The sequence below is a fragment of the Oscillospiraceae bacterium CM genome, from assembly GCA_022870705.1.
Lineage (GTDB): Bacteria > Bacillota > Clostridia > Oscillospirales > Oscillospiraceae > Sporobacter.
In genome coordinates this window covers 287,040-344,710 of sequence record CP072107.1, presented here as the reverse complement: position 1 = coordinate 344,710, position 57,671 = coordinate 287,040, and the positions used below count along the sequence as shown (strand labels likewise).

The following is a 57,671-nucleotide window of genomic DNA, read 5'->3' as shown; positions in this document are numbered from 1 at the left end:
GAACGGAACATGATTCGAAAAATTATCAGAATTGATGAAGAGAAATGCAACGGCTGCGGTCTGTGCGCAAAAGCCTGCCACGAAGGGGCAATCGGAATGATAAACGGAAAGGCCACGCTTCTCCGCGACGATTATTGCGACGGCCTGGGCGACTGCCTGCCAGCCTGCCCGACAGGCGCGATCAGCTTTGAGGAACGCGAAGCGAAGGAATACGACGAAGCCGCCGTGAAGAAAAGCAAGCTGAGCAAACAGGGAGAAACGCTGGCCTGCGGATGTCCGGGGACGCAGTCTAAAGCAATCCATCGGGAAAATGAGTGTGAGGCCGTCCGGCCCAATATCAGCGAAAACAAAAGCCAGTTGTCACAGTGGCCCGTCCAGATCAAACTTGCGCCGTTGGGCGCGCCGTATTTCGCGGACGCCAATTTGCTGGTCGCCGCCGACTGTACGGCCTATGCTTACGGCGATTTTCACAACAGGTTTATCAGGAACAAAGTGACGCTGATCGGCTGCCCCAAGCTGGACGAAGGGGATTACAGCGACAAACTCACGGAGATCATTCGAAACAACAATATAAAAAGCGTTACGGTTGTCAGAATGGAAGTTCCCTGCTGCGGCGGGATCGAAAACGCAGTAAAAAGGGCGCTTCAAAACAGCGGCAAAATGATTCCCTGGCAGGTAGTGACGATTTCAACCGATGGAACAATTCTTGATTGACAGGAGGTAAGCATAATGATAGAAAAAGAGTATAAGCTGTCCAAAACAAATGAAAAAGCGATAGAAAAAGTTATATTTGACGAAAACCTTCATTACCTCCACATGGTGTTCAACAAGGGTGAGGGATTGCCGGAGCACTTATCCAATTCAAACGTGTATATGACCGTCATTCGCGGAAGGCTCTCCATCGGCCTTGATGAGCAGGAAATCCATGAGTACGAAGCCGGGACTCTGCTGAAAATCCCGTTTCAAGCCAAAATGAATGTCAGAAATACGCATGACGAAACGCTGGAGCTGATTATCGTAAAGGCGCCCGCACCGAAAAGCTGAGAAAGTGTAGGAGGAATCCGGATGAAAAAGTACAGGTGTATTCCCTGCGGGTATATCTACGATCCCGCGCTTGGCGATCCCGACAGCGGCATCGCGCCCGGCACGGCATTTGAAGATTTACCCGATGATTGGCAGTGCCCGATCTGTTTTGTCGGCAAGGACGAATTCGAACCTGTTGAAGACTGAATTTTAAAGGAGGAAGCAAAAATGAGTATGTTTTGTTATCAGTGTCAGGAAACCGCTGGAGGAAAGGGCTGCGCGGTGCGCGGCGTCTGCGGAAAAACCGAAGAAGTAGCAAAGCTTCAGGATCTTCTGATTTACACCCTCAAGGGCATTTCAGAAATTGTAGTCAAAGGAAAGCTGGACGTCAAAACCCTCGGCGAAACAAATTATGAGGTGCTCAGCAGCCTGTTTATGACCATCACCAACGCGAATTTCGACGACGGCTCTATTGAAAAGCAGATCATGAAAATGATCGCCGCAAGAGACAAACTCAGAGATTCTGTTGCTTCTGCGGGTTTACACGACGCGGCGACTTTCACGGTTAGTTCAAGAGAATCCATGCTGGAAAAGGCCGCAACCGTCGGCGTGCTGTCAACCGCAAACGAGGATGTGCGTTCTCTGCGCGAGATGATCACATACGGTCTTAAGGGCATGGCGGCCTATGCCGAGCATGCGAAAAACATCGGAAAAGAAGACTTGGCCATCAACGCCTTCATCTATGAGGCGCTGGCTGCAACGCTGGACGACTCCCTCTCCGCCGATGATCTGGTTGCGCTGACACTGAAAACAGGCGAATACGGCGTCAAAGTCATGGCTCTTTTGGATGAGGCCAACACCTCGCGGTTCGGCAATCCTGAAATCACTGAAGTTAATATCGGCGTCAGAAAAAATCCCGCGATCCTGATTTCCGGCCATGACCTGACCGATCTGGAACAGCTTTTGGAGCAGACGAAGGGAACTGGCGTGGATGTATATACCCATAGCGAGATGCTGCCCGCCCATTATTACCCGGCTTTCAAAAAATACGATAATTTCGCGGGCAACTACGGCAACGCATGGTGGAAGCAGCTTGACGAATTTGTCTCCTTCCATGGTCCCATCCTGTTTACCACCAACTGCATCGTTCCGCCCAGAAGCGAGGAGGTCCGGGGCAGGATATTTACAACGGGTTCCACGGGCTATCCTGGCTGCAAGCACATTGAAGCCGAGGAGAACGGCAAAAAGGATTTTTCCGAAATCATCGCGCTTGCCAAAACTCTTCCCGCACCAGATGAAATTGAGACTGGCAGCATCGTGGGCGGCTTTGCCCATAATCAGGTAATTGCCCTGGCCGACAAGGTTGTCGATGCCGTCAAATCAGGCGCGATCAAGAAGTTCTTTGTTATGGCCGGCTGTGACGGACGCATGAAGTCCAGAGAATACTACACCGAGTTTGCCGAGAAGCTCCCGAAGGACACGGTGATTCTTACGGCGGGCTGCGCGAAGTATCGCTATAATAAGCTGAAGCTGGGCGATATCGGCGGTATTCCGAGGGTTCTGGACGCCGGGCAGTGCAACGACTCCTATTCTCTGGCGGTCATTGCCCTTAAGCTCAAAGAGGTGTTCGGACTCGACGATATCAACAAGCTGCCGATTGCGTATAATATCGCCTGGTACGAACAGAAGGCCGTCATCGTTCTCTTGGCTCTGCTGTACCTGGGCGTGAAGAACATCCATCTCGGCCCCACGCTGCCGGGCTTCCTGTCACCCAATGTGGCCAAGGTGCTGGTTGAAAAATTCGGTATCGCGGGTGTCGGAGCGGTTGACGATGACATCAAACTGTTCATGAATGCCTGATTGGGAAAGGAATATCAGCATATGAAAGCGATGATCGACAGAGAAGACTGTATTTCCTGCGGACTATGCGCATCAACCTGTCCGGAGGTATTCCGGATGGCTGATGACGGGCGCGCGGAGGTTTGCGCGGACCCTGTTCCTGAATCTGCGGAAGACGCGGCAGCAGAAGCGCGGGATAACTGTCCCGTCTCTGTTATCACGGTAGAATAACCATGAATCAGCGCCCTTCTGAAAGGTTTTGGCAGTTCAGAAGGGCGCATCATCATCTAATCATTATTTAACATCGCACTGATTATGGTATAATTATTAGCATCAAATTAATGTTGGGAGGCTGCAAAATGAAAATTGGGGTTATTATCGAGACAAAGGAATTTGAGAAGTCCTGGAACGCGATGCGTTTTGCCGTTACAGCCAGAAAGAACGGGCATGAAGTAAAGGTTTTTCTGATGGGGGAAGCTGTTGAAATTGAGAGCCTTCACCACGAAAAATTTGACGTGGCTACTCAGGTTGAGGCGTTTCATGAGGCAGGCGGAGAAATTCTCGCTTGCGGCACTTGCCTCAAATCAAGGAATATGGACGGCAGCGAAGTCTGCCCACTTTCAACAATGATTGATTGCCTGAAGATGGTGGAATGGGCGGATAAAACGGTAACCTTCTAAAGAGAGGCAAGGGGCACGAAATGAACCTTATTGGACAGATAATCACCGCTATGATTGCCTATTACGCCGGGGATGTTCGGCGAATTAACCATTTTCTGAAGGTATACGGTTTTGCCAAGGCAATCGGAGAGATGGAAGGATTAGACGAAAGCACGCAGGAGATTATTGAAATCGCGGCGCTTACTCATGACATTGGGATTAAAAACAGCGAGGAAAAGTACAACAGCTCCGCTGGAAACTATCAGCAGATTGAAGGTCCGCCTGAAGCAAAAAAGCTTCTGGAGGGGTTAGACATCGAATCGGGTGTTATTGACCGTGTTTGCTGGCTTATCGCGCGTCATCATACCTATACCGACATTCAGGGAATCGATTATCAGATACTGGTTGAGGCGGACTTTCTTGTTAATTTTTATGAGGATGATATGTCGATTGACTCCGTTCACAGTGCCGGGGGTAAAATGTTTAAAACATTGAGTGGGAAAGCTATTCTAAACGCAATATATGCCTAAAGAAAAATTAGATCAACAATTAGTATGAATACGAAAAAAGCGGTCTTGGCAGCATTTACTGCCAGACCGCTTTTAATCTATTATCTGGAGGTTTAATAATGTCAACGGATGAAAAAAAGCTTGATTCTCAACAAGTAGCTCCGCCCTTACCTGACAACATCGGAATAACTCAATCCTCGGGATTAGATCATCACGCAGTCTTTTCCCGACAGCGTGTGGATGTTTTCAAGGATGATGAGATTGCCAGCACCCAGAGCGCAAGGCAGCACAAGGATGCCACCGATCTCGTCTGCCAGCCGACCTATCAGCAGACGGTGGGCACCATCGGCTACAGCGACCACAAGGGCGTCAACAATCAGTTCGTCAGCGAGGATAAATGCATCGTGGAACGCACCTGCCTCATCCGCCGCCTGACGCCTCTGGAGTGCGAAAGGCTCCAAGGCTTCCCCGATGGCTGGACGGATATCCCTGATGCATCCGACAGCGCACGGTATAAAGCGCTGGGCAACAGCGTGGCGATCCCCTGCGTTGAGTTCGTTCTGCATGGCCTTGCCGCCGCTCTCCGAGTGGTCGGGTAAGTATGTAATATGCTTCGTTTTTCGGGTGTTCTTCGTTGGGTTTGGTAATAGCTATCGCTTCATTCTTTCGCTATACTTGCGTTGCAAATCAGGAGAAAGGAAGTACCCGCCATGGAGAACACTAAGAACCTCTGCGCTCAGATACCAGAATCCCTGCACGCCAGAGTGCGCTCGGAGCAGGAGCAATCAGGTCAGACGCTCAGCCAATATGTGACTATGCTTATAACAGAATACTACAATCAGAAAGAAGGAAAGAAAATGGACGGCAACAGAACTATGGCATTCCAGATCCCGGAGGAACTCTTCCAGCGGATCAAGCGCTACCTCGATAGCGAGTCGGAGCGCACCGGCAAGAAGCTCAGTCAGCGGGAGTTCGTGCTGGGACTTATCCAGCAGGCTCTGGACGACGCAAACATCGAATAATCCAATACGACCGTATGGGGGCTGCCGAAAGGCGGCCCCTAAACTTTTGGAGGTGAACACTTTGTATCTATACCCTGACAACCTCAAGGCCAAGGCGACGCTGTTCCTGTGGGAGCTGAAGGATATCGGCATTATCGGCGTGGGGCTTCTGCTCTCTGTTTTTGCGCTGGCGCAGCTCCACATCTTTCTGCCCATCGTGATCACGGCGGTCTACGCCTTTCTCTCCATCCGCTTTGAGGGCACCAGCATCAAGGACTTTATTGCAAACGCCATCGGCTTCTTTTTCCTGAAGCCGCAAACCTACAGATGGGAGATGAACGCATGAGCAGAAAAAAGAAAACAGCCGAGAAGGAACGACAGTCCACCCGGCAGCTCTTGAACATCCTCGGCATTACCGATTACAGTCTGCTGACCGGCAACGGAGAGCTGGTCTTTTTCTCTATCAAGCCGACCAACATCAGCGTGCTGTCCGACACCAGCGTGGCGGCGCGGATCTATGCGCTGATGACTGTTCTCAAGGGCATCGCGGAGCTGGAGATGCTCTGCATCAACAGCCGCGAGAGCTTTGAGGATAACAAAAGCTATCTCAAGAGCCGCACCGAGGCGGAGAATCTGCCTGCCGTGCGGAAGCTGCTGGAGCAGGACGCGGTCAGCCTCGACCGCCTGCAGGTGCAGATGGCGACCGCCCGTGAGTTTCTCATCATTGTGAGACTCAGAAAGGAAAAGGAAGCGGAGGTGTTCCCGTATCTCTCCCGCATCGAAAAATCCCTGAAAGATCAGAACTTCACCGTGCGGCGCTTCGGAAATGAGGACATCAAGCGGCTTCTCGGCGTGTACTATGAGCAGAATGTGACCACCGAGGTCTATGAGGACAACGACGGCGAGCGTTGGATTATCCTCGGCGAGTAAAGTTAGGAGGTATCTATAATTGGGTAAGCACACCAAGAAAGGCACCGCCCCGGTGAAGGATGCTCAGATCAAGGAGTTTCTGGATATGGTCTCGCCGGGGATCATCAAGTTCAACACCGACCATATCATCTGCGGCAACACCTATCGTTGCGTCTGGGCGCTGCGGGAATATCCCACGGCGACCGACGAACAGGCGATCCTGCGGCATCTGGGCGAGAAGGACGGCGTGACGCTTCGCATCTATACCCGGCAGGTCACGCCCACGGAGGAAAAGCAGATCATTCATAACGCCGCCAACAAAAATCGAATGGCGGGCTCCAACGCCAATGACCTCCAGCAGACGGTCACCGCCGAGAGCAACCTGCAGGATGTGGCCGTGCTGGTATCCAGCATGCACCGCAACCGTGAGCCGCTCCTGCACTGCGCGGTATATATCGAACTTATCGCCCACGAATACGACGCCCTCAAGCTGCTCCAGACCGATGTACTGACGGAACTGGTACGGAGCAAGCTCAATGTGGACAGACTCCTGCTCCGTCAGCAGCAGGGCTTCCTCTGCGTCGGCCCTTCCGGGCGAAATGTGTTTGGCGCGCAGTTCGAGCGTGTTCTGCCGGCCAGCTCGGTCGCCAACCTCTATCCCTTCAACTATTCCGGCAAGACCGACGCCCACGGCTTCTACATCGGGCGGGATAAGTTCGGCAGCAACATTCTCGTCGACCTCGACAAGCGCGACGATGACAAGACCAACCCCTGTTGCCTCATCCTTGGCAACAGCGGTCAGGGCAAGAGCTATCTGCTCAAGCTGCTCCTGTGCAACATTCTGGAGAGCGGCAAGAATGTCTTATGTCTGGACCCCGAGCACGAATACATCGATCTGGCGGAGAACCTTGGCGGATGCTTTATCGACCTCATGTCGGGCCAGTACATGATCAACCCGCTTGAACCCAAGTCATGGGACGATGGCAGCGATGGCAGCGATGCGGCGGACATTGCCGATGCCGACGCACCCCAGACCTTCCGCCAGACCACCAAGCTCAGTCAGCACATCTCCTTCCTCAAGGACTTCTTCCGATGCTACAAGGATTTTGATGACAAGAATATCGACGTCATCGAGCTGATGCTGGCGAAGCTATACGCAAAATGGGGTATCAGCGACCGCACGAACTTCGCCAAGCTGACGCCTGTGGATTACCCCATCCTATCGGATCTGTATGCGCTGATTGAGGCGGAGTACAAGGGTTTCGACGAAAACAGATACCAGCTCTACACCAAGGAGCTTTTGCAGGAGATCCTCTTGGGGCTCCACTCCATGTGCCAGGGCGCGGAAAGCCAGTTCTTCAACGGACATACGAATGTTACAAGCTCCCGCTTCGTGGTATTCGGCGTGAAAGGACTTCTACAGGCCAGCAAGAATGTGAAGAACGCCCTGCTGTTCAATGTACTGTCCTTCATGAGCGATAAGCTCTTGACCGAGGGCAACACGGCAGCGTCCATCGACGAGTTGTACCTCTTCCTAACCAATCTGACCGCCATCGAATACATCAGGAACTTCATGAAGCGGGTACGCAAGAAGGAATCCAGCGTCATCCTTGCCAGCCAGAACCTCGAAGACTTCGCCATCCCCGGCATCGCCGAGTTGACAAAGCCCCTGTTCAGCATCCCCACCCACGCCTTCCTGTTCAACGCCGGCAACATCGACAAGCGCTTCTATATGGACACGCTCCAGCTCGAGGAATCCGAGTACAACCTCATCCGCTTCCCCCAGCGGGGCGTTTGCCTCTACAAATGCGGCAACGAGCGGTATAACCTTATGGTCCACGTTCCGGCGTATAAGGAAAAGCTGTTCGGCAAGGCAGGTGGTCGCTGATGGCGTTCACTGCGGCAGCGGCGGCGAAGATTGCTGCAACTGTACTCACCAACGATAAGCTCCGCAAGACGGTCGGCTGGATCATCGCCGCCGTTCTCTCTCCGCTCATTATTCTGCTGGTCATCGTGTGCAGCTTCCTATCAGGCGGGGCGGATCACAACATTGAAGCGCTCGATCTCTCGTACTACGGCGGCATGATCGCCGGCTCTGTGCCGGAGGCGTACCGGGAGCATATCGAACAAATGCAATCCAGCCTCGCCATCGTGGATAGCGAGATCGCCGCCGTCAACTCAATGGCGGAGGGCGGCAACGGCCTTGACTCTCACCGGGTCAAGGCCATTTTTTATTCTCTGTACTTCGGCGAACAGAATCCCAGCGCAATAGGCATCAGCCGCTTCGTGGACTGCTTCGTATCCTATGAGCAGCGCACGAACGCCGATGGTAACATCTACACTGTAGCCGTGCCGCTCCCCATCGAAACGGCCTACGAAAATATTCAAAGCGTAATGGGCATACCCATCACCGATGTGGTAAAGGAAAATGTCACCGCAGTTATGCTCCGCACACGAAGTGGCGGAGATACCTTCTCCGGCGCATATCTCCGTGGCGACGGAGCCAGCATTGAGTTGGATATCTCGGCATTCACAGATCCATACACGAAAAACAATCTCGACCTTGCCACCTATGCGGTCAGCGCATGGGAAAACGGCTGGGGGTATGTCTGGGGCACCTGCGGATGGGTGCTGACCGACAGCCTCTTTGCGTCCAAGCTGGCACAGTACCCGGACGGCGTCGGCAACTACGAGGACTTCATCCGTGAGAATTGGCTCGGCGGCAGAACCACAGACTGCGTGGGGCTTATCAAGGGCTACGGTTGGCTCGACGTCAGCGACATGAGCATTGGCTATGCCATTAACGGAATGCCGGATGTTGGTGCGGACGGAATGTATTACAACGCCACAGTCAAGGGAGATATGTCCACCATGCCCGACACGCCGGGTCTCGCCGTCTGGCACGAAGGGCATATCGGCGTATACATCGGAAACGGCGAGGTCATCGAAGCCATGGGAACCAAGTACGGCGTGGTCAAGACGCAGCTCTCGGAGCGAAGCTGGACGGTGTGGTTGGAGGTACCCTACATCACCTATATCACAGAAACGGAGGAAACACCATGAGCGAAAACAAAACGCTGCACATCCTGCGCGTGGAACCGGGCAAGGCTCCTGAAGAAAAGGATATTGGTTCTGACCTCAAGAGCCTACAAGAAGAAGTCGGCGGTCTGATTGAGTGCGTGTATCTGGATGATGACTCTGGCACCATTCTCGTGTGCAACGAGGAAGGCAAGCTGGGCGGCATGGAAATGAACAGACGGCTGGGCGAAGACATTATTTGCGGGCCGTTCTTTCTCGTCAGAGATGACGGCGAGGGTGACTTTGCCTCTCTCTCCGAACAGCAACTGGAACAGTACAAAGAGGTCTTCGGAAAGCCAGAGCAGTTCGCAGAATATGAACCTGACGCTGAGCCGCACATGCGGTTTATCACATTTTGATTGGAGGAAACAACATGAATATGATTGATATCACGATTCCCTTTGATGAGGAAAAACTCAAAGCCTTGGAATTCACTCTCAAAAAGGAAAACGCCACTACACAGCAGCGACTGGAACGGACGCTCATAGAGCTGTATGAGAAAGCGGTGCCGGAAGCTCTGCGCGAGTATGTTGACAGCAAAACCGCGCCTGCTACTCCCAAGCCCAAGCGTCCGGCGAAGCAGCCCACACCAAAGCCACAGCCTGCACCTGCGAAGCCGACCGTCTCTGCTGTCGCGCCGATGAAGGAGGCTGAGAAAAATGGCTGATGATAATTCTATCGAACTCTGGATGGACAGACGGCGACTCGCCGCGCTGGAGCGCGTGCTGAATGAGAGCGGCACAGATACGCAGACCGTCATGCAGGCGCGGCTGGATGAGCTGTATGCACAGTATGTCCCGGCGCAGGAGCGCACCGAAATCAATATGGCGATTGAGGCCGAGCGCATTGCAGCGGAGCAGAAGGCGGAGGAAACACGGCACGTCTCTGTGTTTCATGTGACGGAGAACGGCACAGAGCAGTATTTCAAAACCGACCGTGGACATGAATTCCTCGACGCCGCTCACAGGCTGCGGTTGTATCTCCAAGAAAATCTCGTCACGGATTCCTTTGCAGAAACGTATGTCTGCCGCGAAGCAATCACCGCAGACGAGTTTGATGAGATGGTCGGCGTCCGAATGGACAACACCGGCAAGGTGGTCGGCGCGTTCGATATCGACCTCGACAAGCGGGAGTTCTCTGCCGTCAATATCATGAACGGCTGGGAAACCTTCGCCATGGGCGACGTCAGCACGGTGGCCCATCACGCATTCCGAAAGGATTGTCTCTCGGCAGAGCAGAAGTGGGCCGCTTTTCTTGACAAGCTGGACGGCAAACAAATCACATCGGCTGGGCATCTCAGTGCGCGAAGTTTCTCCCTCTCCGATGAGATCATAGACATGGATAACGGGAAACTCAATTTTTATATCGACGCCAACTTTGATGTGGACGCTGTGTTCGGAACCCATGTCTGCACAGATGAGAATGACGACTATATCAATCTCTACGCAAACTACGATATGGAGGCACAGAAGGTCTGTGATTCGCTGGACATCATTCTCTGGAAGGACGACGGACAGACAGAACTCAGCTACACGCTGAACGCAGCCGAGAAAGAAGTTCTGCTCCGTGCGATGGACGCCTACTGCCAGGAGCAGACGGGCGGCATGAATGTCGTCGAATACAGCAAGCGGTGCATGGCGCAGACGGACAGCCCACAGGCGCAACCGACCATGTAAGCCACCGTGACGGCCTGTGCCGCCCTGTGTGCCCTCCTTCGGGCTTGTGTGGCATCCCAGTACCCCGGCATGGCTTGACCGCCGTGTCGGGGCTTTTTGCGGGAGGTTTGAAGGCAAAATGACGCTCACGATTTTAGTACAGGATAAAGCACCGGGGTCGCAGAGCGCCCTCCGATGCGGAAAACACCGCCCCGCAGAGCGGGTCGGGGCATTTTTGAAGAGGGGTCGTAAAACCGCTTTTTTGAACCGACCGGGGTCGTGAAGGACGGAAAAGCCCAGTGTTACAGGCTTTTGACGGGTGACGTGGGCGGAAAGGACAGAATTATTTATGAACGAACAGATAAAGAAGAAATATGCCTTTTGGCTCAATCCGGATACCAAGAGACTGGTCGAAATTAACTTTCAGAAAGACAACTGTCAGAGCCAGTCGGAGTTTGCTGAGAACGCGATACGGTTTTACGCCGGATACATTTCGGCAAAGGACGCGACCGCATACCTCGTGCCGGTGCTGACTCAGGTGTTGCGCGGACTGCTCGACAGCTTCGCCGCACACACCAACCGCAACCTCTTCCGTCTCTCGGTGGAGGAAGCAAAGACAATGAATATCATTTCCGGACTGATACGAGTGAGCCCGGAACAGCTCAAGCACATCCACAACAAATCCATCAGCGATGTCAAACGGCTCAAGGGCACGCTGACATATGAGCAGCTCTATCAAGATCCGATACCGCTGGAATATGATTTGGATATTGACACGCTCATACAGGGCGAGGATATGGACGAGGATGAGTGATCATGCCTCGCCTTATTTTTATCTCGCCGCACTTCAAAAGCGGGGCTGGTAACGCCGCGCACCTCTCGTATCTCGTGCGCTACATCGCAACACGGGAGGGCGCAGCACCCACACCGACGACTGACAGCAACAAACCCTCGACGCAAAAGCAAGCGCAGCTCATCCGCCAAATCGTCAAAGATTTTCCGTTGACCAAAAAGCGTTTCGAGTATCAGGACTATCTCGCAAACCCGACGATAGCAAATGCCTCGGACTATATTGGGATCGCCTTGGAGCAGAACCTCGACCAGATTGGCAAGCGTGAAAACTATGTGGACTACATCGGAACACGCCCCGGCGTATCCAAGACCGGCGCTCACGGTTTGTTCGACGGCGGCGGCAGAGAGCTTGTGCTGTCGCAAATACAGAAAGAAATATCAGAGCATCCTGGCGTCGTGTGGACGCCGGTTATTTCACTCAGGCGCGAGGACGCACAGGCGATGGGATATGAATCCCCGGAGAGCTGGCGAGCGATGCTCTCCGCCTGCGCCGCTGACCTCGCAAAAGCATACAAGATAAAGCCGGAGCATCTGCGGTGGTATGCGTCCTTCCATGACCAGACCCACCATCCCCATGTCCACATGATCCTGTACTCCACTGATCCCAAAGAGGGCTTCCTCACAAAAGACGGCATCACTCAGGTCAAGTCGGCCTTGGCGCGGAGCATTTTCCCTGAACAGCTTCAGGAGCTTTATGCGGCGGACACCCGGCAGCGCGACGCACTCAAGGAAAACGCACGGCGACTGTATCAAGAACTCATCGACCGCATGGCAAGCGGCGTTCTAAAAAACGATCGCATCGAAAAGCTCACCGAACAGCTCGTGGCGAAGCTGGCGATGCACAAGGGCAAGATGCAGTACGGCTATCTGCAAGCGCCGGTCAAGGCCATCGTCGATGAGATCGTGGATGAGCTGGCGCGGGGTGCGGATGTGACGGAGGCGTTTCGCCTATGGTTCGATATCCGCACGGACATTCTCAGCACCTACCAAGACGAGGTGCAGGAGATCCCACCGCTCTCCAAGCAGAAGGAGTTCAAGCCCGTGCGGAACATGGTCGTTGTGGAGGCCGCCAAGCTGGTCGGCCATGAGTTCTCTTTTGAGGAAGATGCGAATGACGAGCCGGAAGCGGAGGCAAACGTGTGGGCTCTGATACGCACGGTCAAAGCGGACGACGCTGATGAAACAGAGCGACGGAATGCGGTGATGCTGTTGCTACGCAAGGCGGACGGTGGAAACTCCGATGCCGCATACGCCGTGGGAAAGCTGCTCATGGACGAGGGCATCATGCAAAAGGATGCTCCAAAGGCGCTCGACTATTTCCGCACCGCCGCCGACGCCGGCAACAGCTACGCCATGTACCAGCTCGGTAAGCGTAGTATAACCGGCGAGGATGCTCCTAAGAATGCCTCCGATGCGCTGTGCTGGTTCGCGTCGGCCGCTGAGCAAGGCAACGCCGCGGCGCAGTACGCGCTGGGAAAGCTGTACCTCTCCGGCGCGGATGTGCCCAAAGACATGAAGGCTGCGCTCCTATGGTTTACCCGCGCCGCCGAGCAGGGCAATCAGTACGCTCAGTTCTTCGTTGACCATTGGAACGAGGTGCGAAGCCCGTCCTCGTTCATTGCGGCGACGCGGGTCCTGCATCACATGAGCCGGATATTTCAGGATAACACCCCGCCCAGGCGCGGCGGCAGAATCCAGCTTGACAAGAAGCTCCTGCGTGAACTCAAGCAAAAGAAGATCGCCCAGGGTCACAAGGCGGACGATCATGAGCAGGAGCAGACCTACATCACCTACTAAGATTGGAGGCGAGCATCATCGCACAGTACATTCATTTTTCAGACGAGCAGAAGCACCGAGCTAATTCGGTCGACCTGCCCGAGTTTCTTCGGCACAAGGGCGAGAAGCTCATACCGTCCGGGCGGGACAAGCGCCTCGCCTCGGATCACAGCATCACCGTGCGCAGTAATCAATGGTTCGACCACGCCGCTGAGAAAGGCGGACTCGCCATCGATTTTGTGCAGCAGTTCTATGGCCTGAGTTTCCCGGACGCCGTTACTATGCTCCTCGGCGGCGAAACCGGCGTGACCTATCTGCGGGCACAGCCGGAGCCTGTGCAGGAGCGCAAGCCCTTTACGCTGCCCCCGGCGCACACGGATATGCGCCGTGTCTATGCCTATCTTCTTCAGCACCGCCACATCGACCGCGAGGTGCTTACAGCCTTCGCAAGAGAAAAGATCGTCTACGAGAGCGCAGAGCCTTCCGCAGATAAAAGCAAGATATATCACAACGCCGTGTTCGTCGGACTGGACGAACACGGCGTTTCCCGTCACGGGCATAAGCGGAGCATTTACACAGAGGGCAAGAGCTATCGCGGCAACATCGAGAGCAGCGATCCCCGGTACAGCTTTCATTGGCTGGGCTCGTCCGGACGTCTTTTTGTGTTCGAGGCTCCGATAGATATGCTCTCGTATATCTCACTGCACCCGGAGGCCTGGCAGAAACACAGCTATGTGTCTCTGTGCGGCACGGCGGAACACGCAATGCTCTGGATGCTGGAGCAGTACGCGCAGCTCGACGAAGTCGTGCTGTGCCTCGACAACGATGACGCCGGCATCAAGGCGACGGAACGCCTGACCGCCATCCTTCTGGAGCATGGATACAGCAACATCCTGATAGACCGTTCTGAGCAAAAAGACTGGAATGATGAGTTGGTCTGTGCTTGCGAATCGGAGTCAAAAATATCAATGAGAATGGAGTGAGCGCGTTGCAAGAAAAAGTCTATTATCTGATCGCCGCCGCAGCGATCATGTTCGCCGTCATCGGTGGGCTCTCGCTGTTGGCGCATTACTATACCCTCAACGGGATCAAATCTCGCACCGTGGGCGACGGTCAGCACGGCACAGCCCGGTTCGCCACCAAGAAGGAGATCCAGCGCACCTACAAGCGCATCCCATTTCGCCCCAAGGCGTGGCGCAAGAGCAAGGAGCTGCCACAGAAACAGGGCATCATCCTCGGGAGCGTCGGAAAGAAAAATGAGGTCACGGCGCTGGTGGATACGGACGACGTCCACACCCTCATGATCGGCGCATCGGGCGTCGGAAAGACCGCCTTCTTCCTTTACCCCAACTTGGAGTACGCCTGTGCCACCGGCATGAGTTTTCTCTGCACAGACACAAAGGGGGATCTGTTCCGCAACTACGGTGCTGTTGCCCGTGATCATTACGGCTACAATATCGCGGTCATCGATTTGAGAAACCCCACCCGCTCGGACGGCAACAATCTTCTTCATCTGGTCAACAAGTATATGGACGAGTATCGCGCCGACGAACACAACCTTGCAGCCAAGGCCAAGGCGGAGAAGTACGCCAAGATCATCAGCAAGACCATCATCAACTCCTCTGGCGACAGCGCCAACTACGGGCAAAACGCATTCTTCTATGACGCCGCCGAGGGACTACTGACTTCCGTCATCCTTCTCCTTGCGGAGTTCCTCGCGCCCGACGACGACCACCCGGAGGAACGGCGGCACATCATCTCTGTGTTCAAAATGGTGCAGGAGTTGTTGGAGCCTTCCAAAGTAAAGGGCAAGAGTCAGTTTCAGCTCCTCATGGCGAAGCTCCCGGCTGAGCATAAAGCGAAGTGGTTCGCCGGCGCCGCCCTCAACTCATCCGAGCAGGCCATGGCGTCGGTCATGTCCACGGTGCTGTCCCGGCTCAATGCGTTTCTTGACTCTGAGATGGAGCAGATCCTCTGCTTCGACACGGCCATCGACGCTGAGAAGTTCTGCAATACGAAAAGCGCCATCTTTATTGTGTTGCCGGAGGAAGACCTGACGAAGTATTTCATGGTCAGTCTCATGATCCAGCAGCTCTATCGGGAGATCCTTTCCGTGGCGGATGAGAACGGAGGGAAGCTCAACAACCGCGTGGTGTTCTACTGCGACGAGCTGGGCACCATTCCGCCCATAGAGTCGCTTCAGCTCATTTTTTCAGCCTCACGCTCTCGCCGTCTGCTCATGGTGCCGATAATCCAGAGCTTCGGCCAGCTCCAAAAGAACTACGGCAAGGAGGGCTCGGAGATCATCGTCGATAACTGCCAATGCACCATCTTCGGAGGCTTCGCGCCCAACAGCCAGACTGCAGATGTGCTGTCAAAAGCGCTGGGCAGCCGCACCGTTATGTCGGGTAGCATCTCGCGAGGCAAAAACGACCCCAGCCAGAGCCTTCAGATGATGGAGCGCCCGCTCATGATGCCCGACGAGCTCAAGAGCTTGCCCAAGGGACAGTTTGTCGTCATGAAAACCGGCACGCATCCCATGCAGACAAGATTGCGCCTGTTCCTTGATTGGGGCATTACCTTCGATAGCGTCTTCGAAGTGCCTGAGAAGGCTGAGCGAAAGGTCGCATATGCCGACAAGGATGAATTGGAGCAGAGGATACTGACTCGCTTTCACGCTGGAAAAGCGGTCGAGGATGTGCCGATAAACGACACCAGCGCCAAGGGCGGCATCAGCCAGCGCGACTCAGACATCAGTCTGCGCGACTCAAAACGTCGCGGCCAGAGAGGATTCCAGCATCAGGAGGGCAAGACATGAGTTACTTTGGAACCGTATACGCCGAGGACATCCCGCACAGGGCAAAGTCTGTGTATATGTATCTGCGCGACCGAACCAACGCTTCCGGAACCTGCTGGCCGGGGATCAAAAAGATAGCCTCTGACCTGCACCTCTCCCGCAGCACCGTCAAACGGGCGTTGGACGACCTATATAAAGCAGGGTTGATAGAAAAGAAGCCGCGCTACCGTGAAAACGGAAGCAGCAGCTCCAATCTGTATGTAGTCGAAAAAGCGTTGCCCTGATGATCGGGTGAAAATACACTTTTCCGCCAAGGGGGTGCTATGCGTATTAGCTGAACCCAGGTGAGGTTCATGATGAACCCCCTTGAAGGACTCACCCTAAGAATACTTAACAACAGAGAAAGAACTAAAATGGTACCCATAGAAAGGACAATGCTCTGACAAAAAGGCATGAGAAATAGACTGCTGGTTGACAGCGAAGCAGGAAAAATAGACATTATTCTGCCAACGATGCAAAAGCAATGGACACAGGGTTGACAAATGCCAAAAGAATCATGCAAAATATGAGCAGAGCCTATGGGTGAAGAACATGGCAAAAAAATGTGGTGCCAAAAAATATTCAGAAGAAGAAATGGAAGCACTGCGCAAAAATCCGAATGTGTTAGAGGTTTTGGAAAACCGTCTATCGCTGACAATTGAGTTTAGGCAGCAGGTCTATGAGGAATGGGTTTTAAAGCCTGAAAGGTCAACCGTCCGAAGAATGCTGGAAATTAACGGTTTTGACACGCAGCAGCTCGGGCAGAATTTTACCCAATCGGTAGGGTCTGTTTTTAAGCGAGGAGGACGCCCGAAGTATTCCAAGGCATCGCCCGAAACACAGGCAAATTGGTCTAAAACAATGAATATGCCCACGAAAACCTCGGAGGAACTGCTTGAAAGCGGGAAATTCATTTGGGATGTCAATCGGCTAATCCTGCACCCGGACTTTGAGGCGGAGCTATATCGAAACTATCCAAAACAGTCCATAGAGGATGGTTTGCTTGCACATGGAATAGCTCCGGCGGATGTAGGCTACCACAAAATTTATTGTCTAAAGGAAAAATTTGAGCGTTCCTCAGGTAGAGATACTGGCCGCAGCATGAAAAAAGGCCGCAATTCGGGTTACGATGCCGCAACCGTGAAGCAGTACACAAATCACCCCTATATTCAAACGGCTACTCGTGAGAAGATAACGCTGCAGGCTGCGTTTTTTGAGGCGGCAGCGCCGATTTCCTCTCTGCCGATTGACGATATTTTCCGTGTATTTGACATTGAGCCAAGCATATTTTCTGCGACGGAGCGATACCGTATCAGCCGAATTTTAAGCCAATGGGTTAAGACAGACGGTGCTGATGTCCCGGAGGTGATTCCTACACGAGAGATTCTCCGCAGCAGAATAAATGCACTGGATGGTATTGCGGAAAAAGGATTTCTTCGAATTGGCGACATCGTCCCTGCTTTGAATGTGTTTCAAAGAAAGGCTCTTTGCTTGTGGCTTCAAGAACTTATGGCAGATCCCGGGCGAAAATATACGGTGAAATATATTCTGTCATTGCTTGGCATTTCTCGCGCATCATACTATGCGATCTTGAAAAATGGGAACTATGGTCAAGCGGTCATCAAACGAAATGAAAAGGATGCGCAAGATGCCCAGCTTATTCGAAGGGTGATGGAATACAAAGGCTTCGCCAAGGGATCAAGACAGATTTATATGATGCTGCCCACTCTCACGGGGCAGCACTTGGGACTAAAAAAGATACGCCGCATCATGAAGGAATATGGGATTACATCATCCATTCGGAAATCGGATTCCTCAAATCGTATGGGTGGAGCAGCACTCCGAAAAAATGTAAAACCAAATCTTCTTGGACGTAGATTTCGCCTCCACAGACCGAACGAGGTGAGGTTGACAGACGTCACCTATCTGACTTACGGTGACGGATGCAGAGCATACGGATCTGCACTGCTTGACCCCGTTACCGGCAGGCTGATTGCTTTTCTTGTTAGCGAACACAATGATTTGCAGCTTGCCCTTGAAACACTCCGGCAATCGGATTCACATCCATGCTGCAACGGAGGCATCTATCATTCCGATCAAGGTGTGGTATATCTATCCGGCACCTTCCAGCAAGAGGTCAGCGATCAAGGGTTTGAGCAGTCCATGTCTAAGCGTGGAAACTGTCAGGACAACGCTCCGCAAGAGTCGTTTTTCGGGCATTTCAAAGATGAGTGCAATTACTCAAGGTGCAGGGATCTTGATGAACTGAAAGCATTGGTTGCCGGGTATGCAGATTACTATAACTACGAGAGGCGTATGTGGGATAGAAATCGCATGACACCGGTCGAATATGAGCAGTATCTCCTGAATATGACAGAGAATGACTTTGGTGAATATCTGTTGTGTGAGGAAGAAAAATATCAGCGGATGAAAGTGAAAGCCGCAAAACTGGCGATTGAACGAGCAAAGAGCTTAGGCGTATGAGAAAAGCGATGGGAGGCTGCTGTTATGAAACAAAATCAGATAAGAAAACAGCCTTCAGATGAGATTAGACCATTTCTGGACAATCCATTCTTGAAGGACTTTAGAGGCCGCGATATGATCTACACAAAGGATTTTTACGTGGCCATGTATAAAAAAATATCCGAGGAACACATGACCTACGTGGCGGCATATAACAGTCTCGGCTTTTCCACCGCTGTCCTTGGAGAGGATCGAGCCAATTCAGCGGGAAAACGTGCGATGCAGATGGCTCGTGAGGAACGGCTGTTTACCGTAAACCCTTCCAGCTACGATGGCTCCGTACCCAGAGAGGCCATGGGAGCTATGTCTCCATTGGAAGAATTGGCTTACTTAAAGGCAAGAAACTTCTATTTAGAGGAGCTGGTTTCTGCTCAAAAAAAACTCCAATCCGCATTGGCGGACATGACTATATCATCGAATCCGAAAACGTAAATGCAGACAGATTTCAAATGGCAGACGCTTTTATTGGTCGGCAAGCTGGGAAAAAGGACGGCTTGTCCACTACGCAGTGCCTGTGTATGTTTGGCGTGTCACGTTCCGGCTACTATTCATGGATTGAACGTCAGAAAGATACGAAGGGTTCCCGCGTGGCAAAACAGGAAAGCCGAAATGAATTAAAAGAGAAGTTTCGGCAAATCGTGAGAAAATTGGGCTTTGTCCCGGGAAAGCGGACTTTTCAGACCTATATGTGGCGGGATTTCAATATCAGCATCAGCGTGAAGCGTTGCCGGACGCTCATGAAAGAAATGAACCTTGCGGCAAACAAACCAAAAAAGGATGCCTACAAGCATCAGGCAACCCATGATCACGAGTGTGCCTCCCCGGAAAATAGGGTAAATCAAAACTTCTACATTGGCCCTCGAAAAGTCATCTTGACCGATATTACCTATCTCTACTATGGTTTTGCTCGCACACCCATCTATCTTTGCGCCTTTAGAGATGCTTACACGAAAGAAATTCTTGGGCACGATATTGACACCCGTATGACAGTAGAGCTTGTGAAAAATGCTTACAACGCCATGATGGAGAAGCATGGCAAAGAATTGCATGACGCCCAATGCGTGATCCACAGCGACCAGGGGTCTCAATATCTTTCCACAACCTTTCAGACACTGCTAACAGACGATGGGTTTGTTCAATCTGTTTCCGGCAGGGGAAATTCGCAGGACAACGCACCCATGGAATCATTCTTCGGTCGAATGAAATGCGAGATGCTCGATTTAATAGCACTCTGCCCGGATGCGGAGACTGCCAAACGCATGGTTACCGGCTACATAGGCGCTTACAATGATGAGCACTATCAATATGCCCTTGCGGGACTGACACCGTCTGAATACTATACATACATTACCACCGGGATTTACCCTATGGACAACTACTACGGCATCAAAGCGACAGAGCTTATGCCGATTGGGACCTTAGTAACGGCACGGCTCAATGCGGCAGCGGAGAAAAGCAGCAAAGCAAGAGCTGCTAATGCACGGAAACGGGAAGTAGCACAGAAAATCATAAAAAATCCCACGATGGTTGTAGCAAGGGATCAGCGTATTTTGCAGCGTGAAATATCAAAGTGGACACGCTCCAAGAAAACTGCCATGTTACAAGTTACTCATTTGAAAGAAGTGCTTGAAAAGGCAAAACGAGCACAAAGCTACCTACTGTCGGCATCGGCTAATCTTATCGCAGAACTAAGCTGTGGACAAAGCTGGATCAGATATCCGGAGCTTGCCTATATTTATGATATGCGAGAGCTTTTCTAACAAAAGTAATCTGCTGACAGGTGCCCGTCGGTAAAGGAATGTGTGAACCCGCCGACTGCTTTGCAGATTTAATTGCGGTAAATTTACTAACATCAAGAACACCCCACCTATAAACACAGCACGGTCGGCGCATATGCGGCGGCCATGCTGTGTTTGCGCTTTTTTAGCAAATAAATATGATTTTGCCTTGAAATAACTGTCAGAAAACTGTCCTTGACTTTGGAACCAGTTTAAACAAATAGAGATACAAGCTAACGAGCTGCCCAGTCATTTGTCGAGCCCAAAGAAAAAATCGTCAAAGGTGCAGCCGTAGATTTTCTTGAGTTCAATTATTACGCTGGCGCGAATATTCAATTCGCCTGCTTCATACTTCGCATAGCAGCTTCTTGCAATGTCACAACCTCGACGCTGAAGCTCAGCGCAGAGCTTCTCCTGAGACAAGCCGCTTGCATCTCTTAGCCTTCTGAGGTTGTCGCCCATGTTGCGGTCACGCCGTATTTTTTGCTCCACACTGCTACCTCCCTCAATACTATGATTGACCAGTATTGGTTGCAACTATAAATATTGTATGATATCATTTCGTTAAGTATTGTCCGCGATACTGGTCAATTTTCGAGAGGTCAAGATGAAAGAACGAACTTGTTGCTTTACTGGGCATAGAAAAATACCGCCCATGCAGTCTGTTGAGATTGCAGAGCGGCTAAAGACGGAACTTATTAAACTGATTGACCAAGGCTATCTTTATTTTGGCGCAGGAGGTGCTCTCGGATTTGATACGATTGCCGCAAAGACAGTCTTAACTTTACAACAGTCATGTCCGCAAATAAAACTCATTCTTGTGCTGCCGTGCAAAACACAAACTCGCGGTTGGGAAAAGGAGGATATCGCAATATATAAGGATATCAAACAACGATGTAATAAAGTCGTTTACACCTCAGAGGATTATACAAGAGGCTGCATGCTCAAGCGCAATCGCCATTTGGTAGACAATAGCAGCGCCTGTGTCTGCTACTTAAGCGAAAGTAAGGGTGGGACGGCATATACGGTTGACTATGCAAGAAGGTCTGGCATTAAAATAGTTAACCTGGCATAAGGGAGATGCAATATGGGTAAGAAAAAGATAGAGATAGCAGCGAAAGCCATTGAACGAATTGCAAAAGAGAATCATACAACGGTAGAGGAAGTCCGTCTTCAAATAAAGGTGTCCATGATAAATGGCCTCGTGAGCTCAGATCCCAAAGTCAAGGAATATTGGCGCAGCATCCCGTGTGAAGGTGATATTCCGACGCCAGAAGAGCTCATCGCATATACAGCCGATGTTGTTCGCAAACAAAGGCGGAAGCAATAAGAATACAGAAGTTAAGTTCCTCATTGCATCTATTCGCCAAATGGTATATACTAATTAAAAATCGTATTTTTGGCAAAACCGTCGAAAGACGGCGGCGCAAAGCTACAAGGGCCTGTACCGTTTGGATGGCAGCCAGCTATAAATGGAACGCCCTACGCTTTGTAGGGCTGTTTTTGTATAATGACGTGGGGTGAACAGTATGGATTACATTTCTATCGCCGAGGCCGCAAAAAGATGGGGAATTACCCGCCGCCGCGTTCAAGTGTTGTGCAATACGGACAGAATCCCCGGACTAACAAAGTTCGGGAAAGCGTGGGCTATCCCCAAAGATGCAGAAAAACCTGCGGATGCCAGGAAAGAACGAAAAAGGCAATTTGGCGATTAGTGTACAGAGTATAGGACAGCTTGTGCTTTATCATGTACACTGAAGATGTGGCATCTATGGGATATAAAAAACAATCTGACTGGTCGGGGGATATATTATGGCAAAAGCAATAAAGCAAAAAAAAGAAGCCTCTATGGAAGAAGCTCTATGGAAATCTGCGGACAAGCTGCGAGGGTCTGTTGAGCCAGCAGAGTATAAGCATGTTGTTCTGAGTTTGTTCTTTCTAAAGTTTGCAAGTGATAAGTTTGAAGCGCAGCGAAGAATCATCACCGAAAAATATGGTGAAAAACACGTTGACCGTATAGCCTTCTATACGCAGGACAATGTGTTCTATCTTCCGCCTGAAAGCCGTTGGTCATTCATCATGGAGAACGCAAAACAGGACGACATTGCGCTCAAGATTGATACGGCGCTCTTTACGATTGAAAAGGTCAATCCTGCTTTGAAGGGCGCTCTTCCCGACAACTACTACTCGCGCCTTCACATAGATACTACGAAGCTTGCATCTCTGCTCGATGAGGTTGATAAGATCAACACCAGCGACAAAGAGAACGATATAATCGGGCGGGTCTACGAATACTTTCTCGGAAAGTTTGCCCTTGCAGAAGGTAAAGGCAAGGGCGAATTCTATACGCCCAAGTGCATCGTCAATCTGATTGCCGAAATGATTGAGCCTTACGATGGCGTACTCTACGATCCCTGCTGCGGCTCAGGCGGCATGTTTGTCCAGTCCATCCGCTTTGTTGAGGCTCACAGCGGTAACAAGAGAAAAGTGTCCATCTATGGTCAGGAGTATACCAACACGACCTACAAGCTGGCGAAGATGAACTTGGCAATTCGAGGCATATCTGCAAACCTCGGAGAGATGGCTGCAAACACTTTTTCAAACGACCAGCATAAAGACCTCAAGGCAGACTTTATAATGGCGAATCCGCCTTTCAATCAGAAAGAATGGAGAGCCGATAATGAGCTTATTGACGATCCGCGCTGGAACGGCTACGAAGTTCCTCCGACAAGCAATGCGAACTACGGGTGGATTCTGAACATCGTGTCGAAGCTGTCTCAAAACGGTGTTGCCGGTTTCCTGCTTGCCAACGGCGCACTGTCTGACGATGGGACTGAACTGAAAGTCAGAAAGCAGCTTATCGAGAACAACCTTGTAGAAGCAATCGTTATTCTTCCTCGCAGCTTGTTCTATACCACCGACATCAGTGTAACGCTTTGGATCCTGAACAAGAACAAGAAGGCTCGTGTCGTCGAGCAGAACGGGCAGACGAAACGCTACCGCAACAGAGAAAAGGAAATCCTCTTCATGGACTTGCGGCAGATGGGCAGCCCGTTTGAAAAGAAATACATTGAGCTGACGGAAGAGGATCGTGCAAAGGTAACTGCGGTGTACCATAGCTGGCAGCAGGAAGGCTTTGAGGAAACATATAAGGATGTTCCTGAGTTCTGCCACAGTGCTTCCTTTGATGAGGTAAAAGAAAAGGGATTTACGCTTGTTCCGAGCCGTTATATCGAGTTCATCAACCGTGATGAGAACATCGACTTTGATACAAAGATGAAGTCGCTGCAAGCAGAATTAAAAGAACTTCTTGTCGCGGAGGAAGCATCAAAAGCATCGTTGCTGACAGTATTTAAGGAGCTGGGATATGAAATCGAACTATGACCTCTTGGGCAATCACATCCAGCTTGTTGATGAGCGAAACGGCGCAATGCTGTCAGACCGAGTATTGGGTATTAACATCGACAAATTCTTTATGCCGTCAGTCGCCAATGTGATTGGAACAGATTTGAGCAAGTACAAGCTGATTACACAGGGACGCTTTGCTTGTAATCCTATGCACGTTGGACGCGATGAACGCTTGCCTGTTGCACTCTATACGGAAAGCTCACCGGCTATTGTGTCACCCGCTTACTTCATATTTGAGATAACAGACAAGTCGGTGATGAACGACGAATTCCTGATGATGTGGTTTCGCCGCCCAGAGTTCGATCGCATGTGCTGGCTCAAGACCGATGGCAGCGTAAGAGGCGGCATTACATGGGACGATTTTTGCAGAATTGAGGTGCCGGTTCTTCCTTACGATGAACAAATGCGAATTGTTCAGAGCTACAAGGCTATTACGGAAAGGATTGAGCTTAAACGGAAGATAAATGATAATTTAGCGGCTTGAGAGGTTGGATAACAGCACACTTTGCATGTCATTCAAAGCCCTAATCTCATTGTTGTTCTTGGCGATCTCTTTATAGAGGCTGTCAGCTAAGCGCCCAAATGACTTAATATCATTGATGCTTGGAACGGGAATAACAAATGATTCAAGCTCTTGTTTGTTTATCGCCTCTCGCGTCGAACCGGATTGACCTATTCCCAGCAACCGCGCCTTGTAATCTGTGGAACAAAGCGTACACATTATGTAATAGCTCATTTCACAGCCCTGAATCGGACGAACTATCATGACATGCTGATTAACTCGCGCTGGCAATACATCCTCTGGAACCATACAGCATCGGGCAACCGATACCCCAGTGATGTTGAACAAAACATCATGAGCAGAGACTTCCACATTCAAAAGGACATCTGCTTGTTCATCAGAAATATGAGCAAGGTCAGAATACGAAAATGAGTAATCTAATACGTTTGTGCTACGAATCAAAGATATGCCTGATTCGGAATACCCTTGTTTTCCACCTTTAGGTGTTGCCCCGCTTCCGATTTTGCTGCACAATTCTTTGAGAGCGTGCTTCTCGAAAGAGTCTTGCTCACCGTAAAACCGTTCACGATAAACGGTGCATAGAGAGTCAACTAAATTATCATTTACCTCAGACTCTCACCAGTGGCGAGAGTTATCACAAAGGGACTGCCACTGAAAGTCGTTCTCTTGAATACAAAGGAGACACGACGATGAAGGAAGAACTGATCAATGAGATTGAAAGGCAAATGCTGCCCTATCTCAACAACGAGCAACTGCTGAGGCTTCAGGACGTTCTATCAAAGACGTTAAGCGGCTTGAACATCAGCGCGGAAGAGTGCCATACTCCATCCGAGGATAAAGCTATTGAGGCATTCATCTCGGCTAAGAGGATAGAAGGATGCTCAGAGAAGACGCTGAACTACTACCTCAACACGATTGAGGCAATGGTTTCAGATATAGGCAAGCCCCCGCAGCGGATCATGACGGAAGACCTCAGAAGGTATCTTACTGAATATCAATGCCGCCGCAAGTCGAGCAAGGTGACGATTGATAACATCCGGCGCATCCTGTCCAGCTTCTTTTCTTGGCTTGAGGATGAGGATTTCATTGTGAAAAGTCCTGTACGCAGGATACACAAGGTCAAGACCGGCAAAATGGTCAAGGACACCTACACGGATGAAGCTTTGGAGCTTATGCGGGATCACTCCACCACCGAGAGAGACTTGGCAATCATTGATCTGCTTGCATCATCCGGTATGCGCGTCGGCGAAATGGTCACTCTCAACCGTGAGGACATCAACTTCGCAGAGCGTGAATGCGTAGTCTTTGGCAAGGGAAATAAGGAACGGCTCGTGTACTTCGATGCCAGGACGAAGATCCACTTGCAAGACTACCTGAACAGCCGGACGGACAGCAACCCAGCTTTATTTGTCTCTTTGAATGCGCCTCATGAAAGGCTCATGATCGGAGGCGTAGAAACAAGGCTGCGCGAGCTGGGAAAAAGTCTCAATATGCCAAAGGTACATCCTCACAAGTTCCGGCGAACACTGGCTACGACAGCCATAGACAAAGGAATGCCCATCGAGCAAGTCCAGCAGCTCTTAGGGCATCAAAAGATCGATACGACCATGCACTATGCAATGGTCAAGCAGCAGAACGTAAAGCTGGCGCATAGAAAATTCATTGGCTGAGGTGGCAAGATGAAAGACGGGGACAAATTGCTTGGCGGCTATATTCGTCAAGTAGACGTGCGAAATACGGATGGTCGAGAAGACAATCTTCTCGGTGTTTCCGTACAAAAGAAGTTCATTCCTTCTATTGCAAATACAGTGGGTACGGACTTCACTAAGTATAAAGTCGTGAAGAGAGGTCAGTTCACCTACATTCCCGACACATCTCGGCGTGGGGATAAGATTGGCATAGCCCTTCTCTCTGAGTACGACGAGGGATTAGTCAGCAACATCTACACCGTCTTTGAAGTGATAGATGAAACTCAGCTCTTGCCGGATTACCTTATGCTTTGGTTCAGCCGCCCGGAGTTTGACAGATACGCTCGTTTCAAATCTCATGGTAGTGTCCGCGAGGTCATGGACTGGGATGAGATGTGCAAGGTTGAACTGCCCATTCCCCCTATTGACAGGCAGAAAGCGATTGTGAAAGCATATCAGACTATCACTGATCGGATCGAGTTAAAGCAAAAGATAAATGATAATTTAGCGGAGATTGGACTTGCCATGTTCAAGGCGCATTTTTACGTTACTTCCGATGAGCTGGTCAATACGCCCCTATATGAATTGGCGGGATATATTAACGGAACGTCCTTCTCAGAAGAAGAGTATTCCGAAACCGGCTTGCCAATAATCAAGATTGCTGAGCTTAAAGACGGCGTAACGTCGGCAACTCAGTATTTCACAGGGTCAAAGGACGGCAAATACATGATTAGGGACAAGGATGTTTTATTCTCATGGTCAGGAAACCCGGACACTTCTATTGACGCTTTCATTTGGAGTCATGGAGGTAGCATTTTGAATCAGCACACCTTCAAGATGGAGTGTCAATATGGTGAAGCGTTTACCTTTTTCATGCTCAAGTATTGCAAACCTGAGTTCGTGAAAGCGGCAATGGGTAAGCAAACAACCGGGTTGGGGCATGTCACAGTTAAAGACCTCAAGCGTCTCACTCTTCCTTTCAGTTCTGAGATTGCTGAGCAATTTAACTGTAAAGCGCAGCCAATATTTTATGAGATATATAATAATCTCAAGGAGATTAACAGCTTATTCGATACAAGGGATCAGCTTGTGAGACGAATAAGCATAGTTGCATGCTAAGCCGCTAAATTATCATTTATCGCCGATGTCGCAAGCGCGGCGACCAAAAGGGGCGAAAGTATAGTATCATTATCTCATGAGGCAGAGATGCTTCCAGAGAGACAGCTAAAGGAGTGAACATGATGTCGTTATTCAACGAACACGCATTGGAAATGTCTATCATGGAGCTGTTCAAGGATGAAGAATACACTTACCTGAACGGCGAACAAATCCATAGAGAGAGGACTGAGGTGCTGCTTGCTGATGACTTGAAGCAGTATCTCTATAACCGCTATGCACAGGATGGTATTACACCAAGTGAGGTGGAAAGCATCCTTCTTATGCTGCGCGGCATTTCCGGCACGATCTATGAGGCGAACAAGGCTGTCTCCAAGATGATATGCGATGGCTTTATCCTCAATCGTGAGGATCGCACCCAAAAAGACCTATATATTGAACTGATTGATTTCGACACTCCCGAAAACAACAGCTTCAAAGTGGTCAATCAGTTTGAGATCGAGGGCATCAACAATCAGTTGCGCATTCCTGACGGCATCATGTTCATCAACGGCATTCCTGTTGTCGTGCTTGAGTTTAAGAGCGCCGTCAAAGAGAACACAACAATCATGGACGCATACACGCAGCTCACTGTCCGGTATCGCCGGGATATTCCTGAGCTGTTCAAATACAATGCCTTCATCGTCATCAGCGACGGAGCAAACAATAAGTACGGCTCATTTTTCAGCCCGTATGACTTCTTCTATGCTTGGCGCAAGGTCGAGTCCGAGGATAAAGACCTTGATGGCATCAGCTCTCTTGTCACGATGGTCAAGGGCATGTTTCGCAAAGAACGCTTGCTCTCCGTAATCAAGGACTTCGTGTATTTCCCCGATAGCTCAGATAAAGACCTCAAGGTGGTCTGCCGCTATCCGCAGTTCTTTGCTGCCAACAAACTGTTTGAAAACATCAAGACGCATCTACGTCCTGATGGCGACGGTAAAGGCGGCACGTATTTCGGAGCTACCGGTTGTGGTAAGAGCTATACCATGCTTTTCCTCACCCGGCGTCTGATGAAGGATACCCACTTCCGCAGCCCGACAATACTTGTAATCACGGACAGAACTGACCTTGACGATCAGCTCTCAAAGCAGTTTGTGTCCTCAAAGAAATACATAGGTGACGAAACCGTTGTCAGCATCGACTCCCGTGAGCGCCTTCGCCAAGAACTGCAAGGCAGGACAAGCGGCGGGGTCTACTTGACGACCATACAGAAATTCACCGAAGACCTGAGCCTACTAACGGATAGAACAAACGTCATCTGTATCTCTGATGAAGCCCATCGCAGCCAGATCAATCTTGATCAAAAAGTCCGCGTCACGGCGGAAGGTGTGGAACGCACCTATGGGTTCGCCAAGTACCTGCATGATTCTCTGCCGAATGCTACTTATGTCGGCTTCACCGGCACACCTGTCGATGGAACGATTGAGGTATTCGGCGGCATAGTTGACGCATACACCATGACCGAATCCGTCCGGGATGGAATAACCGTAAACCTTGTCTACGACGGACGCGCTGCGAGGGTAACGCTCAATCAGCAGAAAGTCAAGGAGATTGAGGATTATTACGCCAAATGTGAGATTGAAGGCGCAAATGAGTATCAGATAGAGGAAAGCCAAAAAGCCGTCGCTCATATCGACATGATTATCGGAGATCCTGACCGTCTTCATGCTGTTGCCGAAGACTTCATAAAACATTATGAAACAAGAGTCGCAGAGGGTGCTACTGTCGCCGGTAAAGCAATGTTTGTCTGTTCCAACCGGAACATTGCTTTTGCGCTCTACAAGATCATCATAGAGCTGCGTCCTGCATGGGCTAAGAAGAAGATTTGCGCTGATGGAGTTGAGCTGAGCGAAAAGAACAAAAAGGAACTCAAGCCCATTGAAATGATAAAGCTGGTCATGACGCGAAACAAGGACGATGAAAAAGAACTCTTTGACATACTCGGAACAAAGGATGACCGCAAAGAGTTTGACCGGCAATTCAAGAACATCAAATCAAACTTCAAGATTGCCATAGTCGTTGATATGTGGTTGACCGGCTTCGATGTACCTTCTTTGGATACCATATACATTGACAAGCCGATTCAGCAACATTCCCTTATCCAGACCATTTCTCGCGTAAATCGTGTTTATGAGGGAAAGGACAAGGGCTTAATTGTAGACTACATCGGCATCAAGAAGAATATGAATCTTGCTCTCAAGAAGTACACCAACTTCGAGACTGATGAGTTTGAGGAAATAGAGCAATCCATCACCATTGTCAAGGATCAGCTTGAAGTTCTGGCGCAAATGTTCCATATCTTCAACAGCTCAGACTTTTTCAATGGCACACCGAAAGAACAGCTTCATTGCCTGAACAGAGCCGTCGAGTATGTCCAGCTCTCAGAAGAGTTGGAGACTCGTTTCATGGCGGCTGTGAAAAGAATGAAGCAAGCCTTCAACCTTTGCAGCTCAAGCGAGAAGATTTCAGACGAGGAAAAGAGCTACATCCATTTCTACTGCGCGGTTCGCTCTATCCTGTTTAAGCTCACACGGGGAGATGCGCCTGATATTGCACAGATGAATGCCCGTGTCAGAGAACTGCTTGAGGGTGCAATACAGTCTGACGGCATCGAAGAACTCTTTGAAACGGGGAAACACATCTCTGTCGATATTTTCAGCGATGAGTATATGGACAAGATTAATGCCATCCAGCTTCCCAACACAAAGATTAAGATATTGCAGCGTCTTCTTACGCAAGCGATTGATGAGTTCAAGAAGGTCAACAAGATTATGGGCATTGAGTTTGCTGACCGTCTCAAACACGTTATTGACGAGTATAACAATAGGCGGCGCGATGAGGCTTATGCGAATGAAGTTTTAGATGATGTCGCTGAGCAGCTTGCCAAGCTGCTTGAGGAATTGAAGGGTGAGAAAGAGTCCTTCAAGAAAATGGGCATAGATTTCGAGGAAAAGGCGTTTTACGACATTCTGAAAGCCGTCGCAAGAAAATACGAATTCGGGTATCCTGACGACAAAATGATAGAGTTGTCCAAACGCATCAAGCTGATCGTCGATGACAAATCAAAGTATACAGACTGGTCTACCCGAGAAGATATTAAAGCCAACCTTCAAGTCGACCTGATTCTTTTGCTGGATGAGTTCGGATACCCCCCGGTAACACTGGATGATGTCTACAAGGAAGTTTTGGAACAGGCAGAGAACTTCAAAAAATATGCAAATTGACTTTGTATAACGTTCTGGACGTGTAGTGTAATGGATGCCCGCTGAAGAAAACAAAATGGGAGCCGCCGAAATGAAAGATATGATTACGCCCAATGAAAACCTAACAGTCCTGCCCGATAATGATTCACTCTGCCCGCAAAATGGTAAAACTCTATATATCTCGCAAACAACAGAAGGCATTGACTACCGAAGTTTTCTCGGGCAAGTGGTTCAGTATATCAATATGGCTGATGTGTTAGCCAAGATTAAGGCTGGAACACAGTATGTCGTCCAGATTCCGACAGAATATCAGGCCGCATTTCAAGCTGGAAAAAGCTTTCTGATGGAGAACAAGGAAACCGGAAAGCGTTGGCCTACATTAATGAGAGTAGCAAAAAGCGGTCGGAACGAGGTCGTGACGCCGCTGCCCATAAAGGAGCAGAGCTTTGTGCAGGGCAATCCAATTCAGGATTTGGCGAATGGCTTTCAGAACATCTTGATACAGCAGCAGATGGCACAGCTCGCTCTCGTAGCCGAGGAAACCTATCGTGTCGTCGAACGCATTGAACACGGCCAGATGGATGACCGAATTGGTTTGCTCCTCGCTGGGAAGAACGGCATCTCATTGGCGCTGTCCATGCCAGAGGGCGAAGAACGCAAAATGCAAATTGTTGCAAGCAGGCAAAACCTTTTGACAGCACAGGCGCAAATAGGAAAAACGCTTGAACGCAGAACATCGGAATTTGCACCCATTTCCAAATTTGCCGCCGTTAGATTCTTGCGGGAATCCCTTCACAGTGGATATTTGCAAGGAAAGGATTACGAGGTTGAAGAAATCCAAGAGTACTACGATCTATATCTTAATGCGACGAAGTTGATTGCGGCATCCTATGTGCTCTGTTCAGATATGCCAACGGCGGAAAAAGCATTCGAATTTGCTGAGCAGTATCTGTCGACGTTAGATTTCTCTAAAGTAAAGACAATACAGTATTTACATCAATCGGCAAATGATATGTTTTATCTTAGGCCGGTGGAATACCTTGCAGCAGAGCGAAATGTATACATGAATGAAGCAAAGGGGTTCGATTATATCGCCCTTGAGGTGTCAGGGGATAATTTGTTGGAGGCGCTTAGCGATGGAAAATCAGAAACGGTTTCAGAAGAAGCCACTCAATAGGGATGATTACAAGGGCATGGAGCGCGGAGCAAGGGCTCTCAAGCATCTTGGCGGTTTTACATTGGCTGTCACTCTGATTGTAAAGAACAAGGGTAATCTCAAGAAACTTGGCAGTCAGGCGGTTGACATTGCCAGTAAGGTAATAAAGCTATAGGAGGGCTCAGCATGAAGATCGGACCAGGCAGAATAATCAATGATTTCATAGAGCCCAATAAAAGGCAATACGCTATCCCCGTTTACCAACGCAACTACGAATGGTCAAGGGAGCAATGCGTCAAGCTGTTCGAGGATATTGTGAAGGCATATAAAGAGGACAAGACCCACTTCTGCGGGTCCGTGGTTTATGCGCCTTTGAAGGAAGAACACAATATCCACTACTATGTCATTATCGACGGCCAGCAGCGACTGACGACAGTATATATCCTAATCAAAGCCCTGCTTGATATGGCGGAGTCTGACGCCGAACGTGATGCCATGAAGGAAGCACTTTTTAATAAGGACAAGTTCAATACATATGATGTCGATGTTGCCAGTAAGCTGAAGCTCAAACCCATAAAAAGCGATAACCGTCAACTTTTTCTTATGATGGACGAAAAAACGGATGAGGTCGATATCACCAGCGGAATATGGCGCAACTATGATCTGTTCTGTAGACTCATAAAAGAACAGCTCGAAGCCGGCATGTATGTAAAGGAAATTTACAAGGGTTTGGAAAAGCTGACCTGTGCCAGCATTCTGTTGGACGCTGATGACAACGCGCAGGAGATCTTTGAGCGCATCAATTCTACCGGTATCCCGTTGGGGCTGGCCGACAAGATCCGAAACTATGTGCTGATGACCGACGCCGATCAGGAAAAGCTATACGAGGAATATTGGCTTCCCACCGAGGAAGCCGTTCGCCGAGAGAATATGGCGCCTTTCTTCATCAATTATTTGAACCTGAAGGTTGACGGCTTTCCGCGCGAGGATGAAGCCTATGATGTGTTCAAGGCCGTATATACTGACGGCACGTTCACGAATAAGAAAATGCTGGATGAGATCTTCCATTACGCAAAATACTACAAGGCATTCCTGTACGGAGACCTCAAGTACGGGAAAGCTGTCAATGCGCTTCTGGCTGACTTGCAGAAGCTGAAGCAAACAACGGTCTTTCTGTTCCTGTTTCGAGTTTTTGACGATTACGAGGCCAAGATCATCGATCAAGAGGTGCTTGAGAAGGTATTGCGTTTTCTGTTGAACTACAGCATTCGACGCCTGATCTGTGAAATTGGCTCTAACTCGCTGCGTGGTTTGTATAAGACCCTTTATGCGCGCGTATTCGCAAGAGCGGAGAACAAGCAGCACTATTACGATGCGATTGTTTCTTTTATGATGCAGCTCACATCGAAAGACACGTTGCCCGCAGATTCGGCGTTTAGGACGGCTTTAGAGCAGAAAAACCTTTATCGCAAGAACGCCCTGTGCAAATATCTACTGACAGCAATTGAGAATCAGGGCAAGGAGCAGCTATTAACCGACAATCTTACCGTGGAGCATATTCTTCCGCAGAACCGTAACCTCTCAACCTCATGGCAGAAAATGCTTGGCGATAACTGGGAGGCTGACCACGATAAATATCTGCACACACTCGGCAATCTGACGCTTACTGCTTATAATGGGGAATTAGGTGATAAGCCCTTTGCTGAGAAAAAAGAGAAACTGGCAGAAGTACAAACAAAAGTGGTGACTCTTTATGAGGATGTAAAGACTTGTGACCGCTGGGATGCATCGGCCATAGAAGCAAGAGCAAAGCGCCTATCCGGGCTTGTTCTTGGACTGTTCCCAATAGAAACACCCGCAGTCGCTATTTCTTTTTCCGACCCCAAGTATGCGGAATACACCTGTGAAGAACCTGATGAAGCCACATATAAAGTCCCTAATTACTATATTCTTCTTGGTGAGCGTGTCAATTCGACCAGTTTCGCTGAAATGCTGCGTTCTGTTGTTGACCGACTATATGAACTTGACAGCAGCATCATCGAAGGGATGGCACGAAATGATGAGAAACTGAACTCATGGTCGCAAAACATTATGTTCTCTTACAACCCGGACAATGTGAACGGAGATTACAAGGTTAAAGATACAGACATTTATCAGAATGTTGGCTTCTCAGCTGCACACATTATTCGAATCATTGCCGCGTTGCTCGATAAGTACGACATTGAGCATAGTGAGTTCGTGTACAGTGCTAAGGTAACCAAGAGCCTATGAAAATAAAGTGTGAGCGGAGCTCAGCAGAAGCCAAGATGATTTTGTTTCACGAGATCGGTCACTATGTCAACAATGATTATCTTCATTTTGATTCCCAGTCAGAAGAGTATGCCAAAGAATGCAGATTATACGCCGCCAATAACGCACTTCTTGATTTAGAGGTAGCGGCGGATGCCTTCGCCGCCAAGGATCTGGTGAATGACACGGTTAGCACAGAATTTTCTCTTCTGTTGGCGCGAGCACAGTCTATGTACAATTGCGACGGATTTGACGCAGAAGATGTGAAAGAAATAGAAACCAGAATAGGGTTGGCTTCACAGCCTGCACGGTGAAGATATGCGTATATTAATAGATGCGGATGGGTGTCCAGTCGTAGACATCGCTATAGCAGAAGCAAAAAAGCGAACTATTGGATGTATTCTTCTGTGCGATACCTCCCATGTATTTGAGAAGGATGGGGCAAAAACTCTGACCTTTTCCAAAGGTGCAGACAGCGTGGATTTTGCTTTGGTGAATATGGTCAGGGCCGGCGACCTCGTAATCACGCAGGATTATGGGCTTGCCGCGATGTGTCTTGCCCGGAAAGCGCTGGTGCTTAACCAAGACGGAATGGAGTATACGGCAGATAACATCGACGCATTGTTGGCCGAGCGGCATAACTCAAAAAAGATCCGTAATGCTGGAGGCCACCTCAAGGGTATGCATAAACGCGCACCGGCGCAGGATGTGGCATTCCGTGCGAAGTTGCGCGATATGCTGATGACATTTTAGAATACGAAGGGGGCGCTTTCCGCATGGCATCACAACCTATTTATCAGTTTTATGCCGAACTCGACGACTACACGCCCAAAATGTGGCGGCGCTTTCAAGTGATGAACAATATCACAATGGCGCGGCTTGGCTATATAGTTATGACGATGTTTGAAATGCAGGCGAGTCATCTGTTTTGCTTCGAGGTGCCGTTAGGAGAAAACTACTCTCAGCACATGAAGGAGCGGCATAAAGAGAAAGAGTTGGATGATCTTATTTCCTTTAGAGCTAAAGATAAAATCACTCGCTTTGAAGTCCAAAACGAAATGACGACCGAGTTTCAGGATGAGGATGCACTTAACGCAGCAAACGAGAAACTGCCACGCATAATCACTCAGGTCGGAGATAAACTCACTCTCCAATACGACTTTGGGGACGGTTGGGAAATCAAACTCGTACTTGAACAAATCATTGAAGATAAAGACCTCCATGGTAAGGAACTGCCTCGAGCTCTTGACGGCGCGGGGTACGGAATAATTGAAGACTGCGGTGGCACTGGCGGGTTAGAGGACATTGCCAAGGCTTTCAAGAAGAAAACGGGCAAGCAATACGATCAGTACCGCCAGTGGCTCGGAGCAGACGAACTGGATCTGGCCGCATTTGATATTGACGATATGAACTTCCGATTGAAAAAAGTTCCTCGGATTTATGCGGATGCATATGAACACGGGCTGGAACCAACAAGGCAATCTATGGATTTGCTGACGCGAAAATATTTGGACAAATAGCAAAATTCAGTCAGAGGCCACGTTGAAAGGAGCGGCGTATATGTCCACACAAGAAAATCCCGTGGTTCCCCGGTTTACTGGAACACCGTCAAAAATGCTGCTCCGCTGTGAGGAGTGCTTTTTCAGCCGACCTGCGGATGCGGGCGAGGAAGCAAGGCAGAGTGTTTCCATCCATGCTGACGGTAGGGTATATATTTCTCGTTTCTTTTTCGATGAGGCCAATATGCTGAGACAGTCGCAAAAAAGAAGTGCCGCCAAAATAGACGCGAAAACCACCCAATGGCTCCTCGAAAGAACGGTTCAATACTTCCGAGACAGGCGGGATCGTGTGTGATGCCGGCTCGTGGGAGCTTTCCATCACCAATACGGATGGCGAGTACTTCTGCTATAGCGGTGCTCTGGTTGAAGACTCTACCGAAGATGAGCCTCTTTCCGATCTGATACGGGATACCTTGGATAATCAGGAGCTATGGCTCTTTGACGGCAACCCGGACAGGCTGGACAGCATTGTCGTAATGTATCACCGAATCACAAAAATCAAGCCCGGCGTCATCCCGCCTGATGCCACATGGGAATATGCGACTTGGGACTACTCCGAGCAGCTCAGCATCGACCGCAAGACGGAAACGCTGGAGCATATCATGCGTGTCGGCTCCGGTTGTGTCATTAGCCATCGATACTATGTGGAGGAAGGCGTTTTCGGATTTCTTGACGATATGAGCGTGTCCGCCCTTTCATATATAAAGGGCAATCCCCCCGATGTAATCGAAAATCCGATGGAGACGCGGGACTACGAAATTGAAATTCGTACAAAGCTCGGCAATGACAAAGTCATTACCGGCTCATTTGACAGGGATGGTCTTCCCGGTGATTGGGAGGAGTTTATCAAAGACATCTATGAGTTTATATCCTTTTATGGCGTGGGTGAACTGTTCGACACGCGGATATACAACAAGCCTCGCCGCAGACAGTCAGATTTGATATTCTGTAATGTGCAGTTTGAGGAATACGGAAAAGCTTATTGCTATCTGACCGACGATGACGAACTCCGTGAAGGGGATCGCGTGGTCGTCCTTGCAGGAATAGATAATCATGAAGCGGTCGCCAGAATTGAGAGCATTGAGTATCACGGCGCGGAGGAGGCGCCATACCCGTTGGATAAGATCAAGTGCATTGTCCGGAAGTACGATGACGACAAATTTGAAGTGGGGTTGAAATAATGGCAAAAGCAGATTGGAGTATTGTGACAAGAGAAAATGTGATAAAAGCGATATCTGATTTTCTCTCTGAGCGTCCGGAATACCCCGCCCCGCGCTCGACTTTTCTTGTTTATGCTGGGAAGAAACTGCCGGCGAAGCATATTCGCGGCATGGCATATAAGGTTGCTACCGGTACGGAAATCAGTAAAGAGGATTATGCCGGCGGAATAGAAACCGTCCGCTTTTTTCGGCGGCTGGGCTTTGAGATTTTTTACATAGGAAGCTCAAAAGATGCAAAGACAGGGGATGCTGCTCAAAGGAAGGCGCCAGTAAAGGGTGCTTTACCGCAGCCGACAGAGTCCCTGGCCAAAGAACACTCACCTAACTATAAAATTACCATTCCCAGCAAGGGCGTAATCGAGCAAAAAAATGCCCTTCAGCTTCTGCTGAACCGTATGTTTTCCGGTGATATTGTCTGTGAAAGAACCTTTCCGTGGCTCAAAACTCCGGATGCCATTGATGGTGAGTATATCCCACTTTACAAAGCGCTTGCCGCATACCGTGGGAAAACGGATTTTGCAAAAAAGAACATCCCCTTGCGTTGCGATTTTGTGTGCGAGAGCCATAAGCTCATCATTGAATACGATGAACGGCAGCATTTCTCCCAAGCGAGAAAGTTATCGTTGGAGGCATACCGAAGTATTCCCTTATGCTTTGATAGGGAGTCGTGGATCCAGGCATGTTCAGATATACAGGCAAGGGACAACAATCCTGAAAACCGTGACGAGGTACGAGCGTTTTACGACAGTACGAGGGATATAGAGGCGGCAAAGCACGAGTATTGCCTCGTCAGGATCATGCATGGTCAAATCGATTTTGAGCAACCAAATGCACAGGAGCAACTTGCCGTACTGCTCAGCACTACACCTGTCAACATGGAGCAAAAGCACTCTGACCCTCACAAGAGTGTTTGCCTGAAAATAGCGATGTACCTCCAGACTGCACAGCATCAAAATTTGTCTGATTTTACAAAGGCCATGGCTGCCGCTCGAGCGTCAAAGGCGGAGCTTTTGGTTTTTCCGGAGAATTGCTGGGTGCCATTTCACTCTATGATTGAAAACGCCGACATCATAGATGAGGCAGATGTCAACAAAATATATGACACTTGTGTGGACTTAAGCTGCGATTTGGGCATGGCGGTGGTTGTAAGCGGCATCGATAAGTTTGGTACGATTTTCAGCGTCTTTGCGAATGCGACGGCTTTAAAGGACGAGACACAATGCGCTATCTACCTCAAGCACACCGCAACCGCATTCTCTCCCTTTGAGTTGGAGGATTACCATCAGGTGGCAGAGACTCTATTTACACCAATATGGTTCAAGGGTTATCAGCTTGGCCTGACCATATGCTATGACTGTAACCACCCGCTGTTCAGCAGAATGTACGGCGTGCAGGGTGTCGACGTAATTCTCAACAGCACTGGAGGGAACGTCATCTACGATAAATGGTATAAGTATAATCAGGCAAGGGCGATAGAAAACCGCTGCTATACGCTTGTCACCATGGGCGGTGATGGCGAACAAGGTAACTCCTATGTGTTCGGCTTTAATCGCAACGGGAAGGAGCTTCATCCTACCCTTGCGAACATAGCGGCAACGCATACAAATGAACCGGGTGGCGTTTATCTCTATGATCTCACTGCGGACGACCATGCGGACGGGTGCGACACCAGTCTGAATCAATTAAAAACAGAGAATAAAAAGCAGGATTTTTTTATTCCGGTTGGTAATGTTACTTCCATTCTGGATAAGGCCGATGCCGTTGAGGGCAATCTGTTTATTTACCCACACAAGGACGATAATATCGTGTTTTGCGTCGTTGACGGCGAGGGAATTTTTCATGCTGAGTCCTTTTTACCGCTGTTGTACTCGCCCAAATTGAGCAAATTTATCAACAAACGCTATATCCTTATATGCAGGTACAAAGGGTTGACGCCCGACGTCTTTTCGAGCCGCCTGTCCGTTGTTCTAAAGGTTCGAGCTATGGAGAACTTCTGCGCGGTCATTTTAGAATCAGACAGCAGCAATGAATGTTATCAAACAGGCCGCAATAAGACCGCGCAGGTAGTCAAGCCTGTAAACGGGCTGTATGGCTTGGATCTATCGAGAATGTCAGGCCCGGAAGCCATCTGGAAAAACAAGGGTGACTACTGCAAAGCTGATTGGCGGACAAATTACGCATGGCTGGCCGGTGAATGCAAGCGGATATCCAATGAAAAGACAACCTTTGAAAAAGTTGATTAAAAAGAGTACTTTTGCATTTCATAACGAACTCTATATGGAAAATGCGAAGGCAATGCTCTTTTGAAGGTGAGAAGCATGAAGAATAACCTGTTTACATACGCCACATCCGAACTGTCGCAGGATGCTTTTTTGTGTTGGCTGATGTCGTATGCCATGAAGGACGTAAAAAAAGACAAGGCGCTCAGGCGTTGCGCCGTCGCCTTTCTCAAGCAATTTGTGCCGCCGATTAAGACTTTGGAAGACGGTGAGATTTACGTGTCCAATATAGAGCGACAACATGGGAAAATTGACGTCTTGCTCACGTTGGAGGGCGGATATAAGATTATTGTTGAAGATAAGACATTTACGAGCGATCACGACGAACAGCTTTCACGCTACAAGGATTTGCTGATAAGTGAGGGCGTAAGCCCGGAATTGATCTACGGTGTCTATTACAAAACGGGCTTTGAAAGCGACACATCCAACGCCGAAAAAGCGGGATATGCTGTCTTTGACCGCAAACGTATACTGTCCATCTTAAACGCCAATAGCTCCGGCATGACAAGCGATATTTTTCTCGATTATCTTGATTATTATAATACCTTCGAAAGCGAAACCCAAAGGTACAAAATTCTACCCGTCGAACAGTGGGATTGGAAGATGATACAAGGTTATTATGACGATTTAAAAAAAGCTGCTGATTTTCGGTTCGGGTCGCTTGATGGTGCATTTAATTACGGGTATGTTGCCAATCCTTCTGGCGGCTTCTATGGTATGTGGTTGTTTCCGCGGACAGCGCTATATTATGGTGCGGTAGAATTTTACCCATATCTACAGATGGAGTTTAACAATGGCGCAATCAACATATGTGTCAAGCTGTCTATTGAGAACGATGTGCAAAGCTTCAAGCCTTCGGAATTGAAAGACATTATTGCATATAATAACACGCATGAATGGAAGTATGACCTTGAACAATTCGGATATTTCAAGCCTTTCAGACTTTCAAGCGGAAAAACCATGACAGTCGGAACCATATGGCGTGAGCCGCGAAAGGACATCTCCGGTATCGAATTGACGAACAGCCTTCAAAGCGCGGTTGACGGATTCGAACAATTCATGCTGTACTGCAAGGAAAAGGCAGGTGAAACATGAGCCTTCAGGATTCGACCATAGGCAGCCTCATCGGCGGCAGCCGGAACGACGCGCCGGGCTGCCCGGTCGAGTTGATGAGCCTTTCCGAGAAGAATACACAATGCGGCAAGGGAGTTCATCTCCGGCGGCGCACAAATAGCGCTGTTTAGTTTGGTTTTGACGTATGTAAAGCATTGTGATTGGAGGCCATGGACGATGACAATTGCGTTGATATCCTGCAGTAAGGAAAAGAAGCCGTATCCATGTGCGGCGCGTGATCTTTACTCCGCCAGCACGCTCTTTTCCATGTCGTATCAATATGCCAAGAAAACTGCTGATAAAGTTTACATTCTTTCTGCAAAATATGGCCTCGTGCCGGAAGATAGAGTGATTGCCCCATACGATCAAACGCTGAATGCTATGCCCCGCAAGCAGCAGCTTGAGTGGGCTCATAATGTTCTGACTGCGCTCGCACATGAGTGTAGTTTGGAAGATGATGACTTTATTCTTCTCGCTGGTAGCTACTATTGCCGGGATCTTCAGAATCAACTGCCGCACTGCAGTCTACCGCTGGCGGGAATGCGTATGGGTGAGCGGATGGCCTTTTTGAAATCGCAGCTATGTACCAAGGAGGCCGTCCGTAAACCAGAGCGTCATTACTCACGAAGGGAATCGGAAAATATCGGTGCGGTCTCTCTGGGGGTGCGTCTCCATGCGTTGTTTCACAAAATGCCGAGATATACATGGGAACAAATTAATTTGCTCCCTTTCAACAATGGTATCTATATTGTCTATGAAACCGGCGAGTTCTATCACAGCATGGACAGGATCGTTCGTGTCGGCACGCATACTTCCCCCAATAGGCTCAAACGGCGGCTAACCGACCACTTTGTGCGGGAAAACCACAACAGCAGCATTTTCCGCAAAAATATCGGAAAGGCCATACTGAATGCGCACCACGATCCATATCTGTCCATATGGACTTTGGACACTTCAAGGCCGGCTAACTACAAATATATTGACTCCATAAAAAATGCCGACACGGAGCGGCGTGTCAGCGATTATATGCGGAGTCATCTGACCTTTACAGCGTTTCCCGTTCCGGAAAAAGGCCAGCGTCTGCGGCTGGAAGAAGCAATCATTTCAACCCTAAACCATACGAGCGATTTTGGGCCGGGAGAAAAATGGCCAGGCAAATACAGCCCTGAAATAGAGATCCGCACAAGCGGCTTATGGCTGAAGCAGGGGCTGGATGCGGAAGGCTTGACGGAATCCGAAATGGTGTTCCTCCAAAGGCTCTGCGGTTTAACCGTGACAGCGGAAGAACCCGAACGGCCGAACACTCCGGCTCGGGAAAATCAACCATCGCTCGGGAAATATGAACCGCTCTACCGTTACCTCTGTTTGCAATCAAGCGATACCGTCACACTTTCCTTCTCTGAGCTGGAAAAAATCCTTGGATTTGCGCTGCCGAAAAGTGCCGGCACCTATACGATGTGGTGGAGCCCCGGCGGTTCGCATACGCAGTGCAAATCCTGGGTGCAAGCTGGGTACAAAGCGGTGAACATCCAACAGGGAATCTGGGCCAAGCAGATGACCTTCAAAAAGGCTTAAATCATTATTTTCATATAGGGAACACAGTCTATGATGGGCCAATTTAAACAAAATCATGCTTAGGCATTTTATACCTTTCACCGCAAGCGTTGATAGAAGATGATGCTATATAAAACAAGCGGGCAGCCAATACCAAGTGGCTGCCCGTTCAGTTATTCTGTATCACCGTCAAGTTTATTCTTTAAATCAAGAATCTTTCGGATCATATTCTTATAATCATGACGCATCTCGTACAAAACCGCAGACGCGATACTCTCCTTGTTTTCTCCCGTCGCTGCAGCCCAGGTTTCTACAAACCATGTCATCAGTTCGACTTGCTCAGAATCATCAAGATTATCGTATTCATCGTCGCTTTCAAAAAGGATCGGATTCTTTTCCTTGTACTGCTCCAAAAGCGCGGTAAGGTCTTGCCTGTTGCGCAGAATCGATTTAAAAATCTCACCCTTATCGGCAAGCTCTTCAAAATAAAAGATGAAGATATGTATCCGGAGCCTCCCATCATCGTTCGTCTGAAAAGTAATAGAATGGGATCTGTCGGCAAATTCTTTCAGGAGGTTCAGATCGTCACGATCACAAAATTCGGCAAATGGGAGAAGCAGGTCAATGGTGGCTTCCCATTTTTCGTAGTTCACAACACCGCGCACCTTTCCGCTCCATCGCTGCGCAAGCTCATCTGACCGTTGAAGTAAGTATTCGTAGTTTTCTTTATCGGCGGGAACGACTATCTTGGGAATCGCCTGCATCGCATCAGCATACGCCGCGATGAACCCACCATCAGTGGCAATCTCAAATATTGTGGATGCGGTATCATTCCCATCATGCCGACGATGTTCTTCCTCATAGTTACGCTCGTATATGATATTTTCCATTTTCCCTCCACTCATCACGTGGTGTGATTACGCCAAGAACAGGCTGCGGTTCTGCTCCAGAATCTCAGATACGGTGCTCCAGACTCGCACATTATAACCATCATCGATGAAGACCTTACCATGACTTTTCCCTTTGTCTGTTTTCATCGAAGCAAAATTACCTCTGAAATCTCTCACATATACATCGGGGTGATCAGCTTGGCTCTGGCAAAGGGCTTCAAGCTCGGGACGAGTAACCATTCCACGTTCACCTAAGAGCTGGTAGTAAGCGCGAATGATCTTATAATTGTTTTGTTCCGGGCTAAGCGCCCACTTTGGAATGCGATCAATTGCCTTTCCCTCGTTGATATTTGCACTCAACTGCTGGTCTGATTGACGAGTAGCAATCTGCGCTTTTGATATCTTTGCCCGAGTGGGTTCGGATTTCCCTGCAAACATCTGATACATTTGGACGCTGCGCAGAAACAACTCCGATGTGTCAGCGACGCTCGTACCCTTTTCCAGCACAGGCTGAATAATCCCGCTTAAAAAAGTATCATTGCAGAATAGAGTTGCGATAAACTCCAAACCAAGCTGCGAGAACAGTGCTGTCAGCTCCGAAAACATGGGAGACAGCTCTTTCTCAATCGCCGGGTTAATTTTGGGGGATGCGAAAACAATCTCTCCAGTAGCAATATTGAAAAAGGCATATAAGCACAATGCCGTGCGAACACATTTTTGGATGATCTTTGTTAGCGTTCTCTCCTTATCGCCGTAATTCAACCCACCTTCGTGATATGCAACGTCAACAGCATAAATACTTTGTGCGGATTGGGAATACGCAATGCCAATGGCATCTATTTCAGCCTGCTTTATGAACTGTTCAAGAGAACAGCCTTTGAAAATATCAAACTGATGCTTGTCTAAATAAAACTGCGAGAATTTGTCGGCAAGCATTTGTAGGTCATTTCGGCTGTCAATCGCCCAAAAAGGGGATGCCTTCCAGTTGGTCTGTGCCAATTGACACTGTTTTTCGTGGCGTAGCCACGAGTAAATAAGGGATTCACCCATTTCAATTTTCATAATTACCCCTTGCTCTCGGCCTGTATTTTACTGCTTCACTTATCAAAGTCGCGCTGACATCCACAGCTCGTTCCGGATGGTTTATGCTGGCTTATATAGTGTGCTCAACGTTCACGGTTGCAAAATGCTCGTATTGCACATTCGGTGCAATGCGGCGTGGCCGTGCATATTTCACCGTATCCATCGGCGCAATAGCTCCAAATTAAGTTGTCTATGGACGCCATAGATAACCCGGTAGACTTCGCAAGTGATTCTACTGCGGCAATCACATCTTGCACAGTGGCGGGATCACGGTTGGATTTTCCGATTCTGCTCTTTCCGAAGAATCGTCGGAGATGGAGATCGGGCTTTGCGCCATCAATTCCAACGTTCCGAATATATTCCCACGCAAGAGCTTCTCCCACTTGGCGTAGTTTGTATTCTGATCCACTTGATGCAAGTAAAGCAACAATTTCGTGTGCCGGAGCCGAAATGACAAAGTCATCCATGCTGCCATAGACATTTGAAATTCGCTCAAACACTTCGATATTGTAGGTCAGTGCTGCCATCTGTGCGGCAGTCTTTCTGTTACCACATTTGATTGCGAACAAAGCGTCACTAAAATACGCCGCCGAAGTCGCTTTGATTTTGTCAACGTCATACTGAAAAAACACATCGTCAATCTCTTTTAGATGAGGGACAATTCGCTTCCATGAGGTCTGGTTGGTCAAAAGCGAATATAACAGCCCTTTTATATGCTCCGACAGGCAGTAGCTTTTGCCTTTCAAGCGTTCATTTATAGCTGCATTTATTGAGCTTTCATATTGCAGGCCACGACTTTGAAGATGGCTTTGTATCGCAAAGATTAAGTCGGCATTTTCAGAGTTCGCAGGTTGTTCTGTGCCGACGACAGGGAGATGACACGCCCAAATATAAAGAGCTCTCATTGACCGCAGCATTGTCTCCCAAAACGCAAACTCGTCTATGTCTCCGAGATAGTCGCATCGGAGGGAGTTCTCATGATAGTACCAGTTGGCTGGGGCCGGGGGCAAAGCAGAATCCTTGGCAAAAGCAATGTATGCACTATGCTCCGGCCGATTGTGAAATAAAATGCGATGTGATCCGTCGGGCAATTCTTCAGTAGCGTAGGTTCCAACGATGATATGTTCACAGTTGGGGGTTTCAGGATCTGCGAAAGCTTCACCACTATCTCCAAATGCATGGCCACAGCAGCAAAATTCTGTGATATAGCCTTTTCTGTTCAATACTTGGATCGTGAGGGCAATTGGCTCGTCCACTTCGAAATAATTCTCCAGCTCATCATCGATGTTGGTTCCTTGGATAATATCAAAGCTGGTCTTATGTATATATGACAAGGGAGCATCCTCCTCTCGCTCGGTTACTACAAATCAAGCAGCTCTGCGCTCAACGAACCAGCGCCCCAAATTGTTCCTGGCCATCGAGGCATTTCGCTCAAAGAAAAGATAACTCTGATGACCGTTTATAACGACTGTGTATCGGTCACCCTGCCCCCCGGCTTTCAGCGCAGGGGCCTGACGGATGTCCAGGACCCGGTCAATGGTAAAAACTGTCCCATCTTCCCAAGTCAGTGATGTGGGGATAAGCCTCCCATCCGCATCAAAATCCGCTGACACGGGAACATAAACCTTGACGATCATAGAATCACCTCGCACGGCAGGAGGTCACCCTCCATTTAGTTTTTCAAGAATGTACTGTTCAGCCCCTGCGGCAGATTATAACGATAGCCGCGTTGAATCATGGAGAACAGCTTGAAGGACATCAGATCTGGGCTCACATAGAGCTCCTTACATATGCGAAAATAGTCCATATCCTCCTGTGCCGTCAGTTCCTCGACCTCATCGTCAGAAATGAGGAAATCAGCAGTAAACAGGTTCGCCTGATACTCCGTTCTGGACGTCATGTCATATATCACATTATCTTTCATCGGAGCTACCTTGATCTGATCCTGATGCAGTATGATGTGCGCAGCCTCGTGCATGGCAATAATCCGTTTCTCCACCTCAGACAAAAAGGCATTGAGCACGACGAAAATCGTGCGCTTGGAAAAATAACAATACCCCTTTAGCCCATCTCGGCCATAGGCCCGCGATTCCCGGACCTCGACACCGAGAGCGTCAAGCAGCTCATAGGGATCATTGGTCTTGTATTTTGCCATAACCCTGAGAACTTCATGATGTATGTAATCGCCAGACACTTCCTCACCTCCAATCGTGTACAGATAATCTCACAGCTAAAATCTACACCGAAAGCTGTCCCAAATTACGGACAGAAAGTTGATTACTGTGAGTCGTTCTTCCTGTACTTCTTGGGGGTAAATTTTTTTGCCGCAATATCCTTGGACTCCAGATAAAGCTGCTGGATTTCGGTCATAAACGCAAGCCTGTCCTCGTCGCTGAGCTCGCCGCCGGCAAAGACGGTAGCGGCCTGAGTCAGCACAGCCTTGGCGTCCCGTTCACCCTTGACGCCATAACGTTCAGCGGAGTCAGTGATGAACGCCTCATCCTCTGAAGCCAAATAACTTGTGGGAACCTCAAACACCTTTGCAAGCGAATCATATAAATTACGTTTTTGTGGGTACCGGCCTTCGTTCTCCCAGCCGACGACAGTGCGTTTCGTTACCCCAACCAGCTTGCCAAGCTCCGTCTGCGTCAGGTCTTTTTGTGTACGAAGTTCCCGCACCTTATCTCCAAATTTCATATCGCGCCTCCATGTGGTGAAATTCGTTTGCACCTTTTTCTGAAATGGTATTGACAAGAGAAATCGGATTGCGTATAATCACAGCAAGGGTGAAATCCGATTGCACCTAAATACTATATGAAGTTGCACCTTTTGTCAAGAGGCTTGAGAGAAAAAATGGAGAGAGTAATACTTCACAGCGATCTGAACTGCTTCTACGCTTCGGTCGAGATGATGCTCAATCCTTCGCTGTGTGGAAAGGCCGTTGCCGTGTGCGGCTCCACTGAATCCAGACACGGCATTGTTCTTGCCAAATCTGAGCTTGCCAAGAAACGCGGCGTCAAAACTGGGATGGTCAATTGGGAGGCTCGCCAGTGCTGCCCGGACATTATCATGGTGCCGCCGCAGTACGACGAGTATCTGAAATATTCCAAGCTGACTCGGGCGATTTATGAGAGATATACTGATCAAGTCGAAGGATATGGCATGGATGAATGCTGGTGCGATATAAGCGGCAGCAGGACGGCGTTCGGAGATGGGATGACGATAGCCGATGAAATCCGCCAGGCGGTCAAAGCCGAGCTTGGCCTCACCGTAAGCATTGGCGTTTCATATAACAAGATTTTTGCCAAGCTGGGCAGTGACCTGAAAAAACCGGACGCGATCACGGAAATATCCGCAGACAACTTCAGAGAGAAAATTTGGCCTCTCCCTGCCTCAGACCTGCTCTATGTAGGACGAGCTACCGCAAAAAGGTTTGACAACTATGGGATACGAACTATCGGAGATATCGCCAATACCTCACAGGATTTTCTAAAGCGGCTTCTCGGCGTGAACGGCATCGCACTCTGGGTTTATGCCAATGGACTCGATACCTCCCGAGTGATGCCCGGTGATTATGAGTCCCCGGTCAAGAGTGTCGGCCACGGGATCACCTGCAACGCAGATCTTGAAAACAACGAGGAGGTCTGGAGAGTGATTCTGGAGCTGTCCCAGGACATCGGCCACAGGCTGCGGCTCCACTCGCTCACGGCCAGGGGCGTTCAGATTACCATCCGGGATAACAGCCTCAATTTCAAGCAATACCAGGGGCCGCTGGAAACACAATCGCAGAGTCCGATGGAAATTGCCCAAAAAGCAAGAAAGCTCTTTGAGGAAAACTTCCGCTGGACAAATAAAGTCCGCGCCGTAACGGTCAGGGCAATCAACCTCATTCCCGCCGATACGCCGTATCAGACAAGCATTTTTGAGGATACCGCCAAGCGTGAAAAGCGCGCGCGACTGGACATGGTGGTTGAGGATATCCGCGGCAGATTTGGCAAACGCGCCATTTACTCCGCCTGTCTCATGGAAAACCTGAAAATGCCATCCGATGGCCGAGAAAAAGTGCTTATGCCGGGGATGATGTATCAATAACGGAAAGGAAGCTCAACATGGACACGCTAACGCTCGGCAGCTTTATACGGGAGAAGCGGGAGCGGCTTGGAAAAACCCTGCGCGGTCTTGCCGCAGAGTTAGAAATTGCTGCGCCCTACCTTCACGATATCGAGAAAGGCAACCGTACTCCTTCTGAAAAACTCCTCCCGGCCTTTATCAAATATCTTCTTCTGACGCAGGATGATGAAAATATGCTCTACGATCTGGTCGGCGGTCGGCGGCAGGGTGTGTACCCAGACCTCACAGCCTACATCCAACAGTCGGATCTGGCGAGAGTCGCGCTCCGAAAAGCGCGCGACTGCAACATTCCGGATACCATGTGGATCAGGATAATTGAGTCTATAGATAACGGAGGGTAGATTATCATGCAGATTCCATTAGCCCAAAAGAGCGACGGCATGTATCTGTTCAGCAGCAAAGACTTCGATAGCGTTGCTGAGCTTGTCCTGCGAGAATACTCGCCATATATGCTGGAAAAGGCACAGCCCCTCGATATTGAGGCGTTGGCGGATGAAGCCTACAGTCTGACGATCATAGATCGATACCTATCCGCCCACGGCACTGTCCTTGGCTTAATTAATTTCCATGATTATAAAATGGAGCTCATGTCCCTCGAAAAGCAATTGCAACAGGAGCTCATTATGAGTGGCACAATCGTCATCGATGCGAGGCTCATGCCGGAGGAACACCACCACCGTCGCCGCTTTACCATTTCACATGAGGTCGCCCACTGGATCATCCACCGGCAGATGTACTATCCAGATGACCGGAAATACTGTCTTCGCAAAACGGGCAGCTATATCATGTGCAGAGAGGCTGAGTCAAGCAGACAAAAGCCACGAGGGTACTGGTCGGAAAAGGACTGGAAGGAATGGCAGGCGGACAAGTTCGCCTCGGCCATGCTGATGCCTGCGAGCGTCTTCTACCCCACGGCCCAAGCGGTCATGAAAAGTCATCATGCCGGCAGCTATATTCTGGATGGATACGGCTCCAAAGAGACTGCAGGCGTGATAACGGAACTGACAGAGATTTTTGACGTTTCTCGGACAGCGGTACGAATCAGGCTAAAGCAAGCGGGGTATCTGCGTTCGGTTGGAGTAATTATGTGTGACAGAGATTAGCTTCGCAGGCGGGGTTAAGGCCCCGCCGCTCTTTCCACTTTGTGTTAGCTCGAGTGCTAACAAGGTTTATATTGCCGCTTATGGCTCAAGGGAGGTTTGGAGATGGCAAAAGAAACTGCTGCATTACGCAAGCATAAAGCAAAACTCGCATCTCTCGGCATGGACAGCGACGCCGTGTTCCACCGCTCACGGCTGTTACTCACAGTCTATCGAGACGTCACATGGGCAATCAGCGAACGTCTTGAGGAAATACGGGATCACACTTATGAAATCGGGAACCGCAATGTGGAGGTCGGGTTCAGGTATCTCGCCGACTTCGCGCCCGATATAGAAACGGAGCGCTTTGCCGAGCGTGTCTGCTGCATTTGTGAAACCCGAATGTACATCGACCTGATTGATAAGGCATTGCTCCGTATGCGGGATTATCCCGTTTATGGCGAGATTTACTATGAGATTTTGGACAAGCAATACATCAGCCGTTTTCCGCTGACGGAGCCTGAGCTTTCCGAAGCGCTGAATATTGAGCGCAGTGTGTTCTACGACAGAAAGAGAGAGGCTCTTCACCTATTTGGTGTTTGCCTGTTCGGGTATACACTACCTGAGCTGCGCCGACTGTTTACCGACTGAATACCGACCATATAACGACTAAGTTCCGACCCTTTTCCTACTCCCAAGCGACTGTCAATATGCTACACTGTCCATGCTGGGGAATACTGACTATACGCCGCAAGACCACAAAAGAGGTCTTGCGGCTTTTCTATATCCTCTCCAGCCAATAAAGGGGCTTAAGAGGCCGGGCGCGAATTATCATCGCGCCCGGCCTTTTTTGCTGCCCATTTTGGGAGAGTTGGCATGGACAAGCACCGTAATCGCACAGGCACCGGTTGCCGTTCTCCTCCGCCGTTTTGGTTTTCACTCCCGCACGAAAACCAAAAACGATAAGGAGAATGGACAATGGGTTTCAATAATGCCGCGGAAAGAAAAAAGTTCGAACAGCGGTGGGCAATCCTCCGCAAGAAATACCGTAAAGCTGGAATGAGCAAAGAGAACATTGACACACTTTATGAGTTTGACAGCGCTGCCTTCCTCAGTGAGCGCAGGTATCGTGAGCGCACGCAACCTCTTCCAACTGAGTCAATCAGCGAAGATGAGGACGAAATGTCCGGACTCTTTAAAAAGTTTGATTTGCTGAAGGTTTCCTTCAGCGAATCTGACTTTTCAGGGCGACACAGTTGGATTGAGACAGTTTATGACTGCGAGTTGTTCTCAAAGTTATCCGCCCTATCCTCAGAAGATGTAGAGTTGCTAACATTGTATGTTTTTGACGAATACACCCAGAGCGAAATTGCCACAAGAATCGGTATATCACAGCGCGGCGTGGGCAAGCGAATTGAACGAATCAAAAGATTTCTAAAATAATTTTCGATTTTGGTTCTAAAAAACGCCTTCTCGTCGGCTACACAGTGAGGGGGTAAATAATCCTTCTCTCTGCACTTTGAAAAACACCGCCAATGTGCGGTCATATCCGACGACCTGAACACATCAGTTGACAAGCCCGAAAGGGACAAGCGATATCGGGGGATGCGCCAAGACCACCTACGGCGGGAATAGCCCGCCGGAAAAGACGGCCAAAGAGGTGCGAGCGGTACCCATCCGACCGAAGGACAGCAGTGGTACGCTGTCCCGCAATGACCTTGTCAACCTACAATGGTACGCCTGTCCAGCCACAGCCACACGCAATGGGGGCAGCCCGGAGAGATCCTCGGGGAGGTTAGAATCCTGTGAAGCGGCGCCAGCCGCTGTTCTCGTTCGTCGCCCTGGCTCGGGAAGTAGTGTCGAATAGAGCCATGCAATTACTAAGGCTTAATGATAGAAGCCACGGGGATAGCCGTCCCTTTAAAAGAGACTATCCCCGTTTTTGTGTCATTAAACTTGAATACTTCAGGAGGAATACATAAATGAACAAGGATAACAAATGCTCAAAGAACGCCGCTGCCGAGGATATTGGCAAACGCGCATGGATCTATATCAGGAGCGTTCGCAGCCTCGACCCCTACTATGATACTCTGGAAGACTCTCTGCGCTCCTATGCCAACGAGCAGGCTTTCACTCTTACTGGCTTTTCCATCGATTTCAACAGCAGAAACGGCGGTCACGGATTGGCCCAAATGCTTCAGGCAGCCAAAGACAATGCCTTTGATGTTCTGATCATCAAGAGCATGGATCAGCTCAACACCACTCTGCTCATGAGTCTGGATATTATGACCTGTCTTGAAAACCAGGGCGTCCAGATATGGTCTCCCGGTCGAGGTCGGTATGATACCAAAAAGATGAGTATCGACTATGATGTCGACAGGTTCCTGAACGACCTGGAGGAACGCCGCTACGCGAGGGAAATCAGAGACGGCTACTTTGGCGATTGCGAGCCGGAGGACTATGACAGCGACGGTGCTACCGTTGAGGACGATTACGGCGACGAGTATCATCCCGAAGAATGGGAGAAAGATACCGTCAAGCACGTAGCGAGGTGATGAGGCATATGCTATCTCATTTGAATACCAAAAACGCCAACTACCTCTTCATTATGAGCGTTCTGAAGGAGATCCTCAGCCTCGGCTCCATTACCCAAAAGGAGTATCTGCGGGCAAAAAGCTACTACCTCCAACTGACCGGCGCGGACATCGTTTTGGCGGAATAATTCTTTCTCTCTTTTCCTCATAATTGTGTAGCTATTCGGAAAAGGTGTCGGTATAATGTGTGTTGCCGGCCGACCGGAGGTCTGTATCATAATATGATACAGACCAAAACATATACAAAAACCGCGAAAACATAATCACTTTTTGAGGAAGGGAGTTGACGCTGATGCCCGAAGCAAGACTGATATCGCCAATCACACGGAAAGCCATGGTGAAGTCAAGAGTCGCCGCTTATTGCCGAGTATCGTCCAATTCGGCTGATCAGCAAAACTCCTATGCGAACCAGATGCGGGTGTACACCAGTATGATCCAGAAGCGCAAAGACTGGGAACTGGTAGAGATATTCGCTGACGAGGGGCTTTCTGGTATGAAAGCGGATAACCGCACCGAGTTCCAGCGCATGATCCATATGTGCGAGCTTCACCAGATCGACCTCATCATCACGAAGTCGGTATCCCGATTCGCCAGAAACGCAAAAGAGTCGCTCGTATATGTCCGCAAGCTGAAGCTTCTCGGCATCGGCATCCAGTTCGAGAAGGAAGGAATATTCACCCTTGCGCTTGGCGACGAGATGCTTCTGAACACCTTCTCCGCCATTGCACAGGAAGAATCCAAAGCAATCTCCCAAAACCAGCGCCTCTCTATTGTCAAGCGCATGGAGGACGGGGAGTATGTGGACAGCAATGCGCCATACGGATTCTGTCTCATAGAAAAGGAACTGACGATATATGAACCGGAAGCAGAAATCGTCCGTTCAATATTCAGAATGTACCTGAACGGATGCTCCACGACCGAGATAGCTCGGGAGCTGAACAACCGCTACATCCTGACAAAAACGGGGAAAGGCACTTGGCGCTCGGCGAAGGTCGCGTACATCCTTAAAAACGAAAGGTATATCGGCGATTGCCGCTATCAAAAAACATACCGTGATACGACAGTCCCGTTCAAACAATACGCAAACAGAGGTCAGGAAGATCAGTTCTACGCAAAAGGCACTCACGCCCCGCTGATCGACCAAGATACCTTTGCCAAGGTTCAAGAGCTATTACAAAAGAGACAGGACAACTTTTCGAAGGTTGCAACACAGAATATATATCCTCTTACGAGCCGCATTCAGTGTACTGAATGCGGCTCGTATTTTCGTAGACGCCTTGTGTCGGGAACCATCAAATGGGCATGCTGTCGGCATGTCAACGACAGAAACGCCTGCAACTCGAACTATTATAGCGAAGAACGCATCTACGACGGGTTCACAGCGATGGTCAATAAGCTCCGCTTCGGGCAGGAGGACATACTCGGGCAAGTGATATCCCGGCTCGAGTCCGCCGTCCTGCTATATAAGAAAAACAATATCGCCGCTCGTGAGATGAGTCAGAGCATCGCTGAACTGAACGCAAAGCTCCTCGTGCTCGAGCAGCTCCGCGCCAAAGGCTACCTTGCCGCTGAAGTGCATCAGACCCAGTCCCGCGACATCAACAACCAGCTTGCCACGCTGAAAAAGGAACGCAAGACGGAGCTGGACTCTCACATCATCCAAATGCTCGAAGAAGTGAAGCATCTGAAGACCATTTTGGACGAGCTGGAAGACCCGCTCGAGCGTTTCGATGAGAAGCTGTTCGCCGAGGTTGTAAAGGCAATTTCTATCGACCCAAACGATGAAATGACGCTGACTGTGATTGGCGGACTCCGTTTCACAGAGCTGATTTGAACAGGAGATAAGGCATGAAAAAGATACGCTACATCCCATATGGCTATACGATCCGAAATGGCAGAACAGTCATTGAACACACCGAAGCCGATGTGATTCGAGAGATATTCGATGCCTACATTGCCGGCGCGTCGCTGAAAGCCATTGCCGAGGAGCTGACAGGGCGAAAGATCCCTTACAGTGAGCGTACAGACACATGGGATAAAGCACGTATCGCCAGAATCATCGACAACGCCAAGTACACCGGCGATGAAGAATATGACTCCATCATTGATGAAACGCTCTATGAAACAGCAACCAGTCTGAAGACAGCCAGACAGCGCAACACCTTCGAAAAGGATTCCGCTGCAATCAACCTTCTGCGGGACTATGTCCGCTGCCAGGAGTGCGGAGCGCCGATGAAGCGGCGTGTCAGCGCAAAGCACCGCATCAGGGAAAGCTGGATGTGTACGAATGACGAGTGCGGAATCATGGTTCGAATCGGAGATACCCAGCTTCTCGAAAAGATCAATGTGCTGATGAACCGAATTATCACCAATACAAAGCTCCTCGTCCCAAGGCCGAAAAAGCGCCCGGAATTGTCCCCGGCTGTTCTGAAGTTAAATAACGAAATCAGTCTCGAGCTTGAACGGGACAATCCCAATGAGGAACTCATAATCGCAAAGACCACAGAAATGGCAAGCCAGCTCTACCGCGAGAGTGAAACGAAGATGAATATCGCCGCCGCAATAGCGCAAAAACGAGCCGAGATGATGACGCCGCAGGATGAATTCAGCGAGAGCTACTTCACCGACCTCATCAGCTTCATATCCCTTGATGGCAGCGGCAGAGTCATGCTTCATACCAAGACAGACACGGAAATCGGAGATGATGACAATGCAAGTAACCAAAATACCGAAAAAGACAATAACGGTCATTGAGCCAAAGCGCTCACTGATTGTAGACAAGGAAAAGTACCGGCAACAGCGCGTGGCGGCATACTGCCGAGTCTCCACCGACAGCGAGGAACAGCTCACCTCCTACACCACCCAAAAGAAGGTTTACACGGAGATGATCGCCGCACGGACGGACTGGGAATTCGCTGGGCTATATGCCGATGAAGGCATTTCAGGAACTCGCGCAGACAAGCGCCCTGAGTTTAAAAAGATGATCAACGACTGCCTTGCCGGGAAAATCGACTACATCATCACCAAATCCGTCTCCCGATTTGCCAGAAACACCGTAGACTGTCTGGATCATGTGCGAGTCCTCAAATCCAGAGGGATCGGTGTCTTCTTCGAGGAACAGAACATCGACACACTCAAAATCGACAGTGAGCTCTACCTCGTCATATACGCCGGCTTCGCTCAGTCCGAGTCTGAGAGCATGAGTAAAAACATTACATGGAGCTACCGAAAGAAGTTCGAGGACGGCAACGCCATCTTCATGTACAAGAAGCTCCTCGGCTATAAAAAGGGCGAGGATGGTATGCCGGAGGTCGTGCCTGAAGAAGCGGCAATCGTAAAACGGATCTTCAATATGTACCTTGCCGGTAACACGCCCGCTCGAATATCGGCGGCCTTGAAATCGGAAAACACGGTAGCCCCCGGCAAGAGTTTCTCATTCAGCAGTTCCATGATTGCCAACGTCCTTGCAAACGAGAAATACTGCGGGGACTCAATCCTCCAGAAAACCGTGACTGTTGATTGCATCTCCAAAACGAGGCGCAAGAATACCGGCGAAGCGCCGATGTATTTTGTGCAGAACAGTCATCCAGCTATTATCAACCGCGATACCTTCCACAAGGTGCAGGAGGAACTCATCAGGAGAAAAACGGTGACTCCGAAATCCTCAAAGACCTCCATCACATCAACGGGGAAATACTCCAAATTCGCCCTGACGGACGTCCTGATCTGTGGGGAATGCGGCAGCCGCTACAAGAGAGTCACTTGGACTGCCTACAAGCAAAAGCGAGTCGTCTGGCGGTGCATCAACCGGCTCGACTACGGAAAAAAGTACTGCAAGGAATCCGTTACCATCGACGAAATAGCGCTCCAAAATGCTATCATGCGGGCGCTCAACAGGTTTAACGAGGAAGACAGAGCTACCTACATGGCGCTTATGAAAGCGACCATCAGCGAAGCAATCGGATTAAACGGATGCTCTGACGAGGTCGACCTGCTCCAGCGGAAGGTCGACGCGCTGAATCGAAAAATGCTTGAAATGATCAATGAGAGCGTCCAGACCGGAAATGACATCGAAAGCCGCGAGGATGAGTTCAAGCAGATTTCCGACACCATCACGCTCCTCAAGAACCACATCAACGCCATTCAGGAGCTTGCCAGCTCGGACAACTCGCCCAATGAGCGCCTCGACCAGATCCAGCGGGTAATCACGGAACGGGAGCAAAGCGGGTTTCAATATGACGACTCCATCGTCCGCCAGATGATCGAATGCATCAAGGTCTATCCGGACGGCAAACTGGAAATCATCTTCGGAGGCGGCTATATAGTCGAGGAAAGCATCACCGCCGAATAAAAAAGAGAAGCGTCTCAGAAGGCCCATGGAGGTATTCTGAGACGCTTCTGGTTTATCATCCGGAACCAAGGTGAAATGCTTGCCTGTGTTACTGCTTGACGGAACCGCAGTTTCGCTCAATGAAGGCGAACTCCGCAGGCGGGGTTTCTGTCCAGAGCTTCTCAACACTAAGGTTCACTCGTTCCAGCGCTGACCGGGTATTGGTCATGGAGCAGAAGTCCCTTTTGAAGTCCTTGGCGCTCCTGCTGTGCGTCAGATCAGCCGCGCTTTTTATGTCTGAGCAGCGTACAAGCTCTTCTTCAAAATTCAAAACCTGCGCGAGGAATACGATCTTGATTTTTGAACAATACTTGCTCAGTCTCCCGATATTGTCCTTTAGACAGTCTGTCTGAGGAACATCGGTGTCAAATACGAATGCAACCGTTGTTCCCGGCTGAATCGTGATGAGCTGAGAGCTTGGCAGCGTGTTTTGAATGACATTGAAGACTTTAACCCGTCCGGGCTGGATCTTCTGCGGCTGCTCTTTCAAGGCGTTCAGCAGTTTCTCCTCGCACCGTCCCTCAACATAATAGATACAGTTATTCTTCATCGTCAGCCCTCTTTTCTAACGCATCAAGGGCGGACTCGTCAGGGAGCGATGCAAAAACGTCGTTCTCTACGGCGCAGCGGATTGAATCGCTGTTGCGTTTCAGAATGTCAGATGCATAGGCCACGGACACACGGTAATTATCCTCTTGTTTCTTTCTGAGGAATGCAAAGCAATGCTTGGGAATGTTTAAGTCGAGCATATCCGTGTTATGCGTTGTGAAGATAAGCTGCTCGTTGCTGCCCAAGTGTTCAAGCATTAGGCCAAAGATTCGCTTCTCAATATCGCTTTGAATATAGGAGAAGTGCTCGTCGCAATAGTAGAATCCATTGTGCTCCGCAATGAGGAGCGCGAGGAAGAAGGAAATATCAACGCCCTCTGCCGTTCCGCTCGAAAGCGACTCGCGGTTCAAGAGCTTACCTTCTTGGATAATGATTTCCTCATTGCTCCTGCGGATGATAAACGAGTTGCGCAAATCCTTAGAGGTTTGCACATCAGTGAGCGTCGGATCGAGCGTACCGATTACTGCCTTCAAGGTCTTCAACACAATATTGCGATTGACCTTTGACACCTTCGTGGTCGGCTTGATGTCAGGGCAGGAGAAAGTGAAATCGAGATTGCCAACCAGTTTGCCAAGTTTCGAGTAGTCCTTTGATATTTCGTTTGTTCGCTCAACCAGCTTCTCCGCGCACATCTCATAGGAGTCTTTTAGTCCAATATCAGCAGAGAAATACTGAATCGTGATCTCGCTTCCGGGATCGCCATCGTAGGGATAATGTCCTCCAATTTTACCGCTTACACGATGGAGAGTAAACCCGCTGCCCACAAAGTCTATTTGGAAAGAGCCATTATTGCCGAATGGCGCCATTGCTGCCAGGGCCGAGGTATCCCCGGTGTTGATAAAACTGATAATGTTGAGCAGCGCTTTGCCAAGACTTGTCTTGCCGGTAGCATTTGAGCCCATGAGGATAACCGCTTTCTTATAGCGGAAATTCGGTCTCTCTGTGAGATGCTCGTTCTCAATAATTGAATTGACAATCTTCTTCGGATAGGAGAACGTGATATCAAAATCCTTAAAGCCATAGATGTTATTCAGTTTTACGTCCAATATAATCATATCAGCTAAGCCTCCGTATAATTAGTTCGTAAATCACGAAGTAATTATACGCCATTTTTTCAAGAAATACAACAGTCTGCAGGAAAAAACATTGAGGGGCTGCCCCAATTTTTCTTTGGCGGGATTTGAGTACTAAAGAATTCAGGCTTCTCTCTATTTTTCAATGTGCTCCTGCTCGGCCTCGTCTTCTTCAGGAAGATCAACATCGAGGCCATCCGTTGTGCCGAGGTTCTTTTCATAGAGTTTGTTCCA

General features: G+C 49.4%; 63 protein-coding genes and 1 riboswitch (1 of these 64 only partly in view). Of the genes, 52 read left to right on the top strand and 11 right to left on the bottom strand.

What is annotated here, in order from left to right; genetic code table 11:
• Positions 1-9 precede the first annotated feature (9 nt).
• The 24 genes from IZU99_01790 (at position 10) to IZU99_01675 (ending at position 20,420) form a co-directional block, all read left to right on the top strand.
• Positions 10-714 carry a 4Fe-4S binding protein gene (locus tag IZU99_01790; GenBank protein ID UOO38026.1) on the top strand — a complete coding sequence of 235 codons (705 nt, stop codon included), beginning with the start codon at positions 10-12 and terminating at the stop codon, positions 712-714.
• A 15-nt stretch (positions 715-729) separates the two neighbouring features.
• Complete coding sequence (locus IZU99_01785; protein UOO38025.1) at positions 730-1,044, top strand: cupin domain-containing protein; 315 nt, start codon at positions 730-732, stop codon at positions 1,042-1,044.
• A 21-nt stretch (positions 1,045-1,065) separates the two neighbouring features.
• Positions 1,066-1,230 (top strand): rubredoxin, encoded by a 165-nt coding sequence (locus tag IZU99_01780; protein ID UOO38024.1) that lies wholly within the window; start codon positions 1,066-1,068, stop codon positions 1,228-1,230.
• Between the two features lie 21 nt (positions 1,231-1,251).
• Positions 1,252-2,883 carry a hydroxylamine reductase gene (hcp, locus tag IZU99_01775; protein ID UOO38023.1) on the top strand — a complete coding sequence of 544 codons (1,632 nt, stop codon included), beginning with the start codon at positions 1,252-1,254 and terminating at the stop codon, positions 2,881-2,883.
• A 21-nt stretch (positions 2,884-2,904) separates the two neighbouring features.
• Positions 2,905-3,093 carry a ferredoxin gene (locus IZU99_01770; protein ID UOO38022.1) on the top strand — a complete coding sequence of 63 codons (189 nt, stop codon included), beginning with the start codon at positions 2,905-2,907 and terminating at the stop codon, positions 3,091-3,093.
• A gap of 128 nt (positions 3,094-3,221) precedes the next feature.
• The gene (locus IZU99_01765) at positions 3,222-3,542 is read left to right on the top strand and encodes a DsrE family protein (GenBank protein UOO38021.1); all 321 of its coding nucleotides are present in this window, start codon (positions 3,222-3,224) and stop codon (positions 3,540-3,542) included.
• Between the two features lie 20 nt (positions 3,543-3,562).
• Positions 3,563-4,051: an HD domain-containing protein gene (locus IZU99_01760; GenBank protein UOO38020.1), complete on the top strand. Its 489-nt coding sequence runs from the start codon at positions 3,563-3,565 to the stop codon at positions 4,049-4,051.
• A 98-nt stretch (positions 4,052-4,149) separates the two neighbouring features.
• Positions 4,150-4,629, top strand: a complete 480-nt coding sequence (locus IZU99_01755; protein ID UOO38019.1) for a DNA cytosine methyltransferase — start codon at positions 4,150-4,152, stop codon at positions 4,627-4,629.
• A gap of 111 nt (positions 4,630-4,740) precedes the next feature.
• Positions 4,741-5,052, top strand: a complete 312-nt coding sequence (locus IZU99_01750) for a 4-oxalocrotonate tautomerase (GenBank protein ID UOO38018.1) — start codon at positions 4,741-4,743, stop codon at positions 5,050-5,052.
• 61 nt (positions 5,053-5,113) lie between these two features.
• Positions 5,114-5,377, top strand: coding sequence for a hypothetical protein (locus tag IZU99_01745; GenBank protein ID UOO38017.1), 264 nt, complete (start codon positions 5,114-5,116; stop codon positions 5,375-5,377).
• A complete protein-coding gene (locus IZU99_01740; GenBank protein UOO38016.1) occupies positions 5,374-5,961 on the top strand; it encodes a hypothetical protein in 588 nt (195 codons plus the stop codon). The genes IZU99_01745 and IZU99_01740 overlap by 4 nt, the downstream gene beginning before the upstream one ends.
• Before the next feature lie 19 nt (positions 5,962-5,980).
• Entirely contained in the window at positions 5,981-7,828 is a 1,848-nt protein-coding gene (locus tag IZU99_01735) for a DUF87 domain-containing protein (protein ID UOO38015.1), read from the top strand.
• Positions 7,828-9,003 (top strand): hypothetical protein, encoded by a 1,176-nt coding sequence (locus IZU99_01730; GenBank protein ID UOO38014.1) that lies wholly within the window; start codon positions 7,828-7,830, stop codon positions 9,001-9,003. The genes IZU99_01735 and IZU99_01730 overlap by 1 nt, the downstream gene beginning before the upstream one ends.
• Positions 9,000-9,377, top strand: a complete 378-nt coding sequence (locus IZU99_01725) for a DUF3846 domain-containing protein (GenBank protein UOO38013.1) — start codon at positions 9,000-9,002, stop codon at positions 9,375-9,377. The genes IZU99_01730 and IZU99_01725 overlap by 4 nt, the downstream gene beginning before the upstream one ends.
• 14 nt (positions 9,378-9,391) lie before the next feature.
• A complete protein-coding gene (locus IZU99_01720; protein ID UOO38012.1) occupies positions 9,392-9,685 on the top strand; it encodes a hypothetical protein in 294 nt (97 codons plus the stop codon).
• Positions 9,678-10,694, top strand: a complete 1,017-nt coding sequence (locus IZU99_01715; protein ID UOO38011.1) for a hypothetical protein — start codon at positions 9,678-9,680, stop codon at positions 10,692-10,694. Before IZU99_01720 ends, IZU99_01715 begins: the two co-directional genes overlap by 8 nt.
• A 328-nt stretch (positions 10,695-11,022) precedes the next feature.
• Positions 11,023-11,487, top strand: coding sequence for a hypothetical protein (locus tag IZU99_01710; GenBank protein UOO38010.1), 465 nt, complete (start codon positions 11,023-11,025; stop codon positions 11,485-11,487).
• Between the two features lie 2 nt (positions 11,488-11,489).
• Complete coding sequence (locus IZU99_01705) at positions 11,490-13,322, top strand: SEL1-like repeat protein (protein ID UOO38009.1); 1,833 nt, start codon at positions 11,490-11,492, stop codon at positions 13,320-13,322.
• A gap of 17 nt (positions 13,323-13,339) precedes the next feature.
• The gene (locus tag IZU99_01700; protein UOO38712.1) at positions 13,340-14,284 is read left to right on the top strand and encodes a DUF3991 and TOPRIM domain-containing protein; all 945 of its coding nucleotides are present in this window, start codon (positions 13,340-13,342) and stop codon (positions 14,282-14,284) included.
• Between the two features lie 47 nt (positions 14,285-14,331).
• A complete protein-coding gene (locus IZU99_01695) occupies positions 14,332-16,119 on the top strand; it encodes a type IV secretory system conjugative DNA transfer family protein (protein ID UOO38711.1) in 1,788 nt (595 codons plus the stop codon).
• Positions 16,116-16,382: a helix-turn-helix domain-containing protein gene (locus tag IZU99_01690; protein UOO38008.1), complete on the top strand. Its 267-nt coding sequence runs from the start codon at positions 16,116-16,118 to the stop codon at positions 16,380-16,382. The genes IZU99_01695 and IZU99_01690 overlap by 4 nt, the downstream gene beginning before the upstream one ends.
• Before the next feature lie 307 nt (positions 16,383-16,689).
• Complete coding sequence (locus IZU99_01685; GenBank protein UOO38007.1) at positions 16,690-18,621, top strand: IS3 family transposase; 1,932 nt, start codon at positions 16,690-16,692, stop codon at positions 18,619-18,621.
• 24 nt (positions 18,622-18,645) lie between these two features.
• Entirely contained in the window at positions 18,646-19,092 is a 447-nt protein-coding gene (locus IZU99_01680; GenBank protein ID UOO38006.1) for a hypothetical protein, read from the top strand.
• Between the two features lie 17 nt (positions 19,093-19,109).
• Entirely contained in the window at positions 19,110-20,420 is a 1,311-nt protein-coding gene (locus IZU99_01675; protein UOO38005.1) for an IS3 family transposase, read from the top strand.
• A gap of 267 nt (positions 20,421-20,687) precedes the next feature.
• Here IZU99_01675 and IZU99_01670 read toward each other — a convergent pair whose 3' ends face one another.
• Entirely contained in the window at positions 20,688-20,930 is a 243-nt protein-coding gene (locus tag IZU99_01670; GenBank protein ID UOO38004.1) for a helix-turn-helix transcriptional regulator, read from the bottom strand.
• 115 nt (positions 20,931-21,045) lie between these two features.
• Here IZU99_01670 and IZU99_01665 point away from each other — a divergent pair, with 115 nt between their 5' ends.
• The 5 genes from IZU99_01665 to IZU99_01645 all read left to right on the top strand — a co-directional run bounded on the left by IZU99_01665 (position 21,046) and on the right by IZU99_01645 (position 24,330).
• Positions 21,046-21,513, top strand: coding sequence for a DUF1273 family protein (locus tag IZU99_01665; GenBank protein ID UOO38003.1), 468 nt, complete (start codon positions 21,046-21,048; stop codon positions 21,511-21,513).
• A gap of 12 nt (positions 21,514-21,525) precedes the next feature.
• The gene (locus IZU99_01660) at positions 21,526-21,768 is read left to right on the top strand and encodes a hypothetical protein (GenBank protein UOO38002.1); all 243 of its coding nucleotides are present in this window, start codon (positions 21,526-21,528) and stop codon (positions 21,766-21,768) included.
• A 61-nt stretch (positions 21,769-21,829) separates the two neighbouring features.
• Positions 21,830-21,912: riboswitch (cyclic di-GMP riboswitch) on the top strand.
• 55 nt (positions 21,913-21,967) lie between these two features.
• Positions 21,968-22,153, top strand: coding sequence for a helix-turn-helix domain-containing protein (locus IZU99_01655; GenBank protein ID UOO38001.1), 186 nt, complete (start codon positions 21,968-21,970; stop codon positions 22,151-22,153).
• A 97-nt stretch (positions 22,154-22,250) separates the two neighbouring features.
• Positions 22,251-23,822 (top strand): N-6 DNA methylase, encoded by a 1,572-nt coding sequence (locus IZU99_01650; protein UOO38000.1) that lies wholly within the window; start codon positions 22,251-22,253, stop codon positions 23,820-23,822.
• Positions 23,806-24,330, top strand: coding sequence for a restriction endonuclease subunit S (locus IZU99_01645; GenBank protein UOO37999.1), 525 nt, complete (start codon positions 23,806-23,808; stop codon positions 24,328-24,330). Before IZU99_01650 ends, IZU99_01645 begins: the two co-directional genes overlap by 17 nt.
• On the opposite strand, the gene IZU99_01640 is transcribed toward IZU99_01645, so the two are convergent.
• Complete coding sequence (locus IZU99_01640) at positions 24,319-24,882, bottom strand: restriction endonuclease subunit S (GenBank protein ID UOO37998.1); 564 nt, start codon at positions 24,880-24,882, stop codon at positions 24,319-24,321. The two genes, IZU99_01645 and IZU99_01640, sit on opposite strands and share 12 nt — an antisense overlap.
• 176 nt (positions 24,883-25,058) lie before the next feature.
• Here IZU99_01640 and IZU99_01635 point away from each other — a divergent pair, with 176 nt between their 5' ends.
• The 13 genes from IZU99_01635 (at position 25,059) to IZU99_01575 (ending at position 41,609) form a co-directional block, all read left to right on the top strand.
• Positions 25,059-26,039, top strand: coding sequence for a tyrosine-type recombinase/integrase (locus IZU99_01635; protein UOO37997.1), 981 nt, complete (start codon positions 25,059-25,061; stop codon positions 26,037-26,039).
• A gap of 9 nt (positions 26,040-26,048) precedes the next feature.
• Positions 26,049-27,176, top strand: coding sequence for a restriction endonuclease subunit S (locus tag IZU99_01630; GenBank protein ID UOO37996.1), 1,128 nt, complete (start codon positions 26,049-26,051; stop codon positions 27,174-27,176).
• A 122-nt stretch (positions 27,177-27,298) separates the two neighbouring features.
• A complete protein-coding gene (locus IZU99_01625; GenBank protein ID UOO38710.1) occupies positions 27,299-30,439 on the top strand; it encodes a type I restriction endonuclease subunit R in 3,141 nt (1,046 codons plus the stop codon).
• A 70-nt stretch (positions 30,440-30,509) separates the two neighbouring features.
• Positions 30,510-31,595, top strand: a complete 1,086-nt coding sequence (locus IZU99_01620; protein UOO37995.1) for a (deoxy)nucleoside triphosphate pyrophosphohydrolase — start codon at positions 30,510-30,512, stop codon at positions 31,593-31,595.
• 165 nt (positions 31,596-31,760) lie between these two features.
• Positions 31,761-33,845, top strand: a complete 2,085-nt coding sequence (locus tag IZU99_01615; protein ID UOO37994.1) for a DUF262 domain-containing protein — start codon at positions 31,761-31,763, stop codon at positions 33,843-33,845.
• A 35-nt stretch (positions 33,846-33,880) separates the two neighbouring features.
• On the top strand, positions 33,881-34,177 hold the full coding sequence (locus IZU99_01610) for a hypothetical protein (GenBank protein UOO37993.1): 297 nt from the start codon (positions 33,881-33,883) through the stop codon (positions 34,175-34,177).
• Between the two features lie 4 nt (positions 34,178-34,181).
• The gene (locus IZU99_01605; GenBank protein UOO37992.1) at positions 34,182-34,616 is read left to right on the top strand and encodes a DUF188 domain-containing protein; all 435 of its coding nucleotides are present in this window, start codon (positions 34,182-34,184) and stop codon (positions 34,614-34,616) included.
• 23 nt (positions 34,617-34,639) lie between these two features.
• Positions 34,640-35,383: a plasmid pRiA4b ORF-3 family protein gene (locus IZU99_01600; GenBank protein ID UOO37991.1), complete on the top strand. Its 744-nt coding sequence runs from the start codon at positions 34,640-34,642 to the stop codon at positions 35,381-35,383.
• 326 nt (positions 35,384-35,709) lie between these two features.
• Positions 35,710-36,603 (top strand): hypothetical protein, encoded by an 894-nt coding sequence (locus IZU99_01595; protein ID UOO37990.1) that lies wholly within the window; start codon positions 35,710-35,712, stop codon positions 36,601-36,603.
• Positions 36,603-38,885, top strand: a complete 2,283-nt coding sequence (locus IZU99_01590) for a hypothetical protein (GenBank protein ID UOO37989.1) — start codon at positions 36,603-36,605, stop codon at positions 38,883-38,885. The genes IZU99_01595 and IZU99_01590 overlap by 1 nt, the downstream gene beginning before the upstream one ends.
• Positions 38,886-38,960: 75 nt before the next feature.
• On the top strand, positions 38,961-40,016 hold the full coding sequence (locus IZU99_01585; protein UOO37988.1) for a PD-(D/E)XK nuclease family protein: 1,056 nt from the start codon (positions 38,961-38,963) through the stop codon (positions 40,014-40,016).
• Positions 40,013-40,165: a hypothetical protein gene (locus tag IZU99_01580; GenBank protein UOO37987.1), complete on the top strand. Its 153-nt coding sequence runs from the start codon at positions 40,013-40,015 to the stop codon at positions 40,163-40,165. Before IZU99_01585 ends, IZU99_01580 begins: the two co-directional genes overlap by 4 nt.
• A 46-nt stretch (positions 40,166-40,211) precedes the next feature.
• Complete coding sequence (locus IZU99_01575) at positions 40,212-41,609, top strand: hypothetical protein (protein UOO37986.1); 1,398 nt, start codon at positions 40,212-40,214, stop codon at positions 41,607-41,609.
• A gap of 152 nt (positions 41,610-41,761) precedes the next feature.
• Here the strand turns inward: IZU99_01575 and IZU99_01570 are convergent, their stop codons facing one another.
• The 6 genes from IZU99_01570 to IZU99_01545 form a co-directional block, all read right to left on the bottom strand.
• Complete coding sequence (locus IZU99_01570) at positions 41,762-42,478, bottom strand: hypothetical protein (protein UOO37985.1); 717 nt, start codon at positions 42,476-42,478, stop codon at positions 41,762-41,764.
• Between the two features lie 27 nt (positions 42,479-42,505).
• A complete protein-coding gene (locus tag IZU99_01565) occupies positions 42,506-43,540 on the bottom strand; it encodes a hypothetical protein (protein UOO37984.1) in 1,035 nt (344 codons plus the stop codon).
• Between the two features lie 104 nt (positions 43,541-43,644).
• Positions 43,645-44,895: a hypothetical protein gene (locus tag IZU99_01560; protein UOO37983.1), complete on the bottom strand. Its 1,251-nt coding sequence runs from the start codon at positions 44,893-44,895 to the stop codon at positions 43,645-43,647.
• A 33-nt stretch (positions 44,896-44,928) separates the two neighbouring features.
• Positions 44,929-45,198: a hypothetical protein gene (locus IZU99_01555; protein ID UOO37982.1), complete on the bottom strand. Its 270-nt coding sequence runs from the start codon at positions 45,196-45,198 to the stop codon at positions 44,929-44,931.
• Between the two features lie 35 nt (positions 45,199-45,233).
• A complete protein-coding gene (locus IZU99_01550; GenBank protein ID UOO38709.1) occupies positions 45,234-45,716 on the bottom strand; it encodes an ImmA/IrrE family metallo-endopeptidase in 483 nt (160 codons plus the stop codon).
• Between the two features lie 122 nt (positions 45,717-45,838).
• Complete coding sequence (locus IZU99_01545) at positions 45,839-46,258, bottom strand: helix-turn-helix transcriptional regulator (GenBank protein ID UOO37981.1); 420 nt, start codon at positions 46,256-46,258, stop codon at positions 45,839-45,841.
• 156 nt (positions 46,259-46,414) lie between these two features.
• Here IZU99_01545 and IZU99_01540 point away from each other — a divergent pair, with 156 nt between their 5' ends.
• From IZU99_01540 to IZU99_01495, 10 genes are all read left to right on the top strand, one after another.
• Positions 46,415-47,653, top strand: a complete 1,239-nt coding sequence (locus tag IZU99_01540) for a DNA polymerase IV (protein ID UOO37980.1) — start codon at positions 46,415-46,417, stop codon at positions 47,651-47,653.
• 17 nt (positions 47,654-47,670) lie between these two features.
• Entirely contained in the window at positions 47,671-48,033 is a 363-nt protein-coding gene (locus IZU99_01535; GenBank protein UOO37979.1) for a helix-turn-helix transcriptional regulator, read from the top strand.
• A 6-nt stretch (positions 48,034-48,039) separates the two neighbouring features.
• Entirely contained in the window at positions 48,040-48,795 is a 756-nt protein-coding gene (locus IZU99_01530) for an ImmA/IrrE family metallo-endopeptidase (protein UOO37978.1), read from the top strand.
• 102 nt (positions 48,796-48,897) lie between these two features.
• Positions 48,898-49,422: a hypothetical protein gene (locus IZU99_01525; GenBank protein ID UOO37977.1), complete on the top strand. Its 525-nt coding sequence runs from the start codon at positions 48,898-48,900 to the stop codon at positions 49,420-49,422.
• Positions 49,423-49,749: 327 nt separating this feature from the next.
• The gene (locus IZU99_01520; GenBank protein ID UOO37976.1) at positions 49,750-50,214 is read left to right on the top strand and encodes a sigma-70 family RNA polymerase sigma factor; all 465 of its coding nucleotides are present in this window, start codon (positions 49,750-49,752) and stop codon (positions 50,212-50,214) included.
• Positions 50,215-50,753: 539 nt separating this feature from the next.
• On the top strand, positions 50,754-51,326 hold the full coding sequence (locus IZU99_01515; protein ID UOO37975.1) for a recombinase family protein: 573 nt from the start codon (positions 50,754-50,756) through the stop codon (positions 51,324-51,326).
• Between the two features lie 8 nt (positions 51,327-51,334).
• Positions 51,335-51,493, top strand: a complete 159-nt coding sequence (locus IZU99_01510; protein ID UOO37974.1) for a hypothetical protein — start codon at positions 51,335-51,337, stop codon at positions 51,491-51,493.
• Between the two features lie 164 nt (positions 51,494-51,657).
• Positions 51,658-53,199 carry a recombinase family protein gene (locus IZU99_01505; protein UOO37973.1) on the top strand — a complete coding sequence of 514 codons (1,542 nt, stop codon included), beginning with the start codon at positions 51,658-51,660 and terminating at the stop codon, positions 53,197-53,199.
• A 14-nt stretch (positions 53,200-53,213) separates the two neighbouring features.
• Positions 53,214-54,119 (top strand): recombinase family protein, encoded by a 906-nt coding sequence (locus IZU99_01500; GenBank protein UOO37972.1) that lies wholly within the window; start codon positions 53,214-53,216, stop codon positions 54,117-54,119.
• The gene (locus IZU99_01495) at positions 54,076-55,716 is read left to right on the top strand and encodes a recombinase family protein (protein ID UOO37971.1); all 1,641 of its coding nucleotides are present in this window, start codon (positions 54,076-54,078) and stop codon (positions 55,714-55,716) included. The genes IZU99_01500 and IZU99_01495 overlap by 44 nt, the downstream gene beginning before the upstream one ends.
• Positions 55,717-55,804: 88 nt before the next feature.
• Here the strand turns inward: IZU99_01495 and IZU99_01490 are convergent, their stop codons facing one another.
• The 3 genes from IZU99_01490 to IZU99_01480 all read right to left on the bottom strand — a co-directional run.
• The gene (locus IZU99_01490; protein UOO37970.1) at positions 55,805-56,305 is read right to left on the bottom strand and encodes a hypothetical protein; all 501 of its coding nucleotides are present in this window, start codon (positions 56,303-56,305) and stop codon (positions 55,805-55,807) included.
• On the bottom strand, positions 56,295-57,419 hold the full coding sequence (locus tag IZU99_01485) for a DNA repair protein Rad50 (GenBank protein ID UOO37969.1): 1,125 nt from the start codon (positions 57,417-57,419) through the stop codon (positions 56,295-56,297). Before IZU99_01485 ends, IZU99_01490 begins: the two co-directional genes overlap by 11 nt.
• 153 nt (positions 57,420-57,572) lie before the next feature.
• A protein-coding gene (locus IZU99_01480; protein UOO37968.1) for a hypothetical protein crosses the window boundary here: on the bottom strand, positions 57,573-57,671 show its end. Its footprint extends 759 nt past the window's final position; 99 of the gene's 858 nt are visible here — the last part of the coding sequence; the start codon falls outside the window, past its right edge; its stop codon occupies positions 57,573-57,575.

What these genes read in the sequence shown, in the direction of transcription:
- IZU99_01790 (UOO38026.1), top strand. Translation starts at nt 10, where the DNA reads ATGATTCGAAAAATTATCAGAATTGATGAAGAGAAATGCAACGGCTGC.
- IZU99_01785 (UOO38025.1), top strand. Translation starts at nt 730, where the DNA reads ATGATAGAAAAAGAGTATAAGCTGTCCAAAACAAATGAAAAAGCGATA.
- IZU99_01780 (UOO38024.1), top strand. Translation starts at nt 1,066, where the DNA reads ATGAAAAAGTACAGGTGTATTCCCTGCGGGTATATCTACGATCCCGCG.
- hcp (UOO38023.1), top strand. Translation starts at nt 1,252, where the DNA reads ATGAGTATGTTTTGTTATCAGTGTCAGGAAACCGCTGGAGGAAAGGGC.
- IZU99_01770 (UOO38022.1), top strand. Translation starts at nt 2,905, where the DNA reads ATGAAAGCGATGATCGACAGAGAAGACTGTATTTCCTGCGGACTATGC.
- IZU99_01765 (UOO38021.1), top strand. Translation starts at nt 3,222, where the DNA reads ATGAAAATTGGGGTTATTATCGAGACAAAGGAATTTGAGAAGTCCTGG.
- IZU99_01760 (UOO38020.1), top strand. Translation starts at nt 3,563, where the DNA reads ATGAACCTTATTGGACAGATAATCACCGCTATGATTGCCTATTACGCC.
- IZU99_01755 (UOO38019.1), top strand. Translation starts at nt 4,150, where the DNA reads ATGTCAACGGATGAAAAAAAGCTTGATTCTCAACAAGTAGCTCCGCCC.
- IZU99_01750 (UOO38018.1), top strand. Translation starts at nt 4,741, where the DNA reads ATGGAGAACACTAAGAACCTCTGCGCTCAGATACCAGAATCCCTGCAC.
- IZU99_01740 (UOO38016.1), top strand. Translation starts at nt 5,374, where the DNA reads ATGAGCAGAAAAAAGAAAACAGCCGAGAAGGAACGACAGTCCACCCGG.
- IZU99_01730 (UOO38014.1), top strand. Translation starts at nt 7,828, where the DNA reads ATGGCGTTCACTGCGGCAGCGGCGGCGAAGATTGCTGCAACTGTACTC.
- IZU99_01725 (UOO38013.1), top strand. Translation starts at nt 9,000, where the DNA reads ATGAGCGAAAACAAAACGCTGCACATCCTGCGCGTGGAACCGGGCAAG.
- IZU99_01720 (UOO38012.1), top strand. Translation starts at nt 9,392, where the DNA reads ATGAATATGATTGATATCACGATTCCCTTTGATGAGGAAAAACTCAAA.
- IZU99_01715 (UOO38011.1), top strand. Translation starts at nt 9,678, where the DNA reads ATGGCTGATGATAATTCTATCGAACTCTGGATGGACAGACGGCGACTC.
- IZU99_01710 (UOO38010.1), top strand. Translation starts at nt 11,023, where the DNA reads ATGAACGAACAGATAAAGAAGAAATATGCCTTTTGGCTCAATCCGGAT.
- IZU99_01705 (UOO38009.1), top strand. Translation starts at nt 11,490, where the DNA reads ATGCCTCGCCTTATTTTTATCTCGCCGCACTTCAAAAGCGGGGCTGGT.
- IZU99_01695 (UOO38711.1), top strand. Translation starts at nt 14,332, where the DNA reads ATGTTCGCCGTCATCGGTGGGCTCTCGCTGTTGGCGCATTACTATACC.
- IZU99_01690 (UOO38008.1), top strand. Translation starts at nt 16,116, where the DNA reads ATGAGTTACTTTGGAACCGTATACGCCGAGGACATCCCGCACAGGGCA.
- IZU99_01685 (UOO38007.1), top strand. Translation starts at nt 16,690, where the DNA reads ATGGCAAAAAAATGTGGTGCCAAAAAATATTCAGAAGAAGAAATGGAA.
- IZU99_01680 (UOO38006.1), top strand. Translation starts at nt 18,646, where the DNA reads ATGAAACAAAATCAGATAAGAAAACAGCCTTCAGATGAGATTAGACCA.
- IZU99_01675 (UOO38005.1), top strand. Translation starts at nt 19,110, where the DNA reads ATGGCAGACGCTTTTATTGGTCGGCAAGCTGGGAAAAAGGACGGCTTG.
- IZU99_01665 (UOO38003.1), top strand. Translation starts at nt 21,046, where the DNA reads ATGAAAGAACGAACTTGTTGCTTTACTGGGCATAGAAAAATACCGCCC.
- IZU99_01660 (UOO38002.1), top strand. Translation starts at nt 21,526, where the DNA reads ATGGGTAAGAAAAAGATAGAGATAGCAGCGAAAGCCATTGAACGAATT.
- IZU99_01655 (UOO38001.1), top strand. Translation starts at nt 21,968, where the DNA reads ATGGATTACATTTCTATCGCCGAGGCCGCAAAAAGATGGGGAATTACC.
- IZU99_01650 (UOO38000.1), top strand. Translation starts at nt 22,251, where the DNA reads ATGGCAAAAGCAATAAAGCAAAAAAAAGAAGCCTCTATGGAAGAAGCT.
- IZU99_01645 (UOO37999.1), top strand. Translation starts at nt 23,806, where the DNA reads ATGAAATCGAACTATGACCTCTTGGGCAATCACATCCAGCTTGTTGAT.
- IZU99_01635 (UOO37997.1), top strand. Translation starts at nt 25,059, where the DNA reads ATGAAGGAAGAACTGATCAATGAGATTGAAAGGCAAATGCTGCCCTAT.
- IZU99_01630 (UOO37996.1), top strand. Translation starts at nt 26,049, where the DNA reads ATGAAAGACGGGGACAAATTGCTTGGCGGCTATATTCGTCAAGTAGAC.
- IZU99_01625 (UOO38710.1), top strand. Translation starts at nt 27,299, where the DNA reads ATGTCGTTATTCAACGAACACGCATTGGAAATGTCTATCATGGAGCTG.
- IZU99_01620 (UOO37995.1), top strand. Translation starts at nt 30,510, where the DNA reads ATGAAAGATATGATTACGCCCAATGAAAACCTAACAGTCCTGCCCGAT.
- IZU99_01615 (UOO37994.1), top strand. Translation starts at nt 31,761, where the DNA reads ATGAAGATCGGACCAGGCAGAATAATCAATGATTTCATAGAGCCCAAT.
- IZU99_01610 (UOO37993.1), top strand. Translation starts at nt 33,881, where the DNA reads ATGATTTTGTTTCACGAGATCGGTCACTATGTCAACAATGATTATCTT.
- IZU99_01605 (UOO37992.1), top strand. Translation starts at nt 34,182, where the DNA reads ATGCGTATATTAATAGATGCGGATGGGTGTCCAGTCGTAGACATCGCT.
- IZU99_01600 (UOO37991.1), top strand. Translation starts at nt 34,640, where the DNA reads ATGGCATCACAACCTATTTATCAGTTTTATGCCGAACTCGACGACTAC.
- IZU99_01590 (UOO37989.1), top strand. Translation starts at nt 36,603, where the DNA reads ATGGCAAAAGCAGATTGGAGTATTGTGACAAGAGAAAATGTGATAAAA.
- IZU99_01585 (UOO37988.1), top strand. Translation starts at nt 38,961, where the DNA reads ATGAAGAATAACCTGTTTACATACGCCACATCCGAACTGTCGCAGGAT.
- IZU99_01580 (UOO37987.1), top strand. Translation starts at nt 40,013, where the DNA reads ATGAGCCTTCAGGATTCGACCATAGGCAGCCTCATCGGCGGCAGCCGG.
- IZU99_01575 (UOO37986.1), top strand. Translation starts at nt 40,212, where the DNA reads ATGACAATTGCGTTGATATCCTGCAGTAAGGAAAAGAAGCCGTATCCA.
- IZU99_01570 (UOO37985.1), bottom strand. Translation starts at nt 42,478, where the DNA reads ATGGAAAATATCATATACGAGCGTAACTATGAGGAAGAACATCGTCGG.
- IZU99_01565 (UOO37984.1), bottom strand. Translation starts at nt 43,540, where the DNA reads ATGAAAATTGAAATGGGTGAATCCCTTATTTACTCGTGGCTACGCCAC.
- IZU99_01555 (UOO37982.1), bottom strand. Translation starts at nt 45,198, where the DNA reads ATGATCGTCAAGGTTTATGTTCCCGTGTCAGCGGATTTTGATGCGGAT.
- IZU99_01550 (UOO38709.1), bottom strand. Translation starts at nt 45,716, where the DNA reads ATGGCAAAATACAAGACCAATGATCCCTATGAGCTGCTTGACGCTCTC.
- IZU99_01545 (UOO37981.1), bottom strand. Translation starts at nt 46,258, where the DNA reads ATGAAATTTGGAGATAAGGTGCGGGAACTTCGTACACAAAAAGACCTG.
- IZU99_01540 (UOO37980.1), top strand. Translation starts at nt 46,415, where the DNA reads ATGGAGAGAGTAATACTTCACAGCGATCTGAACTGCTTCTACGCTTCG.
- IZU99_01535 (UOO37979.1), top strand. Translation starts at nt 47,671, where the DNA reads ATGGACACGCTAACGCTCGGCAGCTTTATACGGGAGAAGCGGGAGCGG.
- IZU99_01530 (UOO37978.1), top strand. Translation starts at nt 48,040, where the DNA reads ATGCAGATTCCATTAGCCCAAAAGAGCGACGGCATGTATCTGTTCAGC.
- IZU99_01525 (UOO37977.1), top strand. Translation starts at nt 48,898, where the DNA reads ATGGCAAAAGAAACTGCTGCATTACGCAAGCATAAAGCAAAACTCGCA.
- IZU99_01520 (UOO37976.1), top strand. Translation starts at nt 49,750, where the DNA reads ATGGGTTTCAATAATGCCGCGGAAAGAAAAAAGTTCGAACAGCGGTGG.
- IZU99_01515 (UOO37975.1), top strand. Translation starts at nt 50,754, where the DNA reads ATGAACAAGGATAACAAATGCTCAAAGAACGCCGCTGCCGAGGATATT.
- IZU99_01510 (UOO37974.1), top strand. Translation starts at nt 51,335, where the DNA reads ATGCTATCTCATTTGAATACCAAAAACGCCAACTACCTCTTCATTATG.
- IZU99_01505 (UOO37973.1), top strand. Translation starts at nt 51,658, where the DNA reads ATGCCCGAAGCAAGACTGATATCGCCAATCACACGGAAAGCCATGGTG.
- IZU99_01500 (UOO37972.1), top strand. Translation starts at nt 53,214, where the DNA reads ATGAAAAAGATACGCTACATCCCATATGGCTATACGATCCGAAATGGC.
- IZU99_01495 (UOO37971.1), top strand. Translation starts at nt 54,076, where the DNA reads ATGCAAGTAACCAAAATACCGAAAAAGACAATAACGGTCATTGAGCCA.
- IZU99_01490 (UOO37970.1), bottom strand. Translation starts at nt 56,305, where the DNA reads ATGAAGAATAACTGTATCTATTATGTTGAGGGACGGTGCGAGGAGAAA.
- IZU99_01485 (UOO37969.1), bottom strand. Translation starts at nt 57,419, where the DNA reads ATGATTATATTGGACGTAAAACTGAATAACATCTATGGCTTTAAGGAT.